We start from the raw sequence: 57,671 nt of genomic DNA on the forward strand, positions 1-57,671 counted from the left end.
AAAATCTCAAATCAAACAAACACCCATAAAGAGCGCTTGCCGACGAGAAACACAAACTTAAAGATGCCAAAAGCATCCTAAAGGTGTAACTTTCAAGAAAAACGCCTGTCTGGCTAAGCTTTCGTCTTTATCGTCGTGCATTGCACAACACGCATCAAAACAAAAACCGCCGCCTGCGTTTCTCTTCCTTCTCAATATAAAATTGTCAATGAACCGAAGCAAAAAGCCTCTTTAGACAAGATCAAAGCAAATGCCTTGAAAACCCTTATCTTTTTGCCACCAACCAGAAGCGCTCAAGCACCCCGTCCCGGCGGCGTGGAGCGGGTTATAGGCGCCACAGCCGGAGGTGTCAACGAGGATGATATAAAAACTTCATAAAATTCACAGGGCCGCCATTTCAATTTGAACTTCTGCATTTTTCGCTTGACGTATTCGTCAGAGTCGCCGCCGTTTACAGCAGGTCTACACAGTAGTAATGGGGGCTTGGCTTTGGCCAAATTGCGGCCGTAATCTGAAGGCACAAGAGGATGGTAGCAATTGGGGCATGACGCTACTCGCTTTCTTTAAGAGGGCATGAACGATTTTGGCGATTAGGGTGGGAACAACAAATCAAGATGCATGCAGGACACACCACGTCCATACGTACCGCGCAGGTTGACCTGGGCACGGTCCCGGCGCTTGGCGTAGACACGACTGCACACACCGCAGACCCAGCCCACGCACTCAACGCTCGATGGCTTGTGGGCACGGTGCTGACGGGGATCACGTCCATCGTACTCATGGGCGGAGCTCTCATGGCGTCGCTTGATGGCCAATACAGCCTTTCTACCCCTTATCAAGCCGAGCAGAAGAGCGCCGGAAAGAAGATTGCTACGCACGGTAGCGGCAAAGGTGACCGCTTGACCCGTGAAGATGCGGGCTTTTCCAATCGGGTGGTGATACCCGTTAACGTGGTAAGGCGTGAAGACGGTCGTGACCATGTGCGGGCACAGCCCTACGCTCTGGTTTCCGCCAGCCTTATCGAACAGAAATCCTCCGATGATGCGCTCGACATCCCCCCATTTGATCCGATCGCCATGTACCAAGGAGAGGACATCGCGCCGATTCAAGTAACCAGCGATGCAATTTATGGCGCGGACGTAGAAGGGGAAGTAACGATTTCCCAACGCGACTTCCCAATGAGCGCCCTTGGGTTGTCCGCTGTTGACACCAAACCGGAAGAAGACGTTTTCGAGGAGGTTAAAAAGGCGGCCCTGTTCATGGTCGACAATCGCACCGATATCGCGGCGATTCCCAGTTACGCTCCTGAGCCGCAACGCTTTGCGCCCATCATGGAGATGGACCTCGACAACCTGAAAGTTCGGATTACGGAAGAAAATGTCTCCTTTCAGGCCATGTCGGTTTCACCGCAAGCAGCAACAACCGTTGAGGAAAAAATCCATCCGGTACGCAGCGAGGACAACTTGCTGGACTTGATTCTGGATTACGAAGGATCGCAGCTGGAAGCAAATCAGATCGTGACCCGTTTCAAGGAAGACATCGGTCTGGATGTGCTTGAGGCAGGGCAAATCGTGCGCTTTGCCCTCGATCCGGAACGCGCCGAACATGCCGAAGGACGGCTGTTGCGCGTCAGCATCTACGAAAACGAACAACACCTTGGAACAATCGCCCGCAACGACGAAGGGCAGTTCATCGCAGCCGCGGAACCATCCACTTCCCTGCGTGCCATGGCGTTCAATCAACTGGACACACCGCGCAGTACAGGCAACCCGACTGCGACCTACTACGACAGCATCTACCAAACCGCCCTGGAAAACGAGATCCCCAAGGCTTTGATCAACGAACTGCTTCGAATCTACTCCTTTGATGTCGACTATAATTCCACGGTCCGTCCCGGCGATGCCATCAGCGTCTTCTACGGCCTGACCGAAGGTGAAGAAGAGGCGGTCTCTGAAATTCTGTATACATCCCTGAAAGCGAATGGTCGGGTTCATCGGTTCTATCGATTCCGCAACCCAGAGGATGGCACGGTCGACTATTACGATGAAGACGGCCTGAGTGCTCAGCAGTTTCTCTTGCGCAAGCCAATTGCCGGGGGACGCTTCACATCGGGCTTTGGCATGCGCCGCCACCCGATCAACAAGACCCGCCGCATGCATACCGGGGTTGACTGGGCTGCGCCGAGAGGAACCGCTATTCTCGCCTCTGGCGATGGCACGATCATTCGAGCCGCCTGGACCGGGGGCTACGGACGCCACGTCCGGATCCAGCACGCCAACGGATATGTCAGCACCTACAGTCATATGAGCCGCTTTGGCGACGGGATTGAACAAGGCGGCAAAGTGCATCAAGGCCAGGTCATCGGATATGTTGGCTCGTCAGGGCTGTCTACCGGCAACCACCTGCACTACGAGGTGAAAGTTAACGACCGGTTCGTGAACCCGATGAAGATCAAACTGCCGAAGGGGCGGAACCTGGAAGGGGAAGTGCTGCAAGCCTTCAAGCGCGAACGGGACCGCATTGATGCGCTGCTGACTCAAGGTACTCCCAACCAGCAATTCGCAGCCATCAATAACTGACCGACGAAAATAGTACCAAAAAAGGGGCGGCCCTGGAGCCGCCCCTTTTCATGAGAACCAAGATCCCGAATTACTTGGCCACATCAAACAACATGCGGTCTGTTCCAGCAGAACAGGTAATCGATTGACCATCCTGTATCTTGCCAGCCAGTAGCATTTCCGCCAACGGATCCTGGACCTGCTTTTGAATGACGCGCTTTAAGGGCCGCGCCCCATACGCGGGGTCATAACCTTTGTCAGAAAGCCACTTCAGACCATCTTCATCCACCGTCAGCGTGATCTTGCGCTCATCCAACAAACGCTGCAGACGCCTTAGCTGGATTTCGACGATTTCGGCCATCTGGCTCCGCTTCAAGCGATGGAACAGGATGATTTCATCCAAACGATTCAGGAACTCCGGACGGAAGTGAGCCCGCACGGCCTCCATCACGGGTCCACGAACCGCCTCGGCATCTTCGCCCTCGCCCTGAGCCGCCAAGAATTCAGCGCCCATATTCGAGGTCATGATGATCAGCGTGTTTCGGAAATCCACTGTCCGACCCTGGCCATCTGTCAGACGCCCATCGTCGAGAACTTGAAGCAAGACGTTGAAGACATCTCCATGCGCCTTCTCTATTTCGTCGAACAGAACAACCTGATAGGGACGGCGGCGGACAGCCTCCGTCAACGCGCCCCCCTCTTCATAACCGACATAGCCGGGAGGAGCCCCAATGAGGCGGGCCACACTATGCTTTTCCATGAACTCGGACATGTCGATGCGAACCATGGCGGTTTCATCATCAAACAGGTAGGCGGCAAGGGCTTTGGTCAGCTCGGTTTTACCCACACCGGTCGGGCCGAGGAACATAAAGGATCCAATGGGCCGGTTCGGATCTTGCAAGCCGGCTCGCGCCCGCCGTACGGCAGTCGAGACAGCGTGAACAGCCTCTTGCTGGCCAACAACCCGCTTGGACAGTTCATCTTCCATACGAAGCAGCTTCTCGCGTTCCCCTTCCAGCATCTTGTCAACGGGAATGCCAGTCCACCGTGACACCACATGAGCTATGCTTTCGCTGTCAACTGTCTCCCGCAACATGGCGTCAGCATCCTGATCTTCTTCATCAGCAACAGACAGCTGTTTTTCCAGATCCGGAATCACGCCGTAAGCCAGCTCACCCGCACGCGCCAAGTCGCCACTGCGTTGTGCTTTTTCCAGTTCGATGCGGGCTTCGTCAAGCCGCTCCTTGACTTTTTGCTCACTGCTGAGCTTGTTCTTTTCCGCCTCCCATTTCTGGGTCATGGCCCGTGATTGCTCTTCCAGATCACTCAGCTCTTTTTCCAGCTTGGCCAAACGATCCTTTGTCGCGTTGTCCTCTTCCTTTTTCAGGGCTTCACGCTCGATCTTCATCTGGATGATGCGCCGGTCCAGTTCATCCAGTTCCTCGGGCTTGGAATCCACCTGCATGCGCAAACGACTGGCAGCCTCGTCGACCAGATCAATGGCCTTGTCCGGCAGGAACCGGTCAGTAATGTAGCGATTGGACAACGTGGCCGCCGAAACGATAGCACTATCCGCGATTTTCACGCCGTGGTGAAGCTCATACTTTTCCTTGATCCCACGCAGGATCGAAATGGTGTCCTCAACTGTCGGCTCGCTGACAAAAACTGGTTGGAACCGGCGCGCCAAGGCAGCGTCCTTTTCCACGTGCTTTCGGTACTCATCCAGTGTGGTGGCACCCACACAATGCAACTCCCCGCGCGCAAGCGCTGGCTTGAGCAGATTCGACGCATCCATAGCGCCATCCGACTTGCCTGCGCCAACAAGCGTGTGCATCTCGTCAATGAACAGAACAATGCCGCCATTGGAGGCCTGAACTTCCGACAGGACAGCCTTCAACCGCTCCTCGAACTCACCGCGATATTTCGCGCCGGCAATCAGCGCTCCCATATCCAAGGCAAGCAACCTCTTGTCGCGTAAGGACTCGGGCACATCGCCGTTCACGATACGCAGTGCCAAGCCTTCTGCAATGGCTGTTTTACCAACACCAGGCTCGCCAATAAGAACAGGGTTGTTCTTGGTACGACGGGACAACACCTGGATCGCACGGCGGATTTCGTCATCACGTCCGATTACAGGGTCCAGTTTGCCATCCTTGGCTTGCTGGGTGAGATCCTGCGCGTACTTTTTCAGCGCGTCATACTGGTTTTCCGCACCAGCCGAATCCGCCGTTCGTCCTTGACGCAGCTCATTAATTGCCTCGTTCAAACTGTTGGGCGTTACACCCCCATCCTGAAGGGCACGACCAGCGGCACTCTCCTTGTCCATCGCCAAGGCCAGCAGCATGCGCTCAACCGTAACAAACGAGTCGCCAGCTTTTTCGGCCACTTTTTGAGCCTGATCGAAGAAACGAGCAGTAGCCGGCGCCAGATACAATTGACCGTTGCCCCCACTAACCTTGGGCAGCGCTGCCAGATCGGCATCATTTTTCAACCGTACGTCGGCCACCCGACCGCCTGCACGCTCAATAAGCCCGGCGCACAGACCCTCCGAGTCATCCAGTAGGACTTTCAGAACGTGTTCAGGAGTAAATTGCTGATGCCCTTGCCCCAAGGCAAAGGTTTGAGCTGATTGAACAAAGCCGCGGGCTCTATCACTGTACTTTTCGAAATCCATAGAACTCTCCTGTGTCGCTGCACCACCCGAAGCATGGCCAGCACATGGAAATTCCGAACCTCGCTCATGAGCATCCGGAACGAAGCCTTCCGCTTCGCTCCATTGATATAATGTTGCAATTTGACAACAAAAGACCCCCAAGAACAAGTTCTTGGGGGCCATGATATCTACCTATGGATTACGAGACCTGACGTGATCGATGCAAAGCTTAGCTTTTTCAACCAACTCATGGCTTGTAAAGCACAAACCAAAACCTTGCTCTTCGCACGTCACCAGGGCTTCAGAGGGCAAACTTACCCTTCTGCGCCTTCTGTGGCCTCAGCTGCCGGAGCCGCGTCGGCGTCGGTAGCCTTGGTACGGCGGGCACGTGTTGTCCTCGGAGAACGGGGGACACGCGGGGTGCGCACGCGCGGCGTACGCTTGGCCTTGGGAGCAGCGTCCGCGTCAGTTGCTTCAGCAGATTGCTCTCCATCACCCGAACTCTCGGCGGGTGCCTCAGAATTATCGCTTTCCTCAGGGAGTGCCGCGACAGGCGCCGCACTGGTGCGACGAACACCGCGACCTCGTGTACCACGCGTCCGGCGCTTTGGCTTGTCATCCGCAGAAGCCCCGTCCTCATCAGTTCCCTGATCAGACGAAGACATTGCCGGCGTTTCGTCACCTTCCGGATTCACCTTCTTCTGGTCACCGACTGCCCCGCCATCATGGTCTTCAATGTAAGGCTGGGGCGTATCCAGACCAATTACCGGTTGACCTTGATCTTCGCTTGCATCGCTGGACTTTGCCTTGCTGGTGGCAGCGGCCTGATCATGACCATTGGCGGCCTGCGGCGCATTGTTCTCATCCTCGGAACGCGGCGAAGCATTGTTGTTGGACGCTTGCTGGTTCTGCTGTGGCTGAGCCGCCGCAACGATGCGCGAATAGTGTTCGGCATGCTGAAGGTAGTTTTCGGAGACGATACGGTCCCCCGAGGCCTGAGCATCGCGGGCAAGCTGCTGATACTTTTCAGCAATATGCATCGCGGTGCCCCGGATTTTGACGTCCGGTCCATTGGACTCGTAAGTGCGGGTCAGCGGATTGGGCGCCTTGCGGCCCCGGCCACGCATACGTTTGTTATTCTGATTTCCTGGTCTCATTATGCCGTTAACTTTCACGAACGGCGATCAGCAGAAGCTGATCTTCCATAGGGCAAGTGGCTTCCCTTGGAACGTCCATATGCCGTTTCAATAGATCTGTCGTGTTCGCAAATGCAGGCCACGCGTCTTGTTCAACGCATTGCGTCCTGTGATTTGTCAAATGTAAGTCTTGCGATAGGCCAACAATGTCATTGAAAGCGTTAAAAAACGCTCTCAGTCTTACGCAACGATACACGGGACTGCCGATTTGTTTGTAGCATACAAGTTATCGGCGTTATTATGTGGGCTTTTCTCAATTTTATGAGAGCCCGCCCCGATGCAGCTAATCGCTGGTAACATCAGCCGGCGAGAAGAACGTAGCTTGTTCTGCTTCGATTTCCAAGGCCTTTTTTCGGAATTCATCAACAACCAGCGGACTAATCTACATTCATGACAACCACACGGTCGTTTCCGGCCAAGTCCTGCCGCCCCCCAGCGAAAAAGAAGCCATTTTGCTCAATAAGTTGACGCAATGGGAACATCTGATCCCAACCGATCTCAAGAAACAACGACCCGCCGTATTTAAGCGCTTTGTCCGCCTCTCCAATCAACTCCCGGTATGCATCCAGCCCATCCGGACCGCCATCCAATGCCACAATTGGATCATGTTTGCGCACCTCCTCTGCCAGCGTGCCGACAACTGAGCCGCGAATATAAGGTGGATTACTCACGATAAAGTCGTAGCTGTGGGCCAGACAGGATAAATAGGATCCACGCACGAAAGCCATACGCTCCGCCACCCGGTGACGGATTGCGTTTTGCCGCGCCGTATGCAGTGCGTCCGAACTGATGTCCACAGCCACAGCAAATGCATTTGGAAGTTCAGTCAAAAGCGCAACCGCGATCGCTCCAGTTCCCGTACCAATGTCGGCGAATACCCAGTCGCGATGGTGGCTATTCGGCTGGCCATATTGTGAGAGCACAGCCTCCACAAGGACTTCCGTGTCCGGACGCGGCTCCAGCGTCCCCTCGCTGAGCTTGAAGGTCAGCCCCCAAAACTCTCGCTCGCCAAGAATACGTCCAACCGGCATGCCAGACAGACGCTTCGCCATGTAGTCCCGCGCCTTGCTGAGACACAGACCGGATGCAACCTCGCCATATCTGAAAGGCAGCTGCTTGGGATCAAGCCCCGCGGCCGCAGCCAGCAGATAGCGCGCATCCAGATCCGGCTCTGAAACGTTCGCGGCCCGGAACGCATCCCGCATCTCGAGGAAAGCTTGCTGAAACGTCTGGACAGCGCCTTCGGACATGGCGTCTTACAGCCCTTCTGCTGCCAAGAGGTTGGCTTGATGATCCATGATCAAGGCATCAATCACCTCGCCTGTGGCCTCGCCTGCCATCATCTGGTCCAGCTTGTAGAGCGTCAACCCGATCCGATGATCCGTGACGCGGCCCTGCGGAAAGTTATAGGTACGAATGCGTTCGGACCGATCACCAGAACCGACCTGCAATCGACGTGCTTCCGTGCGTTCGTTCGCCGCTCGTTCGCGCTCCACGTCATAAATCTTGGCGCGCAGCAATTTCATCGCGCGCTCCTTGTTCTTGTGCTGCGACCGCTCATCCTGTACGGCGACGACAATCCCGGTCGGTTCATGGGTAATACGCACGGCGGAATCCGTCGTATTAACATGCTGCCCACCGGCACCAGAAGCGCGGTAAGTATCGATGCGCAAGTCCGAAGGATTGATATGAATGTCTACATCCTCGGCCTGCGGCAGTACTGCGACAGTCGCAGCGGAGGTGTGGATACGGCCTCCGGATTCCGTTTCCGGAACGCGCTGCACACGATGAACACCAGACTCAAATTTCAGCTTGGCGAACACTTCCTGCCCGGTAACGGCAGCGGTAATTTCCTTGAAGCCCCCCATCTCGCCTTCACTGGCCGACAGAACTTCCACTTTCCAGCCCATCAGGTCCGCAAAGCGCTGATACATGCGGAACAGGTCGCCTGCAAACAGAGCCGCCTCATCACCACCGGTGCCAGCGCGTATTTCAAGGATGACGTCGTTGGAATCCGCTTCATCGCGCGGCAGCAAACCAACTCGAACCACCTGCGTCAGGTTCTCGACCTTTTCTGAAAGCTCCGCGCGTTCGGCTTCAGCCAGTTCACGCATCTCCGCATCGGTCTCCGGGTCTGACAACATCGCTTCCGCGTCGGCCAATTCCGATTCTGCTTCTCTCAATTCGCGAATGGACTTGATGATCGGCTCAAGCGCCGCATAGTCTCGCGACAGCTTGATATAAACACTGGCATCCGGGCCGGACGCCATTTCATGCTCGATTTGGTCAAAGCGCGACAGCAGTGTATCCAGTTTTTCTTGCGCTATCATTCGCGCGCTTCTCCTTGTTTTGTGCCAATAGGGAACGGGGCCGCAGGCATGACCACCACACGCCGCGCCCTGCATTTCCCAAAACGTTGCTATACAGGAATATCGTGCTCGGCGGCAAAGTCCGCGAGGTACTGACGCATGTTCTCAGGCGTATGCCCCGTCTCCAATTTCGGCAAAAACGCTTCTTTGAACTTGGTCAGATCCAGACTGCGCAGCATGGCCTTGACAGGCCCGATAGCTGACGGAGACATGGACAGGCTGCGATAGCCCAGCCCCAACAACGCCATCGCCGACAGCGGCTGACCGGCCAGCTCACCACACAATGTCACGGGCACATCCATACGATCGCCCACATCCACAATATGCTTCAATGCACGCAAGAAGCCGGGATGTAGTGTATCAAACCGGTCCGCCACCAAAGTATTGCCGCGGTCCACGGCGTTGAAGAACTGGAACAGATCGTTAGAACCGACGGAAACGAAGTCAACTTCCTGGTAAAGCTCCTCCAGCTGCCATAACAGCCCCGGCACTTCCACCATGACACCAAGTTTCAGTTCTTCCGGCGTTGGATGACCATGTTGCCGCAAGTGTTTGAGTTCACGCTCGACGTAATCCTTGGCCCTGCGGAATTCATCCACGTCCGCTATCATGGGGAACATGATCCGCATTGATCGATTGGCGCCTGCATGCAACAGCGCCCGGATCTGAGTGCGCAGCAGTCCGGGCCGATCGAGCCCGAAGCGGATTGCTCTCCACCCCATTGCGGGATTTTCTTCCTGAGCCAGCCGCATGTAGGGCAGCACTTTGTCACCACCGATGTCCAGAGAGCGGAAGGTAACCGGCTTGTCACCGGCTTCATCCAGCACTTTGGAATACAGCGTTTGCTGCTCCTTCATCCGAGGGAAGGAAGAGGCCACCATGAACTGCAGCTCAGTCCGGAACAATCCCACACCGGCCGCGCCCGCATCATTCATGCTGGGCAGGTCAACCAGCAGGCCCGCGTTGAGCTGCAATGTAACGTCCGTCCCGTCCAGCGTAACGGTTGGCTTGTCCCGCAGCCTCTTGTACTGCGCCTGACGCTTGGCCCGAAAACGAACCTTGTCGGCAAATGCCTGCTCAACATCCGGCGCGGGACGCAGGAAGACCTGCCCCACTTCGCCATCAACGATCACTGCATCGCGGGTTTCGGCAAGTGAAACGATGTCCTCCACTTGACCGATTGTGGGGATGCCAAGCGCCCGCGCCACAATGGTGACGTGACTGGTAGGGCCGCCTTCTTCCAGAATAAGGCCGCGAATGCGATCCCGATCATAGTCCAGAAGCTCGGCCGCCCCCATGTTGCGGGCAACAATGATGGCATCTTGAGGCAACTCTTCCTCGGACGCGCCATGCCCGCGGCCCATCAACTCGCGGATCAAACGCAGCGCCAGGTCATCCAGATCGTGCAGACGCTCTCGCAAATAAGGGTCAGTCTGACGCAACATCCGGGCGCGGGTGTCGCTCTGCACTTTCTCAACCGCTGCTTCGGCCGTCAGGCCATTGCGGATTGCTTCCTCGATCTTGCGCACCCAACCACGGTCGTAAGCAAACATGCGGTAGGCTTCGAGAACCTCCCGATGTTCTCCGTGCTGAGAGAAATCTCCGTTGGCAAGCATATGATCGAGCGACAAACGCAGCCGCTGAACCGCCCCGTCTAGGCGCTCCTTCTCAGCATCTGCGTCCTCGGCAATCAGGTTGGTGATGACCACACGCGGTTCGTGCAAAACCACATGGCCCAGCCCGACCCCATCCGACAGCGGCACCCCTTTCAGGTGCAGTGGCCGAACGAGATCGATGGTCGTTCCCTGCTGGGCAATGGCTTCCAACTCGCCGGCAGCCACCATCTCTGCAATAACCATTGCCGTGGTTTGCAGAGCCTCGACTTCATCTTCGAAGTAGGTGCGGTGGGCCATATTCTGCACCACCAACACGCCGAGCGTGCGACCGGCGCGCAGAATAGGCACGCCAAGGAAAGAGTTGTAGCTTTCTTCTCCGGTTTCCGGACGGTAGGCAAACGCTGGATGGGCTTGGGCGTTCGGCAAGTTCAATGGCCGGGCATCTGAAGCGATGAGCCCCACAAGCCCTTCGCCAACCCGCAGCGCTGTTTGGTGAACTGCGTCCTTGTTCAGCCCTTCTGTCGCATAAAGCTCCAGAATGCCATCGGCACGCAAAATGTAGACAGAACACACTTCGGCAACGACATTCGCTGCAATAAGCCGAACAATCTTGTCGAGACGTTCCTGCGCATTGATGGGTTCTGCCATCACCTCGCGAAGGCGACGCAAGAGAACGCGCGGTCCGGCCAAGCTGCTGCGCATACCCTGTCCTACCTATCCGTTGTCGTCCGAGCTGAGTTAAACCAGCGGCTGTCACAGTGTAATACAGCCACCGGCAAACTGTCGAATCACCTCAATTAACCGTCGAGACCATATAGCGAATGCAGAGTCCGCACCGCAAGTTCCGTATAGGCAGAATCAATCAGGACTGAAATCTTGATTTCCGATGTTGTGATGGCGCGAATGTTAATGCCCTTTTCGGCAAGGCCACGGAAACAATCCGCCGCTACACCTGCGTGAGAGCGCATTCCCATGCCAATCACCGACACCTTCACCACATCCGTTGTGCCCTCGAGTGTCTGATAACCGATCTCGCTGGCCTTGGATTCCAGAACCGCGCGGGCACGGTCATAATCCGTCTGCGGTACGGTAAAGGTGATGTCGGTTGTCTTTCCGTCCGGCGAAATATTCTGAACAATCATGTCCACATTGATATTCGCCTCAGCCAGCGGCACGAAAACATTGCTGGCCACACCGGGCTTGTCAGCCACATTTCGGATGGAGATTTGCGCTTCGTCCTTCGAGAAGGCAATGCCGGTGACAACTTCCTGTTCCACTATCTCGTCCTCATCACAGATCAACGTGCCCTTCGGCAGGTCGCCGTTGCCGGCCTGCGGGGCTTCCGGATCATCAAAGCTGGAGCGAACAAACGTCCGCACGCCATGTACCATCGCCATTTCCACGGAGCGCACCTGCAACACCTTGGCACCCAGCGAGGCCATTTCAAGCATCTCTTCGAAGGAGACACGCTCGAGCCGCTGCGCCTTGGGCACAATACGTGGGTCCGTGGTGTAAACACCGTCAACGTCCGTGTAGATGTCACAGCGATCAGCATGAATTGCCGCCGCCAGCGCAACTGCACTGGTATCAGAGCCGCCGCGTCCTAACGTGGCAATACGGTTATCCGGTGCCAGTCCCTGGAATCCGGCGACCACCGCAACCTGCCCCCGCTCGAGGCGTTCAATCACGGTCTCGCCTTCGATTCGCTCAATCCGCGCAGCGCCATGCGCTTCGTTTGTATGGATTGGAATCTGCCATCCCTGCCAAGACCGAGCTTCAACGCCCATGTCCTGCAATACAATAGCCAGAAGCCCGGATGTGACCTGCTCACCGGATGCCACGACCGCATCATATTCACGCGCATCATGCAGCGCGGCGGCCTCTTTTGTGTACCCGACCAATGTATTTGTTACACCAGCCATGGCGGAGACCACCACAGCGACCTGATGACCGGCATCAACTTCACGTTTCACATGCCGCGCTACATTGCGGATGCGATCAAGGTCGGCAACAGACGTGCCGCCGAATTTCATAACCAAACGGGCCATCGCTTCCCATTTTCCTCCGAGGGCCTTGAAGCACAGTACAAACTGCCACAGTTGGCGCTCATGCATACAGTGCCCGCCCTTCCATCGCAACCAGTGGCTTGACAAAAAGGCTTCAGCGACCCACCAGTGAACTGAATAAGTTGGAGTTCTCACAGCATGACCGCCTCAAAACCCACCAACCCATCCGGAACTGTCGATCAGGCCGAAATCGACCACTTTTCATCGATCGCCGCCGAATGGTGGGACCCGACAGGCAAGTTCCGCCCACTGCACAAGTTCAATCCGGTGCGGATTGAATACATCAAGGAGTATGTGGCAGCCCATTACGGCCGCGACGAAAAGTCCCCGACCGCACTTGAAGGGCTGCGGTTTCTCGACATCGGCTGTGGCGGCGGACTGCTGAGCGAACCCATGGCCCGTATGGGTGCAGAGGTGGTTGGCGCAGATGCTTCTGAAAAGAACATCGCGGTGGCCAAGCTGCATGCCGAACAGTCTGGTCTGGACATCGATTACCGCGCTGAAACAGCAGAGGCACTGGAAGCTGCCGGAGAGCAATTCGACGTTGTTCTCAATATGGAAGTGGTGGAACACGTGGCAGACGTGCCGTTGTTCATGGAAACATGTACCCGGCTCGTCAAACCCGGTGGCCTCATGTTCGTTGCAACCATCAACAGAACATTGAAAGCCTATGCACTGGCGATTGTCGGCGCTGAATACGTGCTTCGCTGGCTGCCAAGAGGCACGCATTCCTACGAAAAACTTGTCACTCCGGACGAACTCGCCGCGCCCATTACCGCTGGCGGCATGCACATTTTCGAGCGCTCCGGGGTAAGTTACAACCCGCTGACGGACTCGTGGTACCGCACCCGCGATCTGGATGTGAACTACATGGTGATTGCAAGCAAACCCGAAACCTGAGGCCCAAGATGATTGATTTTGAACAGGAACGCATGAAGAAAGTCGTCACCGATGAACCTCTGGTATTCATTCCGGGTCTGGCGGCCACCAATGCGCTGTTCGCACCGCAAATTGTAGCCTTCATGGATCAACCGCTCATGATCGCCGACACATGTAACGCCGATACGATTACGGGCATGGCCGAACAACTGCTTGCGCAAGCGCCAGAGACGTTTGCTCTCGCCGGCCTGTCCATGGGCGGATATGTGGCCATGGAAGTGGCACGGCTTGCGCCAAAGCGCGTCACACGACTTGCCTTGATGAGCACCAACGCTCGCACGGACAGCCCGGAGCAAAGCGAGAACCGCTACAAGCAGATCCGCATCGCCCAAGACGGAGGCTACGATAAAATCGTGCCCGGCCTATATCCGAATTGGGTGCACCCGCACCGTTACGACGACAGTGAGCTGAAGCAAACCGTCATTGACATGGCACAGGAAGTCGGCGCCGAAGCGTTCATTCGGCAACAAACGGCAATGTTGACGCGCATTGACCAGCGGGAGAACCTCAAGGCCGTCAATTGCCCCGCGCTGGTTTTGATTGGCGATAGTGATCAGATCACCCCAATGGAGCGGGCAGAAGAAATGAACGCAGCCTTGCCAAACAGTGAGCTGGTCACCGTGCCCGAATGCGGCCATCTGGCCACACTGGAACAACCACGCGCCACTATTTCAGCCCTGCAAGCCTGGATGCTGCGTGGTTGATCCGCGTTTTGCGTGCCCTTTTTGAGTGTAGCCGCGCAAGCCCCTACTTTTGAATAGTGTGCAGTGCAACACTGCTGGGTTACCCTAGGGTCACCTGCCGATCGCAGCAGGTGCGCCCGACGGCGAGATTCCTTCGGGCGAATGGAGAGGTAAACCAGCCACGCAAGAACGCACACCAACCAAGCGGGGGGTTCAATGTTCAATTTCGACAACCAATTCAAAGATGCCATGGAAATGTGGAACAGCACACTGACTGGTGCTCCATGGCGCACCTGGGCCGAGGGATTGGAGAAGTCGACCGTCGGTCCACTTGAAACACTCATGCAGACGCAAAGCGCCATGATGAAGGCCTCCCAACAAATGGCCGACAAGGAAATGGACTTCATCCGTCATCGCATGGATGAACGTTTTGCCTACATGCGCAATCTCTGGAATTGTCCAAACGGGGCGGAAGTCGCTCACATCTGTACGGAGTTCTGGCAGAGCGCCTTTGAAGATTACCGTGACCACAACGCCGAACAGGTCCACATCCTGACCAAGACCATGAGCGAAAACACGGCACAAGCTTCAGACGCTTTGACGGACAGCCTGGCGGGCCTCAAGGCTGCAGAAGAAGCTCTCGCACCGCCCAAACCGTCCTCCACCGGCACAAAGAGCGGCACAACCCGCCGGGCCGCCAATAGCCGCAGCAAAACCCAGAGCACCGCGAAAGAGGCCTCGTCCAGCTCAAATTGACTGACACTGTCAGGGTTGTGAAACCATCACCGTGCCGAACAAGTATCGCACGGTGATGGTAGATCAGTTCCGGTCTTCCGGAAGGACTGGCAGAGGCAGCACATCAATGCCCTCTTCCAACAGCTCCCGCGCATCGTCGACCGACGCCTGGCCATAAATCCCGCGCTCTTCGGCCTCACCGTAGTGCATCTTGCGCGCTTCTTCTGCAAACCGGTCACCCACATTTTCTGCGTTCTCGGTAACCTGTTTACGGAAAGAGCGTATCGCATCCACCAACTCCCGCATTTTTTCCGAGTTGAGCGCCATGTTCGGCTGCGGGGCCGCCCCCGCCGTGGCGGGTACAGCCGCGGCTCCGGTCGCCGGACTGGCGGATGCAGACGCCTCTTGCGAAGGCACTGCAGTAGCTGTTTCTCGCGCGGCCTGTGCTTCAGCCTCCGCTTTGGAGCGGGTCCGCGAGGTTGAAACGTTGGGTGACATCAACCCCTTTGAGACCTTGGTGGACTCGCAAATCGGGCATGCCACCAGGCCACGTTGCACCTGTGCTTCAAAGTCTGCTGAGTTTCGGAACCACCCGTCAAAACGGTGCCCGCTATCACAAACCAAGGCGTAGTTGATCAAATTCCTTACTCCTGCGCCCTAGAGCGCAACCTCATCCACCGTGAACGTCCGTGCGTTGGCAATGGCAGGCACTCTTGCCCGGGCATCCTCGGCAAGTTTCAGCCGTATTTCGGCAACCAAAACTCCCGGCTCATCATGATCAAGCTCGGCAATCACGCGCCCCCAAGGGTCAACGATCATGCTGTGACCATAGGTTTCGCGCCCATCCTCATGGGTTCCGCCTTGAGCAGCCGATATCATGAACGCCCCATTTTCGATGGCGCGTGCACGTTGAAGAACATGCCAATGAGCACGGCCGGTTTGCCGCGTGAACGCTGCCGGGGCGGACAACACTTGTGCACCCCGTTTTGCTTGCTCTCTAAACAGGGCGGGCTGGCGCACATCATAGCAAATCGCCATGCCTACCTTGGTGAAAGGCAACTCCACAACCGGCGACACACTGCCTGGCTCGTAGGTCTCGGATTCTCGCCAACTTTCGCCACCAGGCAGATCCACATCGAACATGTGGATCTTGTCATAACGTGCGGCAAGACCACCATCAGGCGCAAGCAAAAACCCGCGATTAGCCAGTTTCCCGTCTTCACGCTTGATTGCAAGAGATCCCAAATGCAGCCAGATCTGAAGGTCGCGCGCCACATCGCTCATCCGTGCCAGAAACGGGTCTTGCGCTTCTAGGGATACAGCGGCCATCTGGGCCTCTCGGCCCCGCTCAAGCACATTGGTCATCTCCGGCGTTTGAACATAGAGCGCCCCGCTATGGGCCGCTTCGCGCACCAGCGCCTCACAAGCATCCAGATTGGCACGGACATCCCGTCCGGAGCGCATTTGTACACACGCAGCTTTGAACTCATGCATCAGCGGTTACCCCTTGAGCTAGCAGTTCAGATAATTAGACACCCGCAGCCAGAAGAGCGTCAAGCTGACCGCGTCGTTCCAGGCCATACAACTCGTCGCACCCGCCTACATGCTCAGACCCGACAAAGATCTGCGGGAAGGTGCGCGCACCGTTGGACTTGCGGATCATCTCGCTTTTGAAAGTAGGATCATCCGAACAATTATATTCGGTATATGCAACACCCTTTTCATCAAGAAGGCGCTTGGCGCGGGTGCAAAAGCCGCACATGTCACGGGTGTAAATCACGACATCTGTCATGGTGTTATCCTCTGGCGCCCACACATGGCGCCCGTTCGTAGGTGGGTCCTATCATTTGTCAGAGGGGTATATATGGCGTGTAGGGGCACAGGCGCAAGAGACGAGCCTTTTTGCAGCCCCGCGAAGGTGAAGCAAGGCTCACCGCCGCCCGGCCAATCAATCGCTCTCGTGAACAACCCGGGCAAATACGAGAACATCCACCTGCGCTGCGCCGGCACGCCTTAAAGCGCGCGTACACGCTTCAACCGTTGCACCGGTTGTCAGGACATCATCAACCAACACAACGTGCCGTCCCTGCACAGCAAAACGCCGTTCTTCCGCAACGACGAACGCACGGCGAACATTCTTGCGGCGCTCATCACGCTTCAATCCCACCTGCCCTGTTGTGCGGCGAACCCGTTGCAATGCCAGACAATCAACATCCAATCCCCGCGCCCGTCCAATCTCTTGAGCAAGCAACGCTGCTTGATTATAGGTTCGCTGCCATAATCGCATCCAATGCAAGGGCACAGGAACAAGCACCACACCATCCTGCAACAACTCCGCGCCACTCCGCCCCATCATGGGTGCAAGCACACGGGCAAGGGCTGGTCGATTGGCAAACTTGAACTGATGCACCACATCCCGCGCCGGTCCCGTGTAACTTGCAGCCGCTCGTGCCCGGTCGAACTCAGGCGGTTCGGCAATGGCCATGGGGCTCAACGCACCGGGTCCCAGATCATAAGTCAACGGTGTCCCGAGCCGCTCACACCACGGCGGCGACAAGAACTGGATTTTCCCCCAACACGCGGAACACAGCCCGGCGCTGTCCTGTACGCACACACCGCAACTGGGACAGGTCGGCGGAACCAGAAAGTCGACACCAGCACGGCTGTACCGCAGGAGACCATCCAAAAGCTTCTGCGGCCAATTGGCTAAAGAAAACCGTAGACCCTGCACGTAATCCCCCCTATCTATTGCCAGTGTCAGCGTACCATGGCATGTCAACGAGGGATGCCTCTGGATCGTCACCCTCAAGGAGCCGGGGATCAATGCCCGGTCGGACCGGGTACAAAGCTGCAGACCCATCAACCCAAACGCACCAAGGTGTAGGCATGAGCATGAACGCCCTCTTTGACCGCCCTCTCATCAAGCGCCGGAGAGCAGCGGCTGTCGAAGCGGCGATAATGGGGTCAGATTTTCTGCTAAAGGTCGCAGCACAAGATCTGGAAGACAGGTTGATGATGGTCACCCGTCAGTTCGAAAAGGCGGTAGATCTTGGCGGGCACGGGGGGCATATCGCGGAGGTCTTGCGCGCATCAGGCAAGGTCGGCAACGTCATACGTGCCGATCTGTTCGCGCCCGACCACAGCAACTCTCCCGGACCAGACTTGGTTGTTGATGACGCAGCGCTGCCCTTTGCCGATGAAAGTCTTGATCTGGTGGTGTCCACACTGAACCTCCAGCTGTTGGATGACCTGCCGGGGACATTGGTCCAGATCCGCCGGGCTTTGAGACCAGACGGCTTGTTTCTGGGTCTTTTGCTGGGAACAGATACCCTGCACGAACTCAGGGACAGTCTGATGAGGGCGGAAATGGAAATCTGCGGTGGCGTCTCTCCCCGGGTGATTCCGTTTGCAGATACCCGCGATCTGGGAGGGCTGTTACAACGCGCCGGCTTTGCATTGCCTGTGGCAGATCTCGACAAGATAACCGTCCGGTACGACACCCTGTTCGATCTGGCGAAAGACTTGCGGACCATGGGGGCAGCCAACCCACTTCTGGAACGGCAAAAGACTATGGCGCCGAAGGGGTTGTTCATGAGGGCGGCGGAATACTACGCACAAAACCATTCGGATCCGGACGGCCGCATTCGCGCCACCTTCACCTTTGCCTCATTGAGCGGCTGGGCGCCCCATGAAAGTCAACAGAAGCCATTGCGCCCTGGAAGTGCAAAAAAGAGCCTCGCTGAGGCTCTTGGTACGGACGAAAAGAAACTATGAGAAAAGGCTGTTAGTCTGCAGAGCGTTCAAGCGCCGTGCTTGTTTCGGTGAATACGCCATTCATGCTGTTGTTGATAGCCCCAAGGCTGCCAACGATCGCCAGCGCAATCAGGCCGGCGATCAGTGCATATTCAATGGCAACATTGCCCCGCTCATCCTTGTTCATATGAGCGATCGTAAACCCTGCTCGTGATACGTCGGAGCCCTGCCGCTTACACACCATATCCGCCTCGTCTTAAGGCAGGGCCGCTTGGGTCTAACCGGCAACCAGATCAATCAGGTGCGGTATCAAGGGCTCATCTGCCGGTGGCATTTTATAGTCTCTCAGGCGAACCGGACGGGCCCATGTCAGCGCCTGTCCCTCGGCGCCAACGGGCGTGCCATCCCATCGCCTGCAAACATAAAGTGGCATCAGCAGGTGAAAATCCTCGTAAGTGTGGCTCGCGAAAGTCAGCGGCGCGAGGCACTCTTTCTTAACCGTAATTCCCAGTTCTTCACGCAATTCGCGAATGAGCCCATCTTCCGGCGTTTCGCCAGCCTCCAGTTTTCCGCCGGGAAATTCCCAGAATCCCGCGAGCGCTTTGCCCTCTGGCCGCTGGGCAAGAAGAACTCGCCCATCAGCATCAAAAAGCGCACAGGCGGTGACCATTACGATTTTCATAAGAATTGTCCGTCCTGTTTTGATACAGCCCACTTACCAGCCAGAAACCATAGCCAAATAAGGTTTAGGTTTGGCGGAAAGCTATTGTTTGCAATAGTGATAACGATAGGCTTCGCGATACCCCAACGACTCATAAAGTCCGACAGCTGCCGTGTTCTGAACCATCACCTGCAACCAAGACCGATGGCACCCGCTGATCGCTCCGATCCGTTGAGCTTCAACCAGCAAAGCGCGTGCAAAGCCACGGCGGCGATGTTCAGGGTGGGTCGCGATGGCAAACAAGCCCATGCAGTCACGATCCAGCACAGCCAAAAGCACAGCACACGGGTCGCCCTCCGGGCCCAACACTGTCAGGCACAGTTTTTCCGAGGCAATGCGTGCCAACGTTTCCGACATGGATCGTATCGCCGGCTCGGTTACCTTGCTCGGGTCCGTGCCACCAACACTGATGTAATGGCTGGTCCACGCTTCCTGCGTGAAACGCTCGATGGAATGATCCGTCGGTAGCTCCGGATCGGCAGCGGCCCAAATGCCGCGCTCCATCACCAAGGTCGGATCGTACCGCTGCCAGCCTTCCTCATTCAGATAGTCATCCAATGCCTTGGGCATCAAAGGTGACCAACGCACCACAAATGGCACGCCCGCATCGGCCGCCAGACGCCGGGCCGAGACAAGGCGCTCTGGCACACGTTCATCATCGTCGCGGTCGAAGAAATTCAGGGAATTGACCCGGCGCGCCGGATTATGCGGCGCAAGCCGCATCATCCAGCGCCCGTCATAATTGGTCAGCAAGCTTGGATAGCAGTTCAAATTGGACTGTTCGAGGCGATACACCTGCGCCATGTCCAACTCCGAAAATCCCTTCAAGGGATCAACTTCTGTAGTCGCCATTGATCGCCACATATTCTTTCGTCAGATCGCAGGTCCAGACCTGGGCTGAGCCAATGCCCAACCCAAGATCAACCTTGATCAAGATGTCATCTTCTTTCATGACGGCTGACGCCGCCTCTTCGCTGTAATCTGGGTCGCGCTCGCCGTCCACGGCCACACGCACATCACCAAACCATATGGCCAACCGATCACGATCGGCAGGCTCACCTGCCTTGCCAACAGCCATCACCACGCGGCCCCAGTTTGCGTCTTCACCGGCCACAGCCGTTTTCACCAAAGGTGAGTTGGCAATCGCCAGAGCAATCGCCTTGGCAGACGCATCGCTCTCAGCCCCCACCACATTCACCTCAACAAACTTGGTCGCCCCTTCGCCATCGCGCACAATCTGATGAGCCAGCTCGCGCATCATATCCTGCAATGCGGCCTTGAAAGGGCCAAGACGGGGGTCTGCAGCATCGGTAATCCATTCACCGCCAGCTTGCCCGGTTGCCGCAAGCAATACCGTGTCCGATGTGGAGGTATCACTGTCAATCGTGATGGCATTGAATGTATCAGGAACGCCGGCGCTTAACAGGCTTTGCAGCACGGGCGCGGCAATAGGCGCATCCGTAAACAGGAAACCGAGCATGGTCGCCATGTCCGGAGCAATCATGCCGGCCCCTTTGGCGATACCATTCAAGGTAACGGTCTGCTGACCCAATTGGACAGTTCGCGTTAGATACTTGGGATAGGTATCGGTGGTCATGATTGCCTGCGCTGCATCGCGCCAACCCGCGGGTGCTGACTTTGAAACCAGTTCTTTCGCAACGGTTGAAAATTTTTCTGCCGGCAGCGGCTCGCCAATCACGCCGGTCGAAGCCAGAAAGATCTCATTCTCAGGACATTGAACGGCTTCAGAAACAATGCGCGCGGAAAGCGCCACCGCTTCCTTGCCTTTCTTGCCGGTAAAGGCATTTGCATTGCCTGAGTTGACAAGGATAGCCCGAGCGCGGCCACGAGTCAGATGCTGTTTACACCAATCCACCGGCGCAGAACTGCACTTTGATTTGGTAAATACGCCGGCAATCTGGCTGCCCTCGCTTAAAAGCGCCAGAACCACATCCGTTCGATCTTCATACTTGATTCCAGCAGAAGCCGTTGCCAAACGCACGCCAGCAACCTCTGGCATTTCCGGATAGGATTTCGGGGCAAGGGGGGAAAGGGTGTCGGACATAAAAAACGCTCCAGAAAGAAACCGGCGAAGAAAAAGCTCCGTTTGGAGGTAGCCAAACGGAGCTCTAAAGACAAGCTTAACATGGTGCCGGCACGCTTAAGAAACGCCCGACCATCTCATCATTCGGCTTTTTCACCGTCCTGCGCAGCTGCGTCATCGCCTTCGGCTTCTACCGGCTCGACAATGGCGACGTCGGCGCTTGCCCGCAGTTCTTCAAGTTTGGCGCGGAACTTTTCCAGAACCAGATTCTGGCGCAGCTGGTCGGCAACCTCTTCCAGTGCTGGAGCCGGACGCTCCCGTGCTTCCTCATTCAGGATGATGTGATACCCGAACTGGGTCTTGACTGGCTCCTTGGTGAAGGAACCCGGCTCAAGGGCAAAGGCTGCTTCTTCAAATTCCGGCACCATCTGTCCTTTGCCGAAAAAGCCAAGCTGTCCACCGTTCTTGCCGCTCGGCCCTGTGGATTTTTCCTTGGCCAACTCGGCAAAGTCAGCTCCGCCCTCCAGATCGGCAATGATCTGCTTGGCTTCGTCTTCCGTTTCGACAAGGATATGGCGGGCAGAGATTTCCTGTTCGCCCTTGAAGTCACCAAACTGCTCATCATAGGCAGCCTGAATGTCGTCTTCAGAAATCGTGTTTTGAATAAACTTCTGGAAATAGGCGTTGCGCAGCGCACGGGTGCGCTCGAATTCCATCAACCGCTTGAAATCAGGCTCGTCCTGCAGGCCCTGTTCCTTAGCCGCATTCGCCAAAAGATTCATTTCCACAAGCACATCAGTCAGCACACCGCGCCATTCGTTCGGTGGCACCTGCTGCAGCTGGTTCGCATAGTCCTGAGCCGCATAGGCCAGATCACCTTCCGTGATTTCCACCTGATCGACAGTAGCGACGACATCATCCACGTCCTGCGCGTAGACGCTGGCAGTGCCGAACCCGATTACAAGTGTAAAGGCCGCGACGGAGCACTTGAGTACTGTTGGAAACTTTCGAAGCATGATTACTCTTTCTTTAAGTTGCTTTCAGCCCCTGAACGGGAGCAACGAGGACAATGCGCAGAATTGCGACTGCAGATAACGTTGACAAGCATAAGGCCCCAACTTATCTCTCACTGCGCCCCTCTTATTTTCCGAAGGGCTTTCGAGATAGTGTGACCATTGCGCTGACTCGCTGTAGTCGCGGGTTGCATAGATCAGAATTTTGACGATTTCTAGGGCCCACCACATTCGTGGTTACCGGCGCCCGAAAAAGGAAGGACCGCCACATGGTGGGGCTCGGCGCACTCGCCCGAATGATTTTTGGATCAGAGAACGATCGCAAGGTTAAAGCACTTCGGCCAATGGTCGATGCGATCAACGCCCTTGAGCCTGAAATGCAGGCGCTCTCCGACGAGCAACTCAAGGCAAAAACAAACGAATTCCGTGAGCAACTGGCCAACGGCGCAAAACTGGATGACCTTCTGGTACCGGCGTTTGCGACAGTGCGCGAAGCCTCCCGGCGCGTGCTTGGCCTGCGCCATTATGATGTACAGCTGATTGGCGGCATTGTTTTGCATCGCGGCCAGATTACCGAAATGCGTACCGGTGAAGGTAAGACGCTGGTCGCAACCGCACCGGTTTACCTAAACGCGCTTGAAGGCAAGGGCGTGCACGTTGTGACCGTGAACGACTATCTGGCCTCTCGTGACGTGGACTGGATGGGGCAGGTCTATCGCTTTCTCGGCCTGACAACAGGCCTGATCGTCCATGGCATCAGCGACCAGGAGCGTGCAGCGGCTTATCAAGCCGATGTGACTTACGGCACGAACAACGAGTTCGGCTTCGACTATTTGCGCGACAACATGAAGTATGATCGCGAGTCGATGGTTCAACGAGGCCATAACTACGCAATCGTGGACGAGGTGGATTCCATTCTGGTGGATGAAGCCCGCACACCACTGATCATCTCCGGTCCGCTGGAAGACCGGACAGATTTCTACAACACGATCGATACCTTCATCCCGCACTTGACGGAGGAAGACTATGAGATCGATGAAAAGCAGCGCTCTGCGACCTTTACCGAAGAAGGCAACGAAAAGCTGGAAAAGCTTTTGTCTGAAGCAGGTCTGCTCAAGGGCACCTCGCTGTATGACGTGGAGAATGTTTCCGCTGTTCACCACCTGCAGCAAGGCCTGAAAGCTCACAAGCTGTTCCAGCGTGACAAGGACTATATTGTTCGCAACAACGAAGTCGTGATCATTGACGAGTTCACCGGACGCATGATGCCTGGTCGGCGTTTCTCTGAAGGCTTGCACCAGGCACTTGAGGCCAAGGAAAAAGTTGCAATCCAGCCTGAAAACCAGACATTGGCTTCCGTCACATTCCAGAACTACTTCCGTATGTACGACAAGCTGGCGGGCATGACCGGTACGGCCATGACCGAAGCAGAAGAGTTCATGGACATTTACAGCCTTGAAGTCATCGACATCCCCACCAACATGCCTGTTCAGCGCGTGGATGAAGACGACGAGGTGTACCGGACGGTAGAAGAGAAGTACAACGCGATCATTCATCTGATTGACGAATGCAAGCAGCGTGAACAGCCGGTTCTGGTCGGAACCACCTCCATCGAGAAGTCGGAAATCCTTGCTGAGCTGCTTCAAAAGAACGGCTACAAGCAGATTGATCTGGCTGATCCCAAGGCCTTCTCGCCGCTGTATCGCTCCAGCGAGGAAAACAAGAAGGCCAAGATCTTCGCCGTTCTCAATGCGCGCTATCACGAGCAGGAAGCGCAAATCATCGCGCAGGCTGGTGTACCCGGCGCGATTACCATCGCCACCAACATGGCCGGTCGCGGTACGGACATTCAGCTGGGTGGCAACGCCGACATGCGCATCGACGTCGAATTGGGCGACATGCCGGAAGGTCCGGACCGTGAGGCTCGCGAAGCCGAAATCAAGGCCGAGATCGAGGCCTTGAAAGAACGGGCGCTGGCGGCAGGTGGTCTGTTCGTTCTGGCCACCGAGCGCCATGAAAGCCGCCGTATCGACAACCAGCTACGCGGCCGTTCAGGGCGTCAGGGCGACCCGGGACGCTCCAAGTTCTTCCTGTCTCTTCAAGATGATCTGATGCGCATTTTCGGCTCGGATCGCATGGAGTCCATGCTCAAGAAGTTGGGTCTGCAGGAAGGCGAGGCCATCGTACATCCGTGGATCAACAAGGCTCTCGAGAAAGCGCAGCAGAAGGTTGAAGCGCGCAACTTCGACATTCGTAAGAATCTTCTGAAGTTCGACGATGTCATGAACGACCAGCGAAAAGTGGTCTTCGAACAGCGTCTTGAGATGATGGATGGCGATGTCATTCATGAAGCAGTCGAAGAAATGCGCGAAGAGGTCATTGAAGATCTGGTAGCAGCGCATATTCCGGAGCGCGCTTATCCTGAACAGTGGGATACGGACGGCCTTGAGGAAGAAGTTAAGACCAAGTTGGGTCTGGACTTGCCGATCAAGGATTGGGCTGCCGAGGAAGGCATCGCCGATGAAGAGGTTATCGCGCGCCTGAAGAAGGAAGCCTCTGAGATCATGGCGGCAAAGGTGGCCAACTACGGCGCCGACATCATGCGTCAGGTTGAAAAGGCCATCCTGCTTCAGACTCTCGACCGCTTGTGGCGTGAGCACCTGATGAACCTTGATCAGTTGCGGTCTGTCGTTGGCCTGCGTGGCTACGGTCAGCGCGACCCGCTGCAGGAATACAAGACCGAGGCGTTCACGCTGTTTGAAACCATGCTGACCAACTTGCGTCAGGAAACCACTTCGCAGTTGATGCGCGTGGAACTGGTTCAGCAGGAAGCGCCGCGCATGCCGACCAACGAAGATTTGCCGGAGATGCATGCCCATCACACCGATCCGTTGACCGGAGAGGATGAGATGAGCGCCGCAGATCAACAGATGCTCGCAGCCCGCGCAGCGCGTGCACCTGCTGACCGCGATCCGGCCAATCCGGAGACATGGGGCAAGGTGGGACGTAACGAGCCCTGCCCTTGTGGGTCAGGCAAGAAGTTCAAACATTGCCATGGAGCGCTGGTCTAAGCGTTTCTTCCGCTCAAAAAGCTTTGAAAAGCCGGTGTTCGCACCGGCTTTTTTCGTTGGATCACGAGATTGCCCATTTGCACACTAAAGTGTTTGCACAAGATGATTCCATCCAAGGAGTACACAATGCGGTCCCGTACAGGAGCAAGCGCTCTCGCTCTTTTGATCATGACGATAGCGGCCCCGGCTGGGGCTGCAGAACCCGGTTACTACAAGGCCACGGCGGATCTGGAGGTTTTTGCCCACCCCGGATCCCGTGAGATGCCGCGTATCATCGATAGCGGAGAAATTGTTGTTTCCGACGGCAAGACGCGCCTGTTTGGGGATCAGACGTGGCAGTCGGTCAGCATTGGCGAGACTTCGGGCTGGACACGTATCGACAATCTGGCCGAAGCGGAACCGAAATCACTCGATGGCTCATTGCTGCCAGTCGCTGGAAGCTGTGGCGGTTTCGAGCCCGGCTGGAATGTATCATGGGCCAATGGTGAAGCGCGCTTCACGACCATGAACGGACAGGATGCGGCTTTGCCAATTACCTCTGCCGGGTCCATCGAAGGATATCGGTATGGCGTACTTCAGGCGCAGGGCCCCGCGTCGCGAGCTACCCTGACGGTTGCCGAAGAAGCTTGCCCGTTCCTTCCGGTGGACAGTTTTGTTTGGGGTATTGCCCATCTGGTTTGGCATGAAGAGGGCCAACCGGACAAGGTCTATCTGGGGTGCTGTCGCCCCATTGCAGAAGGCTATCAATAACGCAAAAAGCCGGCTCGCAGCCGGCTTTTTTTGTTCATGTCGTCGCAGATGGAAAGTGGCTTTAAAGAACCACCACTTTCGCACCAACCCTCACGTTCTCGTAGAGGTGTTCCACGTCGGCGTTGAACATGCGAATACAGCCAGAGGAAACGGCCTTGCCGATGGTCCAATCCTCATTGGTGCCGTGAATGCGATAGATGGTGTTCCCAAGATAGAGCGCCCGCGCACCCAATGGGTTTTCAGGTCCGCCCGGCATATAGCTCGGCAGCTTGCGACCCTTCTTGGCTTCGCGGCGGATCATTTCCGGCGGTGGTGTCCAGCCCGGCCACTTGGCCTTGCGGGTTACACGCTCAGTGCCCGACCATTCAAAACCATCCCGGCCGACACCGATGCCGTAACGCATCGCCTTGCCATCCGCCAGAACGTGATAGAGATACCGTTCATCCGTATCGACGATGATCGTTCCCGGCTTTTCATCGGTGCGGTAAGAAACAACCTTGCGCTTGTACTTGCTGCGAGCAAGGCGTGAAGCTGTATGCACAGATGGGGTATAGCTCACCCATTCTCTCTTTTCGGCATTCCAGTACTGGGCTGCCTGAAGCGGCGCGCTCAGACCGAAAACAATGCCGACCCCGACAATTGCTTTTACGGCAGTTTTAACCAACGCATTAACGTAGGACTTCATCATGCTCCCCAAGGCGAAAAAAAATCGTCACGCGCCAGCCTGAGTGGCGCAGTTTCAACTTCAGGTAAGCACGGCACACATCAGCCCCGGCCGCCTTACGCTGAGAACGTTTTATGGATTACCGGAAACTAGTTTATAACTACTGTACAGCGCAATAAGAAACCCGTACTTTTCAGCAAAATAACGGGTGATAAAAACTTATTGTTTTCTTGAGATACCACGGTCACCCGGCACACAGCCTGCCCTATGGGTCAATCAACTCACATTCACTTTAACCTAGACGAATGCCGCCTGTTCAATCCAGAATCTATCTGTATCCTGCCTGCAGAACTATCTAGAAAAACTGGGAGAATGACTTGTCAGAGGCGAACGTGGATACTCAGGAATGTCTACCCCACATACAACAGGGCCCGGCGGGCCAACCCCCGATTATCCTGCTACATGGTTTTGGCAGCGACGCCACCACGTGGAATAACATTCAGCTCAATCTGGAACGTCAGCATCATTCACTGGCCTTTGACCTTCCCGGACATGGCAAGGCGCTTGATTGGCCCAGGATTGGTAATGCCGTCGTGGCTGCCAAAGCGGTCAATCAATCTCTGGATGCATTGGCCTTGGAGCGTTTTCACCTTGTGGGTCACTCGTTGGGCGGAGCAGTTGCCTCTCTCGTGGCCATGCGTGCGCCGGCCAAGGTAGCCAGTTTGACCTTGCTGTCACCGGGCGGCTTTGGTCCGGAGATCAATGCCCAGCTTTTGCGCCGATACGCAGCCGCCACGACCCCAGAAGAACAGGCGCCGCTATTGGAGCAGTTTTACGGTATCAACTACAAACTGCCCCGAAAGCTGGCCGAGTACATCGCCGAGCAACGATGTCGTCCCGGTGCGCAGGAAGCCTTGGCGACGATCAGTTCCGCATTTTTGGAAAACGACCAACAAGGCGTTCTGCCCCTGCCGAAATTGGCGGAGCTTCCCTGCCCCATATCTGTGGTCTGGGGTACACAGGATCGCGTTTTGCCGCCTAATCAGGTGGACAACGCCCCCGGAAGCATGGCCAAGCACATATTCGAAGGGGTCGGCCACATGCTTCACTTGGAAATCCCTCAGGATATCCTGCGCATCATTCGCGAGGCCGCGCGCTGACGCGCGGCTTTGCCTCTCCCTGCTCAGAACGTCAGGCCGGCGGCAGGAGGTCCTCGTTCCAGTCCTGGCCCATAACCCGGCGCGCCATCATGTGAGACCGCGGGTGGTTGATGCTGTCCACACAGACGAGCTTGCCGTCTTTGAGATATGCCACATAAAAGCTGCCCGACGCGGGCGAGCCAACTGTGATCGCCTCCTCATATCCGTGAGACAAACCAGCAATCTGGAGCTTTACATCGTACTGGTCCGACCAGAACCAGGGTAGCGGATCATAATCAGGCGTTTCATTCATCATGCTTGCCGCGACGGTCTTGGCCTGATCAATGGCGTTTTGAACGCTTTCCAAACGAATGGAACGACCATAGCGTTGAGAGAAAAACCGCACACAATCACCACAGGCCCACACATCCTCATCGCTTGTCTGGCCATGGCCATCCACGATAATGCCGTCATCCACTTCCAGCCCGGCTTCAGCAGCGAGCGTATCGTTGGGCACGGCGCCAACCGCTGCCAAAACAAAGTCGCACTCCAGCCGCGTGCCATCGGAGAGGAGAACCGCCTCAACCTTGTTCTCTCCTTCGATGCGTTCCACGCCAACACCGTAGTGGAATGACACCCCGCGTGTTTCGTGCAACTCATGAAAGAAGCCTGCCACATCCTCAGAAACCACCCTTTTCAGGAGCCGGTCCTGCAACTCCACAATCTTGACCTCAAGACCGAGATCACGGGCGACAGAGCCGACCTCAAGACCGATGTAGCCGCCGCCGATGATCACCGCGCGTTTGCCGGGCGCTAAAAACGGACGCAGCGCCTCAACGTCTGCAATGCCGCGCAGTGACATAACGCCCTCCAGTGAGGCTCCCTCAATTGGCAAGTCGCGGGCTTTTGTTCCGGTGGTCAGCACCAGCTTGTCATAGGCAACGCTGTTCCCGCTTTTCAACTGCACGGTCTTGGCAGCACGATCAATACGGACAACCGGATCACCGGAAACCAGTTCCACCTTGTTGATCTCGTAAAACTCCTTGGGTCGCAGATAGAGCGTTTCCTCACTCACCTCGCCTTTGAGAAACTTCTTGGAAAGCGGTGGGCGCTGATACGGCAGGTGCGGCTCATCGCCAATCAGAACCAGATCTCCCTCAAACCCCTTTTGTCGGAGCGATTGTACGACCTGGGACCCGGCCTGCCCCGCACCAACCACCACAATCTTTTCCGCCATACTCCACTCCTGCCTAATGCCAACCGTTGAACCGATGGGCGTATAACCTAGCGTGGTCATAAGGTGATTTGACAATCGTGGCAAACAAACGGCACTCCCTCTTTCGAAGGAGTGCCGCAGAGCAAACATCTGTTGATGGGTTCTTTAGGCGGCCCGAACCTTACTCAAGAATGCACTGACATCCTGCCGCAGCGTGTCCGCTTGGGCGGAAAGCAGATCGGCAAACTCGGAAACACTGCTGCCTGTGGCCCGTGCCGTATCTGAGGCCTGAGAGACCGTTTCCATGGCACGTGTGCCGTATTCCGAGCTTCGTGTTGCGCCTGCTACATTTTCGGAAATGGACTGAACGGCTGCATTTTGCTGTTCCACTGAGGCCGCCACGGCCGCCGACATCTCATTCATTTCCTTGATGATGTTTCCGACCTCCTGAATTGCCGTAACAGCATTCCCGGAGGCTGCCTGAATGGCCTGCACCTGTTCGGCGATTTCCTCGGTCGTTTGGCTGGTCTGGCTCGCCAGACTTTTTACCTCGGATGCCACAACAGCAAAGCCCTTGCCATGTTCCCCGGCCCGCGCCGCCTCAATTGTCGCATTAAGCGCCAGGAGATTGGTTTGGTTCGCAATATCGCGGATCAAGCCGACTGCCTCACCAATATGCTGAGCGGCATCACTCAAGGTTGTCATTGTTTGTTCTGTCGCGCGGGAGCCTTCCACGGCACGTGCGGCCACCTTGCTGGAGCCTTCCGCCTGCGAGGCGATCTCGTTGATCGACATGGCCAACTGCTCAGTCGCCGCCGATGCACTCGACACGTTCCGTGCAGCTTCTTCAACGGCCTGCCCCGCTGATCCGGCCTGCGCCATTACATTATCAGCTGCGCCCTCCACATCATGAGAGGCCTGCCCCAACCCCTCTGCCGCTGTGTTGAGTTGCGACAAGGACGCCTCCACCGTTTCTTCAAAGGCGGCGATATAGGCATCAATCTGCCTTGCACGCTCATCTCTGGCCGCTTGTTCCTGATACTGTGCGGCTTCCAGATCGCGCCGCTCAATCAAACTGTCGCGAAATACATGAAGTGTCTCCGCCATGGCGACCAACTCACGCCCCCCTTGATATCGAGGGATCTCCACATTTGTATCACCCTTGGATAGCAGGCTCATCACCCGGCGCAGCCCGTGCAGCGGGCGCATGATGCTGGAGGTCACGACCAATCCCGCCGCCACTGCGAGCACGGCGGTGAGGCCAATTGCGCTGATCACCAACTTCCATGCCATGTCAGTGGTTCGTGCCAGTTGTGTTTCAGCAATGACCGTACCGTCCTCCGCCGCTGTCTTGAGGGCATTCAGGCGAGGCGGCAACAGATCAAACAGGTTTGAAAGCAACTCTGAAGTACGGGCTCGCTCCACCACCAAAGCCGAAAATCTCTCGAACTGCGCGCGATGGGCATTCACACCATCCGATATGATTGCCGCCTTCGCCGGATCCAGTTCGACACGTGGCATCGTGCGGTCAAATCGGGAATAGCCAAGCTCGATGTCCCCCAGAAACGTGTCCATTTTCGTCAGCATGTACCCGCGCTCTGCGGCGATGATATCCAGTAAGGCTTTCTGTAACTTCAGCTCGAGCGGATCTCTGGTTCGAATGGTCTCCCGCTTCAACGTCCGCTCTGCTTCTGACAGGTTAGAGCTCATTGCACCGCGCAGGCCGCTATCTCCGTCGTAACCCAATTCTTGCTGGTGTGCATGCAAGGTACCAAATGCACCACCAATGCCATTGAGCGTATCCAGAGCATCATCAATCTCGGCCCTGTAAGCTGTGGCTATTTCCAGTTCGCGAACCCGCTGCAACCGCCCTTTGGCAATATCGAGCAAATCATTGAAGCGCCCTTCCTGAGCATTGCCGGGGTGAAGCTCATAGTCCTTGTGTGTCGCTTTCAACTCACCAGCCAGAATGGCCACATCTCGCACTTCTTCCGCCAACAGAGCATTCTGACGGGCCAACTCGAAGGCCTCACTGAGGCGGGTCTGCGACCAGACAAAAACCCCACCGATCACAGCGAAGCCAACGACCATGATGCCGCAGAGAGCAAGAATTCGGAACCGCAGGCTCAGGCGCGCCCCCAAACCCGGTCCTGCGGCCCGTCGCGCTCGCATCCTGCCGCGGCGCATGCCGAGTTTCCCGATGAACTTCATTGCAGCTTTCCCCTCAGACACTGGCATTTAAACTCAGTATTCATTTAGGGGTAATTACAGGGGAAAAGTGTTTACAGATTGCAAACGCAGGGAAAGACAAGCGTCATATTGAGATTGCCATGTATAAATACTCGAATATTCTACGTGATATCCGATTATCAAACATTCTTACAATGAGGTATATAATAAATAAAAATGCAACTCATGGTTACTTTTTGAAAATCAAACATCTTGGTCGGCTGGCGGCGATTATCAGGACTGCGCAGAGGGCGTGTCAGCCGCGCTTGTCTTATGCCAACCTCGTATCTTGCGTTGACGCAAAATGGCGGCGTTGAACTCACCGCCCAAGATGAAAATTGCGGCTGTCAGATACAAAAACACCAAGGCCGTCATGACACCGGCGAGACCGGCATATAGAGAAACATAATTTGCAAATCGAGCTAGATACGCTCCAAACGCAGCGCCAGACGTAATCCAGAGCAACAAGGTGATTACCACGCCGGGCAGCACATCACTGACCCCGCGTCGCCCGTTAGGCAGCACGATATGCGCCAGAAACAGGGCAAGCACCAGCAACACCGAAGTAACGCCATATCGGATAAGGTTGGCCTGATAGCCGAACTCCGCCAAAAATGGCAGATGCCGCGCCAGCACACTCCAAATCAGCGGCCCAAGCACAATAAGGCCGGTGAACACCAACAAAACGAACGATCCTAAAAGAACCGCCAGTATCGATTGCGCCCGGCAGTAGAACCAGTTGCGGGTTTCTTTTACACGGTAGGCCCGGTTCAACGCCGTGCGCAGCGCCTCAACACCGTTGGACGAAAACCAGATCGTCACGATGACACCAAAAGTAAGAAGATCCCCCCGCGGCTGTGTCAGTACGGCATGTATCTGTTGAACGACCGGCTGCGCCACCTCCGGTGGCCAGGTATCGAAAATCAGGTCAGAGGCTTGTTTTGCAACTTCGGTCAGCCCCATGAAACCAGCCAATGCAGTCACAAAAATCAGAAATGGAAACAAGGCCATCAGGCTGAACAGCGCAACGTGGCTAGCAACAGCGAAACCATCATCGTTTCCGAAATGCCCGATAGCATCCGCAAAGACCTGATACACCTTGCGCCAAAGCCCGGGCTCGTCTGCTCCTCCGCTCATCCTTACTCCCTGCTGCCGTTCATGATTCAATATGGAGTCCTGAGTTGTCGGCACAATGGCCAAATAGGCGCGATTGAAGCAACCCCGGCAATCTATCGCTGCACCAACGGGCGGGAAAAGCACCACTTTCGCCAACCTTGACGACCGTAAACCGGATTAACAATCCTTTAATAAATTCATTTGCGGGGCCCTTAATTATTATTTAAAATTTTAATCAAATTGTATTTTGAGGTTTGCATGAAGATCATCGCTCTCGGGCTTCTGGCGTGTTCAATTGGCTCCACAACACTCACTGCGGGCGAACTTCAGCCATTTCCCAAGCCCAAAAGCCACCTCAAGGAGCTTGCACCAGCCAAAACCGATGGCTTGAAGCCCGTGCCAGCCGCGAGTTCATTGAAAGAGCATGACGCCCCATGCTGTGACTTGAAGGAATGGCCACAGCTTAAAAACCGCCGCGGCCTCATACCATTCGAGGTCTAGCCAAACCGGTCTACGCTGCCAGCGGATACGCTTCCTCGACCACGTAGGGCCCACCGCCGATCATGGACTTGGAGGAAAACAGCACAAACCGATCCGCAAGAAAGGGCGGCGCCTTGAAGTCACCCCGCAGGCTGAGCCAGTTCGCAGCGTCCGTCGAAGACGTGCCGCGAAGCCGGGCCAACGTGACGTGCGGCTTGTACTTGCGCCGCTCCGCTGGCAATCCCAGTCGCTGCAAAATCCGCTCTTGCTCCGCCTGCATCTCATAAAGCTCCGGCGTTGGCTCCACCCGCGCCCAGATCGCATGAGGCTTGCCATTGCCGAATGATCCAAGCCCGGTCAAACGGATTTCAACCGGATCGCGGCGAACACGCGACAACTCTGAGGCCACCTCATAGGCCAACTGCTCATCGATATCACCGATATATCGCAAAGTGATGTGATAGTTTTCCGGATCAATCCAGCGGGCGCCGCGCAACCCACCTTGCAGCATGGTTAGCATGAGCCTTGTTTGAGACGGGATCTCAAGGCCGGTGAAAAGTCGGGGCATGGTCAGACCCTCCGCTAACGCCGATAATAAATTCTGCGCATGTAATCCCTGCTGTACAAGAGAAAAATCACAAGCCTGCGACTGATCTTGGGAACAACATTTAAATGGGCGTCTTAAGAGAACTACCCACAAAAAAGAACCGGATCTCAAACGAGACCCGGCGCCAATCTCACCTTTTGTCCAGGTTCACCGTGGCCCTTACGGGCACGGGTTGGTGTGCATTAGGTGAATTTCATTAATCCGTTTTTCCAGTTCCTCGGAGATTTCAAAGTCCGCCGACAGCATATCTGTTTTCAATTGCTCCATGGTGGTGGCACCAAGAATCACAGAGGTCACAAAGCTGCGGGTGTGCGCAAACGCCAATGCCATGACCGAAGGATCAACGCCAAACTCGTCAGCCAGAGCCAGATACGCTTCAATGGCCTTTTCCGCACCGGGCGTCTCATAGCGCGACAAGCGGTTGAAAAGCTGCTTGCGCGATCCCTTTGGCAAGGCACCATTTCGGTACTTGCCAGTCAAGTAGCCTTGCGCCAATGCAGAATAGGCCAGCAAGCCCACATCTTCACGTTGGGCAACCTCCGCAAGGTTGACCTCGAATTTGCGGCTCACCAAAGAATAGGCGTTCTGGATCGATTGCACGCGCGGCAGACCCCGCACTTCTGATTCATGCAGGAACTTCATGGTCCCCCACGCGCTCTCGTTGGATAGGCCGATATGACGAACCTTGCCCTCCTTCACGAAATCGCCGAGCACCTCGAGGATTTCGTGAATGGGCGTTTCATCTTCAGCCGGGGCCGGATCTCCCCAGATCGCCGGGTTCGAGCCGAACTGAGAGACAGGGCGTTCCGGCCAATGCAGCTGATAAAGATCAATGTAGTCGGTCTGTAACCGCCGCAGGCTGGCGTCAAGCGCTTCGCGCATCTGCGCTCGATTCAGCCGGCCGGGACTACCGTCCTTGCGGAACCAGGTCATATCAGAGCGACCGATGACCTTCGTCGCCAGAATGACACGATCCCGTGTACCGCGGGATTTGAACCAGGTGCCGATAATCTCTTCCGTTCGCCCTTGCGTTTCCGGCTTGGGCGGAATGGAATACAATTCGGCTGTGTCAAAGAAGTTGATCTGATGATCGAGCGCGTAGTCCATCTGAGCATGGCCTTCCGCCTCGGTATTCTGTTCGCCGAAGGTCATTGTGCCAAGACACAGGCTACTCACCATCAAGTCTGTACGGCCCAGTTTTCGAAAGTCCATCATTTCCCCTCACGCCCGGCGGAAACCGGGCATCATTTACGCGGTGGTCCGAGCCGCCGAACCCTTGTCCGGAGCGGCTCAATTAAAAACGCAAACCGCCAGCCCGTAAAAGCCAGCGGTGCGCAAGAAGGCAGGAGCACCAGTGCTGTCAGTCCGCAGTACTGCGCTCCGCCTTGATCTGATCTATGAGCTTTTCTACCTGCGGCAAGATATTCTCGACAATGACTCCCACCCCTTCACCTGTCGGATGCATGCCGTCGGCAAGGTTCAGCATGGGGTTGGCCGCCACACCCTCCAGAAAAAAGGGATAATACAACGCGTCATATTTTTCGGCCGTTTCTTCGAAAATCGGATCAAACGCGGCGGCATATTCTTCGCCAAGATTGCGGGGTGCCAACATGCCGGCGACCAGCACATTGATGCCGCGTTCCGTAAGGCGGCGCACCATTTCATCAATGTTCGCACGCGTAGTGGCCGGATCAAGGCCGCGCAAGGCATCATTGGCGCCCAGCTCCAAAATAACGCCGTCCACATCATCCCCGACCGACCAGTCGAGGCGCGACAGCCCGCCCGAGGTGGTGTCCCCAGACACCCCCGCATTGACAACCGTCACGTCATATCCCCGGTCCGTAAGCGCGGATTGCAGTTGAACCGGAAAGGCATCTTCAGGTGCCAAAAGATAACCGGCGGTCAAACTGTCACCAAAAGCGACGAGCTTTATGCCATCGTTGGCCTTGGCAGGCACTAAGGAAGCAACACATAAAGCCATAAACGCGACCAGTTGAAAAAAAGTACGGCGGGATCGCATGGAACAACCTTGAATACTGGACAGTATCTTGCACACCTCCCATATGTCGTAGTTGCGGAGTTCTACGCAAGACTTAATTCGCACTTTCACAGGTTCACTAAACCATTTGAGGCCCGAAAATGACAGATCAAAACGCCATTATACTCAAGGGAGTGCACCTTAGCCTTGGTCAGGGCGCAGGGCGGATTCACATTCTCAAGGGTATCGATCTGTCCATCAAACAAGGCCAGTCGGTAGGTCTGGTCGGGCCTTCAGGGTCAGGCAAATCCACCTTGCTGATGGTCATGGCCGGGCTTGAACGGGTCGATGAAGGGAGCGTGATCGCTTCCGGCCAAGACCTATCACAATTAAGTGAAGATGGTCTCGCCACTTTCCGCGGTCAGAATGTCGGCATCATTTTTCAATCCTTCCACCTCGTCCCCAACATGACAGCGCTCGAAAACGTGGCGGTGCCGCTGGAACTGGCAGGCGAGCGCGATGCCTTCGAGCGGGCGCGAGCCGAGTTGCAGGCGGTTGGTCTGGGCGATCGTGTGAACCATTATCCCACGCAGCTGTCCGGCGGCGAACAGCAACGCGTCGCGGTGGCCCGGGCGCTGGTTGCCAACCCGGCCATCCTGATCGCGGATGAGCCCACGGGCAATCTGGACGAAGCCACCGGCAAACAGATCGTGGATCTCATGTTCAGCGCCCAGCGCGACCGCGGCATGACGCTTGTGCTGGTCACCCATGACCCAACGCTGGCAGATTTGTGCGAACGCAAGGTCATGGTGCGGTCGGGCGAGATTGAAGAACACACCCCGCGCCTCCGGGAGGCCTCTGCATGAATGAGCAGCGACAAACGCCCGGACTCGGCCTGGCCGCCCGTTTTGCACTTCGTGAAATGCGGGGCGGTCTGAAGGGATTTTTTGTTTTCATTGCCTGCATAGCCTTGGGCGTCATGGCGATTTCCGGCGTGGCCTCGGTGTCCCGAGCGCTGACGGAGGGCATCGCCTCGGAGGGCCAGTCCATTCTGGGCGGTGACCTGGCCTTTTCGCTGATCCACCGTCAGGCCAGCGAGGACGAGCGCGCGTTTCTTGAAAGTCTGGGGGACGTTTCGACGGCCGCCACCTTGCGCGCCATGGCCCGCAAACCTGAAGCTGACAGCCAAACACTTATTGAACTCAAAGCCGTTGACGGGGCCTACCCGCTCTACGGCAGTGCAGTATTGCAAAGCGGCCAGCCCCTGCATGACGCGTTGGGCCTCAGCGCCACCAATGGCGCATGGGACGGCGTCGCCGATCTCGCCTTGCTGGCTCGTCTGGATCTTGATGTCGGTGACGAGATTTCCGTCGGGCGGATCAAGGTTCGCATCGCTGGCCTTCTGGAAAATGAGCCGGACCGCCTCGGCAGCGGCATGACCATTGGCCCGCGCCTCATGGTCACCCCGCAAGCGCTTGAAGCCGCCGGCCTCATCCAACCCGGCAGCCTGGTGACATGGCGGTACCGCATCAAGGCCTCGCAGTTGCAAACGGACGCTGCGCTTAACGCTACCATCGAGGAAGCCAAGGACACGTTCCCCAATGCCGGGTGGCGGATCCAATCCAGAGCCAATGCCTCTCCAAATCTCCAGCGCAACATTGAGCGCTTCGCCCAGTTCCTCACACTGGTGGGTCTCACCGCGCTTGTGGTGGGCGGCGTCGGTGTGGCCAACGCAGTCCGCAGCTTCCTTGACACCAAGCGCGAAGTCATAGCCAGCTTCAAGTGTCTGGGAGCCTCGGGGGGCTTTGTATTCCGGGTTTATCTGATGCAGATCATGACGCTCGCCGCCATTGGCATCGCCATTGGCTTGGCACTGGGCGCCGTTGTCCCGCTGATTGCCCTCACCCTGTTGGAACCCTTGTTGCCCATCGGCGCCAGTGTTGGGATCTATCCTGCCGAATTGATGCTGGGCGCCGTGTACGGCAGCCTGACCGCTCTTGCGTTCGCGATCTGGCCCTTGGGCCGCGCCCACGACGTAGCACCAACGGTGCTGTTTCGCGACAGCGTCAGCGCCCGCAATCGATATCCGCGGAAACGCTACATCGTCGCAACGCTGACCACTCTTTTGGTTTTGTCAGCTCTTGCCCTTCTCCTCGCCTACGACAAACGGATCGCGGGCTTTTATCTGGTTGCCGCCATCGGTGCCTACCTCCTGCTTACTCTCGTTGCGCGCTTCATCATGTGGGCCGCACGCCGCATGCCTCATGTACGCTCAACGGAATGGCGCCTTGCCATTGGCAATCTCCACCGTCCTGGCGCGCTGACGCCCTCCGTGATCCTGTCGCTCGGTTTGGGCCTGACCCTGCTCGTCGCGCTGGCTCTCATTGATGGCAACTTACGCAACACCTTGACGCAAACTGCAGAAGAGCAGGCCCCGAGCTTCTTCTTCGTTGACATTCAAAACCATGAAAAAGATGGCTTTTTGAGTTTCGTGCAACAAAGCGCCCCAGATGGACGTCTGGAAACAGTGCCCATGTTGCGCGGCCGGATCACGGCGCTCAATGACATCCCGACCGATGAGCTACCACCGCCCCCTGATGATGGCTGGGTGCTGCGCGGCGATCGCGGCATTACCTATTCCAATACGATACCTGAAAACACCGAGGTCGTGGACGGAGACTGGTGGAGCTCGGATTATACCGGCACGCCTCTGGTCTCGTTCGCCGCAGAAATCGCACAAAATCTGGGCCTGTCTGTTGGCGATACCGTGACCGTCAACGTGCTGGGGCGGGAAATCACCGCAACCATTGCCAACTTGCGTACCGTTGACTGGGAATCCATGTCCATCAATTTCGTCATGGTGTTTTCAGCCAATACATTCGCTGGCGCGCCTCACACACACCTTGCCACCATCACGTGGGATGAAACCCCACCTGTGGAGAAGGAGCTTGACCTTCTCAAGCAAGTCACGACGCAATACCCAACGGTCACCTCTGTTCGAGTGAAAGACGCCATTGCACAGGTCAATGAACTTGTGGGGCAGTTGTCCTGGGCCGTTCGAGGGGCCTCCTCCATCACGCTGATTGCCAGCGTGTTGGTTCTTGGCGGCGCGCTTGCAGCCGGCCACCGAAACCGGATCTATGACGCCGTCATTTTGAAAACACTGGGCGCCACCCGGTTCCGTCTCATCTACGCCTATCTGGCTGAATATCTGTTGTTGGGGCTGGCCACTGCCCTGTTCTCGCTGCTCGCCGGCAGCCTTGCTGCCAGATTCGTTCTGGTTGATGTCATGGATGGCCAATTTACCATGCTGCCGGGCACTGCACTTGCTGCCGTTATCGGAGCCCTGTTCTTTACGATTGGCTTTGGACTGCTTGGAACATGGCGTGTTCTTGGAGAAAAACCGGCCCCAACTTTAAGAAATCTGTAAACCAACAGCTGGGCATGACTTGATATAGACTTCAGGACAGCCCGGCTACCACGAAAACTTGGCTGGTATTAACTTATATTTACGATTGATAAGCTTTTACCCCAGAACTTTTGGGAAACAGCGACCGTTCCGTCAAGCTGACAAAAAATTAAGGTCGATTTCTCTTGTTTTGCGTCCCGATTACGACCATATTTCAGTGTAGTTTGCACGGGTGAGGTCACCCGATTGTATTGAACCAAGAGAGAGGTTTTCGAAAAATGTCGACCTTCGACCGCAATAACACGCAGCGGTTTGGTATGGCCGGCGCTCGCGCCGATGCAGGTGTCTATGACGCTGGTTTGCGCGCCTACATGCTCCGCGTCTACAATTACATGGCCCTTGGCGTCGCAATCACAGGTCTGGTTGCGCTGGCAAGTTTCAATATGGCCGTTGATGGAGCGACCGGCCAGCTGACCGCATTTGGTGCAGCAATCTACACCACCCCACTTCGCTGGGTAGTCATGCTGGCGCCGCTCGGTCTCGTTTTCTTCCTGAGCGCCCGCATCCATAAAATGAGCGCAAGCGCGGCTCAAACCACCTTCTGGATTTACGCCGCATTGATGGGCTTGTCCCTGTCGTGGATCTTCATGGTCTACACAGGCAACTCCATTGCACGCGTCTTCTTCATCTCCGCAGCGTCCTTCGGCGCACTGAGCCTGTTCGGCTACACGACCAAGAAGGACCTGTCTGCATGGGGCTCCTTCCTGTTCATGGGCCTCATCGGCATCATCATTGCGTCGCTGGTGAACCTGTTCCTGGCATCTTCTGCCCTGCAGTTCGCCATCTCCGTGATCGGTGTTCTGGTTTTCGCAGGCCTTACCGCCTACGACACACAGCAGATCAAGGAAATGTATGCGGCGTCCGACAGTGCTGATTCCGCAGGCAAGAAGGCTGTAATGGGCGCTCTGCGTCTGTATCTGGACTTCATCAACCTGTTCATCATGTTGCTGTCCCTGTTTGGCAATCGCGAGTAACCGCGAACGGCCAAGCCGAGAAAAAGACCAAAGAGCTCGGAGCCCCCACTCCGGGCTCTTTTCATACCTGCTGCCCTTTATTGCTCGGACATCAAGACCTCATGTCACACCCATTTAAAGGCCCCCTGTTTCGCCCTTATGCGCGAACCGTCTACCGCTTCCGCGATTACCATGACCAAGCTCCGATGAAAGCCGTGGTCTTGTTCTGGAGCTGCCTTGCCGGAACCTTTATCCTGTTGTTCCTGTTGTCCGGCCTGCATCCGGCGTTTGCCTTCGGGCTCCTGCCCGTGGCGATATTGCAGCTTCCGTTTCTGTATACGCTGCGCAAACATGCAGATCCGCACGCCACATTGCTTTCGGGCAAGTCGCGTCCACTTGCCCCAAAACTTGCGGCGATGGTCAAGGCTGTGTTTCCAGATTTGTAGCTCAGCCGCTAATCGACGACACGCAGGTGGCGCTTCTTTTCCAACACACGCAATACTGTGCTCAGGTCATGACCGCGCCGCAAGATCACGCCTCCAGCCCCCACAACACTGTAGGCGCCCTGCTTGCGCGCAAGCTTCGGGTTTTTCTCAACTCGGTACAAAGGCATTTCGCTACTTCGTCGGAAAATGGAAAAAACCGCGCGCTCTGCCCCATGATCAATGGCATAGTCCCGCCATTCGCCGGCAGCTACCATACGGCCATAAAGCCGCAGGATCAGGTCAAGTTCGGTGCGATGGAAGGAAACGGGCAACTTCTGGGATTTTCGAGAGGGAGCGACGCTGGACAGCACGGTGGCTGGAGCATCGCTCGCGATCACGCTTTCATCACCATCACTCATAGTGCCTCCGCGGTGAGATCCGGATAGGACGGGCTATGACACCCTGGCTAAGTAATCAGAGTGCGATATTCATCCCGATCCCGCAAGCATAGACCCGCCATCACGCCCAAACTCCCGCCTTACGCTACGAAATTTTGTCAGAAAGTCTCCTCTGAAGTATCTCAGTTTTGACTTAATTGGGACATTGAGCAGCCATCTTGAAAATCGATAGTGACACTGTTGCCAATGAGAGTTCGGCCTCATCAGATACCCCTGACGATGCCCCCTCCCCCCCTCAAAGGATGGTGAGGTCGAACTTTCACCCCTCCTGCAAGACAACGGTCGTACGGGCCGCCTCCCTCAAAATCCAAGAGATCGACCGCCACGCCCCAACAATTTGGGCGCTTGCTGGCAATCCCAGATACCGGCCAGAAGCCGCGCAGTGTCCCGCGCCAACTCATAGGGGTTTTGCGTTGCCAACGCATCAATATAGCCGATGTGACAGGTTTGCCCCTCTCCCAGCTGCGTGACAACAAGCACCTCCCCTCGATAAATGCTGGTACGCTTCAGGCCCTCCTGAACCTGGGTGAACCATCGCAATATGGTGGCAACCGGCTGCCCATCTTCCAGCACCCATTCCACTCGCTCTCCGGGCTGGTTACGCGGCTCCAGAGTTTGAAAGGCAGCGGGCTCCTCATCGGCCGCTGCGCCGAAGCTCACATAAAACCGCTCCTGACCGCCAGACACCCAAACCTGTATGTCCTGATAGCCCTCGCACAGCCACTCGGCTGCGGATTCCCGGTCATAAATTTTCGCCAACTGACAGTCGCCAATCAGGTTCAAGCCGGTTTCAATCCGGTCCATTGGCTCTGCTTTGAGGGGAAGTGAAAAAAGAAGAAGCGCACAATACACGACTGGATCCCATAAAAATCGAGGCATTCGGTCTCCATTCATAAAAAATCCATGGTGATGGTGCAGGGAGCACCAAAGTATCGCGGATCATCCGAAAAATCAGGTTGCAACATCTCGTGACCCTTGCAATACAGGCACCAATTCAAAACGGAGTATACATAAATGCGTATTGAAAGCATTCCTGTTGGTAAAAACCCGCCGGAGGATGTGAACGTCATCATCGAGGTGCCGGTCGGCGGTGAGCCAATCAAGTATGAGATGGAAAAAGAGTCCGGCGCCATGTTCGTCGACCGTTTCCTCTACACGCCGATGCGCTACCCCGGAAACTACGGCTTTGTGCCTTCAACCCTGTGCGGCGACGGTGACCCGATTGATGTTGTGGTCGTCAACCAACGCCCGATCGTCCCTGGCGCTGTCATGAACTGCCGCCCGATCGGTGTGATGGTGATGGAAGACGAGTCCGGTCAGGACGAGAAGATCATCGCAGTGCCAAGCACCAAGCTGACCCGTCGCTATGAAAACGTGAAGTCCATCGAAGACCTTCCTGAAATCACAATCAAGCAGGTGGAGCACTTCTTCGAGCACTACAAGGATCTGGAGCCCAACAAATGGGTACGGATCGCAGGTATTCATGGTGCAGAAGTAGCCAAGCGCATGATTCAGGAGTCCATTGAGCGCTACAAGGCGGAAGGCGACAAGTAAGCCTCGCTCTGGTATACCCCATAATAAAGCCCGCCAGCTCAATTCAGCTGGCGGGCTTTTTTCATCACTTGCATCAAACAGCGTCGCGTTATGCGACGTCTCGACGCGGACGCAGCAGCACCCCGCACAGAGCCACGAATGTCATGCCGATGGAATAAAGCACATTCAGCCCGGCAAACGACAATCCCAAGATGCGGATCGCCGGCACGGAACAGCTCACAACGCGGGTTTCATTCAGCACATTGAGCATGGCGGATGCATCATTGATGGAAGATACCGGCCCGCCGCAGTCATTGGGACCAAGCCAGAACTCCCATTCGGCACCTGCCTGATAGATGCCGATCGCACCGCCATAAAGAAACAGCCCCGCCAGTCCGAGCAACAAAACAGATGTCACCCACGTATAGCGTTCGGTGAGCGCAAAACCCAGCGCCACCACGGCCACCGCCGTTCCGATGTAATACGGCACACGCTGCGCCAGACAAAGCTGACACGGCAGATAACCGGCCATCTGGAATCCCCACGCCATGGCAATCGCCACCACGCAGCCCAGCAAAACAAGGGCCGCAGCCACTTTCTTTGGCTGCATCAATGCATAGGAGAAGGAGCGGGTAACATATTCCATTTTCAGGACCTTAGATGAACTTGATCACGACAAAACCGCCCACGAGAAGCACCACAAACACAGTAAACACAAGCCCGAGCCGCTTTTCAATGAAGGTGCGAATAGGAGGCCCGAAGAAGTAGAGCAGGCCGGCAACCACGAAAAAGCGCAGTCCCCGCGAAACGATGCTGGCCACAATAAAGATTGGCAGGTTCAACGCAAAGGCGCCGCTGGCAATTGTGATCACTTTGTAGGGGAAGGGAGTGAGACCGGCGAAAAACACAAACCACCACCCCCAGGTTTCAAACAGATTCTGAAATTGCTGAAACTTGTCCAGATAGCCATAGAACGACAGAATCGGCTCAGCTACTTGCACATAGAGCACCGCGCCGATCATATAGCCCAGAATGCCGCCCAAAACGGATGTGATCGTGCAGATCAGCGCATACCACCAGGCTTTGGCCCGCTGGCTGATAACCATGGGAATGAGCAGAATGTCCGGCGGAATGGGAAAAACAGAGCTTTCAACAAATGACACCGTGCCCAGCGCGGCGGGTGCCCGCGGCCCGGAGGCCAGCGAAAGGGTCCAGTCATAGAGTCGACGTATCATGCTTTGGCTTTTGCCCCTGAAAGAAAAAACGCCCTGCCGTCGCCATGCGGTCGGCAAGATCCCCTACCACAAAACACCCTTTTACCGTCGAAATATGACAGATGCTCCCCAACAATGCATCTTTAGCTGTGATTTGGTGTAACCCCCCCGTTGACCTCGCAAATCTTATCGCTATAGTCCACCGAGCTTTCAGGAGCTAGCCCCTGTGGCGGAACTGGTAGACGCGACGGATTCAAAATCCGTTTCCTTCACCGGAGTGCCCGTTCGAGTCGGGCCAGGGGCACCACCACTTTCTCTTTCATGACAAATGAAGTGGCTGCAACCGGCACTCAGCCGAGGTCAGCAAGTGGATGATATTGTTCCACAATCTGCTTCAGCCTCTCATCAAGAACATGCGTGTAGATCTGGGTTGTGGAAATATCCGCATGACCCAACAGCTGTTGGACGACCCGCAAGTCGGCTCCGTTCTGAAGCAGGTGCGAAGCAAAGGCATGGCGCAGCACGTGAGGCGACACCTTGGCCGGATCCAGCTCGGCCCGCACCGCCAGCGCCTTGAGATCGCGCCCAAATCCCTGACGTGTCACATGCCCGCTTTCCCCATGGCTGGGAAACAACCATACACTGTCCGCATACCGACCCATGGCCGCACGTTGACGCACATATTCGCTCATGGCCGCTTGGGCCCGTCGGGACAACGGCACGGCCCGCTCCTTGTTGCCCTTGCCGCGGATGGTAATCAAACGGCTGTCCCGCAGTGCCGCATTGACCGGCAAGGACACCAGCTCAGACACACGCAGCCCTGTGGCATACAAAACCTCCAGCAGCGTATAGAGCCTTAAAGCCCGCAATTGTTTGGCATCGGTGTCGTGGGTCTTCTGCGCTTCGGATTCGGCCAAGCCGATGAGTCGGTCCACTTCCGCCTCGCTCAAAACATTGGGCAGGCTGTGCGCCTTTTTCGGCGTGGCAATGGTGCGTGTGGGGTCATCTTCACGCCAGCCCTCCGCATAGCAGAACCGATAGAACTGGCGTAACGCCGACAACCGGCGGGCTTGTGACGTCGCTGCAAAACCGCGATCCGTCAGTTCGATCAGGTAGCCACGCACATCATCTGTAGACGCTTCGATCAACGTCCGTTTCTGCCGCGCAAGATAGCTGTCATAGTCCTCAAGATCGGTTCGGTAGCTTTCCAGCGTGTTGAACGCACTGTCTCGCTCCACGGCGAGCATCTCGAAAAAGGCTTCCGCTTCGTGACTTGCCCGCATGGTGCTCACCAGTCCTTCTCGACGGAAACCGTGATTTCTCGCGGTGTCGGTTCCACGAAGGTGGACAGGGCATACATGGCAAGAACCACGGTGATGACACCAAGACCGATCAAGGAAAGCAACCGTGTTAATGTAGGCATGGCGACCCAGCGAACTCCCGTCTCATGGCAGCGGCACCAGCCCTGCTCCCGACAGTACTAGAGGAAATTGGAAAATAGACTGTTTACCGCCTCCACATCAAGCAGATCGCCGTTGCAAGATGTGCATCACGCCTTGACAGAACCCAGTGAGTTAAGGTCAAAGCAAATTGAGAAGACAAGTTGATGAGGGTGCAGCGTGACCGCCATTGAGAAGAAGGCGGCAGTCCGCAGAAAACGGGCTGCGAACATAACAAAGCGTCTCCATGGCAAATCCATTGTGCTGGTGGGCATCATGGGCTGCGGCAAGTCAACAGTGGGGCGTCGGCTGGCGCAGTATTTGTCCCTGCCCTTTATCGATGCCGACACAGAGATTGAACGGGCGGCAGATCGCAGCATCAGCGAAATCTTTGCTGAACATGGGGAAGCCTACTTTCGCGACGGGGAAAAGCGCGTGATCGCCCGCCTGTTGCAGGAAGGTCCGCAAGTGCTGGCCACGGGCGGCGGGGCATTCATAAACGACGACACACGGCACAACATCAAGACCAACGGCATTTCCGTGTGGATGCGCGCTGAACTGCCCATCATCATGGCCCGTGTGCGCAAACGGCCCACCCGGCCGCTGCTCAAGACACCAGATCCGGAAGCCACCATGAAGAAGCTCATGGCAGAGCGCGAACCGATTTACGCGCAGGCTGACATGACCATCTGGTCTCGTGATGTAAGCCATGAGGCCGTGATGGAAGAAATCCTCAAGGCGCTGGAAGCCAACCTGCCGCCTTTGCAAGAAGGCGCGGCGCCTGCGCCGGATACAACGGGACCGGAATCGTGACACAAGAAACTGCCATCAAAACCGTGACGGTGGATCTGGGAGATCGCACCTACCCGATCCTGATCCGCCGCAACCTGCTGGAAACCACAGGCGCGCTCATTGCAGCTCAGGTTCCCGGCAGCCGGGTGGTCATCATCACGGATGAGACCGTCGCCGACCTGCATCTGGGCACCCTGCAAACCAGTTTGCGCGCTGCCGCCATCGAATACGATACACTCACGGTTCCTGCGGGTGAAAAAACCAAGCGCTTCGAGATCTTCGAGAGACTGGTGGATGACATCCTCGCCCTGCGGCTGGAGCGCGGCGATGCCGTTCTCGCTCTCGGCGGCGGTGTTGTGGGTGATCTGTCCGGCTTCGTTTCCGGCGTTGTTAGAAGGGGCATGAAGTTCATCCAGGTCCCCACCACGTTGCTCTCGCAGGTCGACAGTTCCGTGGGGGGCAAGACCGGTATCAACTCCCGGCATGGCAAGAATCTCATCGGCGTCTTCCATCAGCCGTCACTGGTCGTGGCGGACACGGCTATTCTGGACACCTTGTCGGACCGCGAATTCCGCGCCGGTTACGCCGAAGTTGCCAAGTACGGCCTGATCAACGACGCGCCATTCTTCACCTGGCTTGAAGACAACCACAGCGCCATCTTTGCCGGAGGCGAGGAACGCGATGAGGCCGTGGCTCACTCATGCCGGGCCAAGGCCGCCGTGGTTGCGGCAGATGAGCGCGAGGCAGGCCAACGGGCGCTGCTCAATCTCGGCCATACCTTCGGCCACGCTCTGGAAGGGGCTGTGGCCTATGACAGCGCCCGGCTTGTTCATGGCGAAGGCGTGAGTATCGGCATGGTCATGGCCTTCGAATTTTCCGCTCGCTTGAATTTATGTGCGCCGGAAGATGCGGTGCGGGTCGAGAACCACTTGAAAACTGTGGGTTTGCCCACACGTATAAGCCAGATTCCCGGTCAACTTCCCCCGCTTGAAACCTTTATGGACCTGATCGCTCAGGACAAGAAGGTCAGCCGTGGTCAGTTGACCTTCATTCTGGCGCGCGGCATCGGGCAGTCTTTTCAGGAAAAGGCTGTCGATCCCGCCCCGCTTCGAGATTTTCTTGAGGAGCAACTAGCTCAATGACAGATCTTCCACTTTGGGCATCCGTCGGCTTCATTTTCCTGCTGTTGTTCATGTCCGCGTTCTTTTCAGGGTCCGAAACCGCCCTGACTGCCGCCTCCCGCGCCCGCATGCATCAGTTGGAGAAGTCAGGCAACAACAAGGCCGCCATTGTCTCCAAACTGATTGTGGCCCGTGAGCGCCTGATTGGTGCTTTGCTGCTGGGCAACAACCTCGTCAACATTTTTGCCTCAGCCTTGGCCACCTCGGTGCTGCTGAAGCTGTTCGGCGATGCAGGTGTGGCCTACGCCACCCTGATCATGACCTTGATGGTTCTGATCTTCGCCGAGGTCCTGCCAAAAACATGGGCCATCTCCGACCCGGACAAGTTCGCCACCGCCGTGGCACCTGTAATCCGCGTCATTGTGGCGATCTTCGGCCCGCTCGTGGCCATGATCGAGTTCATCGTACGCCACATTCTGCGCTTTCTCGGCGTTGGCGTGGACGATAACGCCTCCGTTCTGTCGGCCCATGACGAGCTGCGTGGCACGCTGGACCTGCAGCATCTGGAAGGCGGCATCGTGAAGGATGAGAAGGACCGCATCGGCGGTGTTCTGGATCTGGCCGATCTGGAAGTCTCTGATGTCATGGTCCACCGCACCAAGCTGTTCGCGCTGAACGTGGACATGCCGCCGGAAGAGTTGGTCAACGAGATCCTTGGCAGCACACACACCCGCATTCCCATGTGGCGTGATGAGCCCGACAATTTCGTTGGTCTGGTCCATGCCAAGGACGTTCTGCGGGCGTTGGCCACCGTCAAGGGCGAAACCAACCAGTTGGACATCTCCAAGGTCATCACGCCGCTTTGGTACGTCCCGGACACCACCAGCCTGCAAAGCCAGCTCAATGCCTTCCTCAAGCGCAAGAGCCACTTTGCCCTCGTCATTGACGAGTACGGTGAAGTCATGGGCCTTGTCACCCTTGAGGACATCCTTGAGGAAATCGTAGGCGAAATCGCCGACGAGCATGACATCGAACTGCCTGGCCTCAACCCGCAGGCCGATGGATCCGTCATTGTGGACGGCTCGGTGCCAATTCGCGACTTGAACCGCGCAACTGATTGGGAACTGCCAGATGAAGAGGCAACAACAATTGCCGGCCTTGTCATCCACGAGGCGAAGATGATTCCGGAAGAACGCCAGGTGTTCACGTTCCACGGTTTCCGCTTCACCGTGCTTCAACGCGAAAAGAACCGCATCACCCGCTTGCGCATGTTGCCGGTCACCAAGCCCAAGGCCCGAGGGTCCGCGTCAAAGACTTGAGCCAGGGCTCCGCTCCGACTCCCGCGCAACACTCATTCCGCGCGGGCGTCGATCGCCAGAGCGTGAACCCGCTGCTCCAGTTCCTCGGACAACGCCTTGTTGATCATCCGGTGAACAGCCACCCGGTTCTGGTTCTGGAAGGCTGTGGAAACTATCCTGATCCGGAAATGGGTCTCGCCCCCTTCGCGCCAGCCGCTATGGCCCGCATGCAGATGCGATTCATCAATCACTTCGAGCAGCTTAGGCGAAAACTCGGCCGTTAGCTTGCTTGCTATCGTGTCTTTCATGCTCATATACCCTGTATTCCCTGAGATGAATGAGGGGTCAAGGCCTTGCGTTGCGGCGGGCGTTGCTTCTATCTAGTTCGGTTCTGTTTGGTCAGGACCTGAGGAACTCAACGCAATTTCGAATGACAGACAATGAAGCTGAATTCATCCCTTTTCGACAGCATTCGCGTAAAGCCGGATAAAGAGCGCCAGCAAGAGACGCGCCATCCGCAATGCGAATGGGAGGGCTGCACCAAAGCGGGCACCCATCGCGCTCCCAAGGGCCGCGATCGGGAGGGAGAGTATTTCCATTTTTGCGTCGATCACGTGCGAGCCTACAACAAGAGTTACAACTACTTCTCCGGTATGGACGAAGACACTGTACGCACCTATCACCGCGATTCCGTGACCGGACACCGCCCCACGTGGAAGATGGGCGTCAACTCGGCAGCAGGCGCGGCCGCCCGCGACGGCAGCCGCACACGGGTTGACGACGACACCTATCAGGACCCACATGAGGTGTTCCGGGGCGCAGGAACAGGGCGCCGACGCCGGGCGCAGCCCGAGCGCAAGGTTCTCGCACTTGAGAAAAGATCATTTGAAGCTTTGAACTTGCGCACAAGTGCCCGTGGTCAGGAGATCAAATCGCGCTATAAAGAACTGGTGAAAATACACCATCCGGATGCCAACGGTGGAGACCGGTCCTCAGAAGATCGATTGCGAGAAATTATTCAGGCCTACAATACCTTGAAAAAGGCCGGACTGTGTTAAGCACGCGCTGTGCGCACCAAGACCTAGGAATTTCCACCCGGCCGCCTGCAGGCGCCGGGCTTTGGAGGACAGATGACAGATTCAACTTACGCACCCGAAACACTTCCCGACACTGAAGTATCTGTTCGCGAAGTCTTCGGGATCGATTCCGACCTGACTGTACCTGCTTTCTCCCAGCCGGATGAGCACGTACCGGAACTGGACAAGGACTACCTTTTCGACGAAACCACGACGCTGGCCATTCTGGCAGGCTTTGCCCGCAACCGCCGCGTCATGGTTACCGGCTACCACGGCACGGGTAAGTCCACCCACATTGAGCAGGTGGCCGCGCGCCTGAACTGGCCAACCGTACGCGTCAACCTCGACAGCCACGTCAGCCGTATCGACCTTGTTGGCAAGGACGCCATCGTGATCAAGGACGGCAAGACGGTCACGGAGTTCAAGGACGGCATTTTGCCGTGGGCTCTGCAAAACAACGTGGCTCTTGTGTTTGACGAATACGACGCAGGTCGGCCGGATGTGATGTTCGTGATCCAGCGTGTGCTGGAAGTCTCCGGCCGTTTGACCCTGCTGGACCAGAACCGGGTCATCCGCCCACACCCTGCGTTCCGCCTGTTCGCGACGGCCAACACCGTTGGTCTTGGCGACACCTCCGGGCTGTATCACGGCACGCAGCAGATCAACCAGGGCCAGATGGACCGTTGGTCCATTGTCACCACGCTGAACTACCTGCCTCACGACAATGAGGTGGAGATCGTGCTTTCCAAGTCTCCGCATTATGCCAACACCCAGCAGGGGCGCGACATCGTCAACAAGATGGTGCGTGTGGCAGATCTGACCCGCAACGCGTTCATAAATGGCGACATTTCCACCGTCATGAGCCCGCGTACCGTGATCACCTGGTCGGAAAACACGGAGATTTTCGGCGATATCGGCTTTGCTTTCCGCGTCACGTTCCTGAACAAGTGCGACGACATGGAACAAGCGTTGGTGGCTGAGTTCTATCAGCGTTGCTTTGGGGAAGAGCTCTCGGAATCTGCCGCCAACGTTGCGCTGAGTTGAGGCGCTCATGGCAGGTCGCAGCAACAGCAACCCCGGCAGGCAGAACAAACCCGCCACGTTGCCGCTGAAGCAGGCCATCGGCTCGGCTGTCAAAGCTCTTTCCGCCGACAGCGAGCTTGAGGTCGCCTTCAGCAATGACCCGGCGGGTATGGCGGGCAACAAGATCCGGCTACAGGAATTGCCGCGCAATTTTACCATGCGCGACATTCACATCACCCGTGGCCAGGGGGACTCCATGGCGTTGCGGCGTGCGTGCCACAACGCAGCCACCCATGCCCGTTTCAGCCCCAAAGGCGAGAACGCCCGTGCCATCTATGACGCGGTCGAGCAAACACGCTGCGAGTCTCTCGGGTCGCAGCGCATGGTCGGCATTGGCGACAACATCGATGCCATGCTCGAAGAGCGGTACCGCCGCAAGGACCTGGCACAGGTCTCCAGCCGTGATGAAGCACCGTTGGAAGACGCCGTCGCCTTGATGGTGCGAGAGCGTTTGACCGGTCGCAAACCGCCCAAGAGCGCCGAAAAGCTCGTTGAGCTATGGCGTCCGTGGGTGGAGGACAAGGCTGGGCCTGATCTGGACAATCTGGCCACTACCGTCGAGGACCAAGGCAAGTTCTCCCTGCAGATCCGGGACCTGCTGTCCCATCTCGATATGGCCGATGAAATCGGCGAGGATCCTCAGGAAGACCCTGAGGAACAAGAGGGTAGTACCGAGGAGCCGGACAATCGCAACGACACCAGCGGCGATGCCGAGCAGGATCAAGGCGAGCAGGAAGCTCCCGCTCAGGACGAGCAGCTTTCTGGTGAGGAACAGCAGGCCGGCGAGACCGAGGGTGATGAAAGCTCCATGGAGCAGATGAGCGACGAGGACATGGCGGCCGACAGCGAAGAGCCCGGCACGCAGGACCGTCAGGATCTGCCCTTCAGCAATCAGCCTCCCAAAGAAGAGTATGCCGTCTTTACGCGGGCGTTTGATGAAACCGTGACGGCCGAGGACCTGTGTGATCAGGAAGAGCTCGATCGCTTGCGCGGATTTCTCGACAAGCAGCTCTCTACCCTGTCAGGGGCCGTCTCACGGTTGGCCAACCGGTTGCAACGCAAGCTGATGGCCCAACAAAACCGCTCCTGGGACTTTGATCTGGAGGAAGGCATCATCGACAGCGCCCGGCTCCACCGGGTGGTGATTGATCCGCTGCAACCACTGGCGTTCAAGTGGGAACAGGACACAGAGTTCCGCGATACCGTTGTCACGTTGCTGCTGGACAACTCTGGCTCCATGCGCGGTCGGCCCATCACGGTTGCCGCAACCTGTGCCGACATTTTGGCCCGCACCCTTGAGCGCTGCGGGGTGAAGGTCGAGATTCTCGGCTTCACCACCAAGGCTTGGAAAGGCGGCAAATCGCGCGAATCCTGGCTGGAAGCCGGCAAGCCTGCCAATCCGGGACGCCTGAACGATCTGCGGCATATCATTTACAAATCCGCAGACGCACCATGGCGCCGATCCAAGCGCAACCTTGGCCTTATGATGCGCGAAGGGCTCCTGAAGGAAAACATTGACGGTGAAGCGCTGGACTGGGCTCACAAGCGTCTGCTGGCGCGCCCCGAACAACGCCGCATCCTGATGATGATTTCCGACGGCGCACCGGTGGACGATTGCACGTTGTCGGTCAACCCGGGCAATTACCTTGAAAAACATCTGCGGCGTCAGATCGAGGAAATTGAAACCCGCTCACCGGTGGAGCTGATTGCCATCGGCATCGGCCACGACGTCACCCGCTATTACAGCCGTGCCGTTACCATTGTGGATGCAGAAGAGTTGGCGGGGGCCATGACCGACCAGTTGGCTGATCTTTTCGATGAGACCCCGGCTGCCGAACGCCCGCGGCGGGGGCGTAAATTCGGATGACACTTTCCCGGCGATCATTCCTCGGCGGAATGGGAGCCGGGATTGCCACGTCCGTCCTGCCCGGTTTTGCAGCGGCTCCTGCAAACGCAGCCACAGATTTCCGATCTTTCACCATAAACAGCAAACCGCTCACGCATTTCAATCTGGCGGATGCTTCCCAAGACCAGTTCGGGCCCTTCCGTTTTCTGGGCGGGTTGCAACTTTGGGCGCGCCAACGGCAGTTTGGTGGCATTTCCGGTGGTGTTGTCTCACAGGATGGCACGCATTTCACAACCGTCACCGATGGCGGCTACTGGATACGCTTCAATCTGCGTCAGAATCGTCTGGGGCGCCCACTCAGTGTCAGCGATGGGGTCATCGCCCCAATGCTCGACGAACGAGGCGCGCCGCTCCCAGGAAGCGCAAAATCGGATGTGGAGGCCCTCACGCTGGACCGATCAACCAGCCCGCCACGGCTGATAGCCAGCTACGAAGGCCGTGGCGGACTGTTCGCTTACCCAGCGAAGGAACGGGACCTGCCGCCACAGGCAACGAAACTGCAGGTGCCGGAGGCCGTGCACAAGCTTGGTGGTAACAAGGGACTGGAAGCACTTGCCGCAGGTCTGCCGGACACACCGCATGCCGGAAAGCTGATCGCTATAGCCGAACGCGGACGCAGCCTGACCGACCACAGAACAGGCTTCATTTTGGGTGCCGGGACACCCGCCTCGTTTTCTGTGCTGCGCGATGGCAATTTCGATGTCACGGATGCAGCGTTTCTTCCCTCAGGCGATCTGTTGATTCTGGAACGACTGTTCAACCTGCGTGAAGGGTTGCAAATGCGCCTGCGCCTCGTGCCGGCCAACGAGTTGCAGGCCGGTGCAAAGATCAAGGGCAGAATGCTTTACACCGCAGATTTCAGCCACCAGATCGACAATATGGAAGTGGCCGCCGTACACGCGCGCCAAGATAACACCGTGATCCTCACCCTGATGTCGGATGACAACCGCAGCCTGCTTCAACGCACCTTGCTGCTGCGCTTCGAAGTGACCCTGTAAACCAAGCCAATCACCACCTTGCGCACACAAAAAAGGCCCCGCCGAGAGCGGAGCCTTTTTTAAATCTGTCACTTGCCAGTCAGCCGGCATTTACCCTTGAGCCGTGGAATTCGGAGAAGGGCTCAGCCACATCAACAGCAACCGGTAAGGAACCAACATGCCCATGGCCACCAGCACCTTCACGGAGAAGTCGCCCAGCGCCCAGGAAACCCAGCGCGGCACCTCAAGGGCAAACACACCGAGCAACGGCGCAGCGCCTACCGCGAAATCATCGTGATATCCGAGGAAGGCAAAGTTGGCCGCAAAGGCAATGCTGAAAAACAGGATCGTGTCCAACACGGTCCCAACCGTGGAAGACACAGCAGGCGCCTTCCACCATGCGCCGCCCCGCAGCCGGTCAAATACGGCCACATCCAGCAACTGGCCGAACAGGAACGCGGTTCCCGACGCCAGCGCAATACGCGGCGTGGCCAGCACGATGGACAGCGCAACAGCAACGGCAAAACCGGCATAAACCACCCGACGCGCGGCCTGCGGGCCGAACCGGCGGTTGATGAGGTCCGTCACCAGGAAAGCGACCGGATAGGTGAACGCGCCCCACGTGAGCAAATCAGCGAGATTGACACCTGCCAGCATCCCGTGAACGGGAAACTGCACCAGAACATTGGACGCGACCACAACCATGGTCATCGCCATAATTCCAAGGGCCACAGGCCGAGCGGTATTTGTCTTCGCTGCTGTCATCGGGCGCATCACACGCAAATTACGCAGCAGCTGCTTCAGCAGACTGACGACGCTTGATTTCGGTGCGCAGCAGGCGTGCCTTCGGGGACAGCTCAGCTTCAACAGCCTTAAGCAGGAATGCATCCAGACCACCGCGGTGCTCAACGGTACGCAGAGCATGGGCGGAGATGCGCAGCTTGTAGGTTTCGCCAAGTGTTTCGCTCATCAAAGAAACGTTGCACAGGTTTGGCAGAAAACGACGACGGTTCTTGTTGTTTGCGTGGCTGACGTTGTTGCCAGTCATCACGTCTTTGCCGGTCAGTTCGCAGCGGCGTGCCATGAGGGTCACCCTTTTTAATTAGCGCGCCCGCCATTTTCAGGGGGCGATTGTGTTAAACCGGGGAGGTCGCGGACTTGACTGAGTCCAGCGGTGCCACATCCGGCGCTGTAATGAAAAGTCGGCTTGCTATAAAGAGTACAGCCGATTTCGTCAAGGCTTTGCACGAGTCCGCGCGCGATTTCAAGCACCCGGAAAGATTTCTCGCCTTCTTAACCTCGGCGTTACCTTGTACAGGTAGCTTCGTCAAGAATTCTCTGGGACACTCTCCCCGTCCCGGAAAAGGTCGGACGCCCACATAAAAACAACGGGGCCATGGAGGTATCGCATCGTGTTCCTTAAAAAGTATTGGGCGCAATCCCCTGTGCGTCAGGTTCTTGCGTGTGTTTTCGGTGTACTTCTTTTTACAACACTATCCACAACATCCCACGCCAAGACGGAACAGGTCGGCGGTATCTATGACATTTCCATAGCCGGTTTCACGGTGGGTCGAGGCACCCTGTCGCTTGTTTTGCAAGGCAGCGCCTACTCCGCCAAGGTCGGCATGGAACCTGCGGGCATCGGCACCTTGTTCTCCACAGGCAAGGGCGGCGCGGAAGCAACCGGCTGGTTGCGCGGCTCACGGGTTCTGCCCTCGCGCTACACCATGGCGTCCACTGCGGCAAACCGAGATTTCTTCGTAAACCTGCGCCAAGGCTCCGGGCACATTCGCAAGGCGGAAGTCATTCCCCAGTTCAAGCCCTCCAAGACCCGTATCAAGATGACCAACCGGCACAAGCGCAACGCCGTGGATCCCCTCAGTGCCGCCGTTATTCCCGTAAACAGCCGCAGCAAGGTACTGGATAAATCCGTCTGCGATCGCAAGCTGCCCATTTATGATGGCTGGACCCGGTTCGATGTGGAGTTGGAATACAAGACCACAAAAACGGTCAGTGGCCGCGGCTATGAGGGCGCCGTGGTAGTGTGCAAGGTGAAATGGACCCCTGTCGCCGGTCACCGCCCAGAACGCAAGAATGTGAAGATGCTGGCTGCTGCTCGAGACATGGAAGCCTGGTTCGCGCCTGTAGGCTCTTCCTCCCGCGTCCTGATCCCCTACCGTATCAGCATTCCCACCTCCACCGGCCAGTTGCTCATTCAGGCCGAGCGCCTGGATATGGTGTCGTCACTCAACACGGCGTCAAAGACCAACAACTAGCAAAATTGGCGGCAGGCTATTGCGCATTGCAGGGCCTGCACCCAGTTTTATTCCAGTACATCTTGACAGAAGCCCCCTTGATCGCCAGTGTCGCGCCAAAAATTCATGCGCGGTTCCTTGCCTGACAAGGCAGGTTGAACCTGCTTATTGCTACGAGTGAATGACCATATGCGCAGTTATCTAGAATTTGAAAAGTCCGTTGCCGACCTTGAAGGCAAGGTTCAGGAACTCAAGGTCCTGGCCGAAGGTGGCGAAGCGGTTGACGTTGATGACGAGATCGCCCGTCTTCAGGAAAAAGCAGATGCAGCGCTCCGCGACATCTATTCAAAGCTGACACCGTGGCAAAAGACACTGATCGCGCGTCATCCGGATCGCCCTCACGCTGCCGACTATATCAGCGGCTTGATTACGGACTTCACGGCCCTGGCGGGCGACCGCAAGTTTGCCGAGGACAGCGCCATCATCGCGGGCTTCGGCCGGTTTCACGGGCAATCCGTTGCGGTGCTGGGACAGGAAAAGGGCCACGATACGGAAAGCCGCCTGAAGCGGAACTTCGGCATGGCGCGGCCGGAAGGCTATCGCAAGGCCGTTCGCATCATGGAACTGGCGGATCGTTTTGGCATCCCGGTTATTTCCTTTGTTGATACGGCAGGAGCCTATCCCGGCATCGGCGCAGAAGAGCGCGGCCAGGCGGAAGCCATCGCCCGCTCGACAGACACGTGCCTTGGCCTGACGGTTCCCAGCATCTCGGTTGTTATTGGCGAGGGTGGCTCTGGCGGCGCAATTGCCATCGCGACAGCGAGCCACGTCGCCATGCTCGAACATTCCATTTACAGCGTGATCTCCCCGGAAGCGGGCGCATCCATCTTGTGGCGCGATAGCGCCCGGGCGCAGGATGCTGCCACCAACATGAAGATTACTGCGCAGGACCTGATGAACCTGAAAGTGATCGATGAGATCATCGACGAACCCATCGGCGGGGCGCACCGGGCCAAGGAAAGTGTTATTCATAACACGGGCAAGACCATTGAGAACGCGCTCAACACGCTTGGGCAAAAGGACGGCGCGACCCTGCGCACGGAACGCCGCGAAAAGTTCCTGCGCATTGGTCGGAATCTGAGCTGAGGTGGCCCATAGCCATAACTATTTGAAAAGGCGCCGGTTTCCGGTGCCTTTTTTGTTTGAAGCCTTTTCCCTCCCAAAATACAGTGAGATTTTACCCTCAGAATACTCACAGGGACTGCCAGTTCTCTCGACGGGTAACCACCTATCAACTATACCTGTCCTAAGATTTTCTGCGCAGGCAGTGGTCGGGCCACTGCGTCACACACCGCGGAAAACGCAAAAGGGGCGCGCTGCATGACACGGGTTTTCGGTCACCGGTGGGGCACATCGGGGTGGAGCACATCTTGCAAATCAGGCATCTTGAGCAAGTTGGCCATGGTGGCCCTTGTTGGTGTGCTTGCAGGTTGTCAGGCCGGCGAATTTGCCGACCCCAAGCACATGCGTCCAGTCAGCGCCTCGCTGCAGCGAGAAATAAAGGCGCAGGACATGGAAAAGACCTCGCCCATTTTTGTCCGCATCTTCAAGGAAGAATCCGAACTGGAAATCTGGAAGCAAAAGCGCTCTGGCAAGTATGCGCTTCTGGAAACCTTTGATATTTGCAAATGGTCCGGGGAGCTTGGCCCCAAGTTCAAGGAAGGGGACCGTCAGGCCCCTGAAGGGTTCTACACTGTAACACCCGGCCTCATGAACCCGAACTCCAGTTATTATCTCTCCTTCAACCTGGGCTATCCCAACGCTTTTGACCGCGCCCATGATCGTACCGGCTCTCATCTCATGGTTCATGGGGCCTGTTCCTCTGCGGGATGCTATGCCATGACAGACGAGCAAATGGCGGACATCTACGCGTTGGCGCGGGACAGCTTCAAGGGCGGTCAGCGCGATTTCCAGGTACAGGCGTTTCCATTTCGCATGACACCGGAGAACATGGCGCGTCACCGCGACAACAAGCACTTCGAATTCTGGCAGATGCTGAAGAAGGGCTACGACCAC

55 protein-coding genes and 1 tRNA gene (1 of these 56 running past the window's edge) are annotated in these 57,671 nt (G+C 56.6%); 25 read left to right on the top strand and 31 right to left on the bottom strand.

The annotated features are described in order from the left end of the window. Nucleotides 1-614 precede the first annotated feature (614 nt). The gene (locus G512_RS0108220) at nt 615-2,579 is read left to right on the top strand and encodes a M23 family metallopeptidase (protein WP_028481308.1); all 1,965 of its coding nucleotides are present in this window, start codon (nt 615-617) and stop codon (nt 2,577-2,579) included. A gap of 70 nt (nt 2,580-2,649) precedes the next feature. On the opposite strand, the gene clpB is transcribed toward G512_RS0108220, so the two are convergent. The 6 genes from clpB to G512_RS0108250 form a co-directional block, all read right to left on the bottom strand. Then, nucleotides 2,650-5,232 (bottom strand): ATP-dependent chaperone ClpB, encoded by a 2,583-nt coding sequence (clpB, locus tag G512_RS0108225; RefSeq protein ID WP_028481309.1) that lies wholly within the window; start codon nt 5,230-5,232, stop codon nt 2,650-2,652. 293 nt (nt 5,233-5,525) lie between these two features. Next, nucleotides 5,526-6,368 carry a DUF4167 domain-containing protein gene (locus tag G512_RS0108230; RefSeq protein WP_073833049.1) on the bottom strand — a complete coding sequence of 281 codons (843 nt, stop codon included), beginning with the start codon at nt 6,366-6,368 and terminating at the stop codon, nt 5,526-5,528. A 416-nt stretch (nt 6,369-6,784) separates the two neighbouring features. After that, nucleotides 6,785-7,657, bottom strand: coding sequence for a peptide chain release factor N(5)-glutamine methyltransferase (gene prmC, locus G512_RS0108235; protein WP_028481311.1), 873 nt, complete (start codon nt 7,655-7,657; stop codon nt 6,785-6,787). Between the two features lie 6 nt (nt 7,658-7,663). Then, a complete protein-coding gene (gene prfA / locus G512_RS0108240) occupies nt 7,664-8,737 on the bottom strand; it encodes a peptide chain release factor 1 (protein WP_028481312.1) in 1,074 nt (357 codons plus the stop codon). An 89-nt stretch (nt 8,738-8,826) separates the two neighbouring features. Further along, a complete protein-coding gene (gene ptsP, locus G512_RS0108245; protein ID WP_028481313.1) occupies nt 8,827-11,094 on the bottom strand; it encodes a phosphoenolpyruvate--protein phosphotransferase in 2,268 nt (755 codons plus the stop codon). Between the two features lie 95 nt (nt 11,095-11,189). Beyond that, a complete protein-coding gene (locus G512_RS0108250; RefSeq protein WP_028481314.1) occupies nt 11,190-12,440 on the bottom strand; it encodes an aspartate kinase in 1,251 nt (416 codons plus the stop codon). A gap of 156 nt (nt 12,441-12,596) precedes the next feature. Between G512_RS0108250 and ubiG the strand changes: the two genes are divergently transcribed. The 3 genes from ubiG (at nt 12,597) to G512_RS0108265 (ending at nt 14,836) form a co-directional block, all read left to right on the top strand. Next, nucleotides 12,597-13,358, top strand: coding sequence for a bifunctional 2-polyprenyl-6-hydroxyphenol methylase/3-demethylubiquinol 3-O-methyltransferase UbiG (ubiG, locus tag G512_RS0108255; protein ID WP_028481315.1), 762 nt, complete (start codon nt 12,597-12,599; stop codon nt 13,356-13,358). An 8-nt stretch (nt 13,359-13,366) separates the two neighbouring features. Continuing rightward, on the top strand, nt 13,367-14,101 hold the full coding sequence (locus tag G512_RS0108260; RefSeq protein WP_228130490.1) for an alpha/beta fold hydrolase: 735 nt from the start codon (nt 13,367-13,369) through the stop codon (nt 14,099-14,101). Between the two features lie 195 nt (nt 14,102-14,296). Continuing rightward, nucleotides 14,297-14,836, top strand: coding sequence for a phasin family protein (locus G512_RS0108265; RefSeq protein ID WP_028481317.1), 540 nt, complete (start codon nt 14,297-14,299; stop codon nt 14,834-14,836). 63 nt (nt 14,837-14,899) lie between these two features. Here the strand turns inward: G512_RS0108265 and G512_RS0108270 are convergent, their stop codons facing one another. The 4 genes from G512_RS0108270 to G512_RS20405 form a co-directional block, all read right to left on the bottom strand. Beyond that, nucleotides 14,900-15,454, bottom strand: coding sequence for a DUF1178 family protein (locus G512_RS0108270; protein WP_028481318.1), 555 nt, complete (start codon nt 15,452-15,454; stop codon nt 14,900-14,902). An 18-nt stretch (nt 15,455-15,472) separates the two neighbouring features. Beyond that, nucleotides 15,473-16,309 carry a carbon-nitrogen hydrolase family protein gene (locus G512_RS0108275; protein ID WP_028481319.1) on the bottom strand — a complete coding sequence of 279 codons (837 nt, stop codon included), beginning with the start codon at nt 16,307-16,309 and terminating at the stop codon, nt 15,473-15,475. Nucleotides 16,310-16,343: 34 nt separating this feature from the next. Beyond that, nucleotides 16,344-16,607 carry a glutaredoxin 3 gene (gene grxC, locus G512_RS0108280; protein WP_028481320.1) on the bottom strand — a complete coding sequence of 88 codons (264 nt, stop codon included), beginning with the start codon at nt 16,605-16,607 and terminating at the stop codon, nt 16,344-16,346. Between the two features lie 156 nt (nt 16,608-16,763). Further along, entirely contained in the window at nt 16,764-17,546 is a 783-nt protein-coding gene (locus tag G512_RS20405) for a ComF family protein (RefSeq protein WP_208974975.1), read from the bottom strand. A gap of 155 nt (nt 17,547-17,701) precedes the next feature. On the opposite strand from G512_RS20405, the gene G512_RS0108290 reads away from it, so the two are divergent. Continuing rightward, the gene (locus G512_RS0108290) at nt 17,702-18,589 is read left to right on the top strand and encodes a methyltransferase domain-containing protein (protein ID WP_028481321.1); all 888 of its coding nucleotides are present in this window, start codon (nt 17,702-17,704) and stop codon (nt 18,587-18,589) included. Between the two features lie 10 nt (nt 18,590-18,599). Here G512_RS0108290 and G512_RS22375 read toward each other — a convergent pair whose 3' ends face one another. The 5 genes from G512_RS22375 to G512_RS0108315 all read right to left on the bottom strand — a co-directional run bounded on the left by G512_RS22375 (nt 18,600) and on the right by G512_RS0108315 (nt 22,349). Next, the gene (locus G512_RS22375) at nt 18,600-18,812 is read right to left on the bottom strand and encodes a Flp family type IVb pilin (RefSeq protein ID WP_407636263.1); all 213 of its coding nucleotides are present in this window, start codon (nt 18,810-18,812) and stop codon (nt 18,600-18,602) included. Nucleotides 18,813-18,845: 33 nt separating this feature from the next. Further along, nucleotides 18,846-19,250: an 8-oxo-dGTP diphosphatase MutT gene (gene mutT, locus G512_RS0108300; protein WP_028481322.1), complete on the bottom strand. Its 405-nt coding sequence runs from the start codon at nt 19,248-19,250 to the stop codon at nt 18,846-18,848. 81 nt (nt 19,251-19,331) lie between these two features. After that, nucleotides 19,332-20,141: a GNAT family N-acetyltransferase gene (locus G512_RS0108305; RefSeq protein WP_028481323.1), complete on the bottom strand. Its 810-nt coding sequence runs from the start codon at nt 20,139-20,141 to the stop codon at nt 19,332-19,334. Continuing rightward, nucleotides 20,122-21,354, bottom strand: coding sequence for a bifunctional glutamate N-acetyltransferase/amino-acid acetyltransferase ArgJ (gene argJ / locus G512_RS0108310; protein WP_028481324.1), 1,233 nt, complete (start codon nt 21,352-21,354; stop codon nt 20,122-20,124). The genes G512_RS0108305 and argJ overlap by 20 nt, the downstream gene beginning before the upstream one ends. Before the next feature lie 119 nt (nt 21,355-21,473). Then, a complete protein-coding gene (locus G512_RS0108315; protein WP_028481325.1) occupies nt 21,474-22,349 on the bottom strand; it encodes a peptidylprolyl isomerase in 876 nt (291 codons plus the stop codon). A gap of 266 nt (nt 22,350-22,615) precedes the next feature. On the opposite strand from G512_RS0108315, the gene secA reads away from it, so the two are divergent. After that, entirely contained in the window at nt 22,616-25,417 is a 2,802-nt protein-coding gene (secA, locus tag G512_RS0108320) for a preprotein translocase subunit SecA (RefSeq protein WP_028481326.1), read from the top strand. Nucleotides 25,418-25,543: 126 nt separating this feature from the next. After that, nucleotides 25,544-26,167, top strand: a complete 624-nt coding sequence (locus G512_RS0108325; RefSeq protein ID WP_143181350.1) for a hypothetical protein — start codon at nt 25,544-25,546, stop codon at nt 26,165-26,167. Nucleotides 26,168-26,228: 61 nt separating this feature from the next. Here the strand turns inward: G512_RS0108325 and G512_RS0108330 are convergent, their stop codons facing one another. Then, on the bottom strand, nt 26,229-26,852 hold the full coding sequence (locus G512_RS0108330) for a L,D-transpeptidase (RefSeq protein ID WP_036489127.1): 624 nt from the start codon (nt 26,850-26,852) through the stop codon (nt 26,229-26,231). A 356-nt stretch (nt 26,853-27,208) separates the two neighbouring features. Between G512_RS0108330 and G512_RS0108335 the strand changes: the two genes are divergently transcribed. Then, nucleotides 27,209-27,991, top strand: coding sequence for an alpha/beta fold hydrolase (locus tag G512_RS0108335; protein WP_036489129.1), 783 nt, complete (start codon nt 27,209-27,211; stop codon nt 27,989-27,991). A gap of 31 nt (nt 27,992-28,022) precedes the next feature. On the opposite strand, the gene G512_RS0108340 is transcribed toward G512_RS0108335, so the two are convergent. From G512_RS0108340 to G512_RS0108350, 3 genes are all read right to left on the bottom strand, one after another. Continuing rightward, complete coding sequence (locus G512_RS0108340) at nt 28,023-29,207, bottom strand: NAD(P)/FAD-dependent oxidoreductase (protein WP_028481330.1); 1,185 nt, start codon at nt 29,205-29,207, stop codon at nt 28,023-28,025. Between the two features lie 144 nt (nt 29,208-29,351). Next, complete coding sequence (locus tag G512_RS0108345; RefSeq protein ID WP_051269128.1) at nt 29,352-31,397, bottom strand: methyl-accepting chemotaxis protein; 2,046 nt, start codon at nt 31,395-31,397, stop codon at nt 29,352-29,354. A gap of 252 nt (nt 31,398-31,649) precedes the next feature. Next, nucleotides 31,650-32,552: a YihY/virulence factor BrkB family protein gene (locus tag G512_RS0108350; protein ID WP_051269161.1), complete on the bottom strand. Its 903-nt coding sequence runs from the start codon at nt 32,550-32,552 to the stop codon at nt 31,650-31,652. 237 nt (nt 32,553-32,789) lie between these two features. Here G512_RS0108350 and G512_RS0108355 point away from each other — a divergent pair, with 237 nt between their 5' ends. Beyond that, on the top strand, nt 32,790-33,032 hold the full coding sequence (locus tag G512_RS0108355; RefSeq protein WP_028481333.1) for a hypothetical protein: 243 nt from the start codon (nt 32,790-32,792) through the stop codon (nt 33,030-33,032). Between the two features lie 10 nt (nt 33,033-33,042). On the opposite strand, the gene thpR is transcribed toward G512_RS0108355, so the two are convergent. From thpR to G512_RS0108370, 3 genes are all read right to left on the bottom strand, one after another. Continuing rightward, nucleotides 33,043-33,579 (bottom strand): RNA 2',3'-cyclic phosphodiesterase, encoded by a 537-nt coding sequence (thpR, locus tag G512_RS0108360; RefSeq protein ID WP_028481334.1) that lies wholly within the window; start codon nt 33,577-33,579, stop codon nt 33,043-33,045. A gap of 198 nt (nt 33,580-33,777) precedes the next feature. Beyond that, on the bottom strand, nt 33,778-34,830 hold the full coding sequence (locus G512_RS0108365) for an aldo/keto reductase (RefSeq protein WP_028481335.1): 1,053 nt from the start codon (nt 34,828-34,830) through the stop codon (nt 33,778-33,780). Nucleotides 34,831-34,978: 148 nt separating this feature from the next. Continuing rightward, nucleotides 34,979-35,599, bottom strand: a complete 621-nt coding sequence (locus G512_RS0108370) for an arylesterase (RefSeq protein ID WP_028481336.1) — start codon at nt 35,597-35,599, stop codon at nt 34,979-34,981. A 158-nt stretch (nt 35,600-35,757) separates the two neighbouring features. Between G512_RS0108370 and G512_RS0108375 the strand changes: the two genes are divergently transcribed. The 4 genes from G512_RS0108375 (at nt 35,758) to G512_RS0108390 (ending at nt 40,464) form a co-directional block, all read left to right on the top strand. Beyond that, nucleotides 35,758-36,462, top strand: coding sequence for an ABC transporter ATP-binding protein (locus G512_RS0108375; protein WP_028481337.1), 705 nt, complete (start codon nt 35,758-35,760; stop codon nt 36,460-36,462). After that, nucleotides 36,459-39,026, top strand: a complete 2,568-nt coding sequence (locus G512_RS0108380; RefSeq protein ID WP_028481338.1) for an ABC transporter permease — start codon at nt 36,459-36,461, stop codon at nt 39,024-39,026. Before G512_RS0108375 ends, G512_RS0108380 begins: the two co-directional genes overlap by 4 nt. Nucleotides 39,027-39,283: 257 nt before the next feature. After that, on the top strand, nt 39,284-40,039 hold the full coding sequence (locus tag G512_RS0108385; RefSeq protein ID WP_028481339.1) for a Bax inhibitor-1/YccA family protein: 756 nt from the start codon (nt 39,284-39,286) through the stop codon (nt 40,037-40,039). Between the two features lie 101 nt (nt 40,040-40,140). Further along, entirely contained in the window at nt 40,141-40,464 is a 324-nt protein-coding gene (locus tag G512_RS0108390) for a hypothetical protein (RefSeq protein WP_028481340.1), read from the top strand. An 8-nt stretch (nt 40,465-40,472) separates the two neighbouring features. Here the strand turns inward: G512_RS0108390 and G512_RS0108395 are convergent, their stop codons facing one another. Beyond that, entirely contained in the window at nt 40,473-40,862 is a 390-nt protein-coding gene (locus G512_RS0108395) for a DUF2794 domain-containing protein (RefSeq protein ID WP_028481341.1), read from the bottom strand. A 339-nt stretch (nt 40,863-41,201) separates the two neighbouring features. Continuing rightward, entirely contained in the window at nt 41,202-41,705 is a 504-nt protein-coding gene (locus G512_RS20410; RefSeq protein WP_051269132.1) for a hypothetical protein, read from the bottom strand. Between the two features lie 210 nt (nt 41,706-41,915). Between G512_RS20410 and ppa the strand changes: the two genes are divergently transcribed. Then, nucleotides 41,916-42,455, top strand: coding sequence for an inorganic diphosphatase (gene ppa / locus G512_RS0108405; RefSeq protein WP_028481342.1), 540 nt, complete (start codon nt 41,916-41,918; stop codon nt 42,453-42,455). A gap of 88 nt (nt 42,456-42,543) precedes the next feature. Here the strand turns inward: ppa and G512_RS0108410 are convergent, their stop codons facing one another. Together G512_RS0108410 and G512_RS0108415 are read right to left on the bottom strand one after the other, a co-directional pair. Further along, nucleotides 42,544-43,080, bottom strand: a complete 537-nt coding sequence (locus G512_RS0108410; protein WP_208974977.1) for a disulfide bond formation protein B — start codon at nt 43,078-43,080, stop codon at nt 42,544-42,546. A 10-nt stretch (nt 43,081-43,090) separates the two neighbouring features. Continuing rightward, entirely contained in the window at nt 43,091-43,669 is a 579-nt protein-coding gene (locus G512_RS0108415) for a YqaA family protein (RefSeq protein WP_028481344.1), read from the bottom strand. 199 nt (nt 43,670-43,868) lie between these two features. Here G512_RS0108415 and G512_RS0108420 point away from each other — a divergent pair. Further along, a tRNA-Leu gene (locus G512_RS0108420) sits at nt 43,869-43,955 on the top strand. A 43-nt stretch (nt 43,956-43,998) separates the two neighbouring features. Here G512_RS0108420 and xerD read toward each other — a convergent pair. Next, nucleotides 43,999-44,931: a site-specific tyrosine recombinase XerD gene (gene xerD, locus G512_RS0108425; RefSeq protein ID WP_028481345.1), complete on the bottom strand. Its 933-nt coding sequence runs from the start codon at nt 44,929-44,931 to the stop codon at nt 43,999-44,001. 5 nt (nt 44,932-44,936) lie between these two features. Further along, nucleotides 44,937-45,071, bottom strand: coding sequence for a histidine kinase (locus G512_RS23040; RefSeq protein WP_208974978.1), 135 nt, complete (start codon nt 45,069-45,071; stop codon nt 44,937-44,939). A 196-nt stretch (nt 45,072-45,267) separates the two neighbouring features. Between G512_RS23040 and G512_RS0108435 the strand changes: the two genes are divergently transcribed. The 3 genes from G512_RS0108435 to G512_RS0108445 are packed head-to-tail and all read left to right on the top strand — an operon-like array spanning nt 45,268 to nt 48,319. Further along, nucleotides 45,268-45,900, top strand: a complete 633-nt coding sequence (locus G512_RS0108435) for a shikimate kinase (protein ID WP_028481346.1) — start codon at nt 45,268-45,270, stop codon at nt 45,898-45,900. After that, complete coding sequence (gene aroB / locus G512_RS0108440; protein ID WP_028481347.1) at nt 45,897-47,021, top strand: 3-dehydroquinate synthase; 1,125 nt, start codon at nt 45,897-45,899, stop codon at nt 47,019-47,021. Before G512_RS0108435 ends, aroB begins: the two co-directional genes overlap by 4 nt. Then, nucleotides 47,018-48,319 carry an HlyC/CorC family transporter gene (locus G512_RS0108445; protein WP_028481348.1) on the top strand — a complete coding sequence of 434 codons (1,302 nt, stop codon included), beginning with the start codon at nt 47,018-47,020 and terminating at the stop codon, nt 48,317-48,319. Before aroB ends, G512_RS0108445 begins: the two co-directional genes overlap by 4 nt. A gap of 32 nt (nt 48,320-48,351) precedes the next feature. Here G512_RS0108445 and G512_RS0108450 read toward each other — a convergent pair whose 3' ends face one another. Then, on the bottom strand, nt 48,352-48,612 hold the full coding sequence (locus G512_RS0108450; protein WP_028481349.1) for a BolA family protein: 261 nt from the start codon (nt 48,610-48,612) through the stop codon (nt 48,352-48,354). 126 nt (nt 48,613-48,738) lie between these two features. Between G512_RS0108450 and G512_RS0108455 the strand changes: the two genes are divergently transcribed. From G512_RS0108455 to G512_RS0108470, 4 genes are all read left to right on the top strand, one after another. Further along, complete coding sequence (locus G512_RS0108455) at nt 48,739-49,356, top strand: J domain-containing protein (RefSeq protein WP_028481350.1); 618 nt, start codon at nt 48,739-48,741, stop codon at nt 49,354-49,356. Between the two features lie 72 nt (nt 49,357-49,428). Continuing rightward, nucleotides 49,429-50,418 (top strand): cobaltochelatase subunit CobS, encoded by a 990-nt coding sequence (cobS, locus tag G512_RS0108460; protein ID WP_028481351.1) that lies wholly within the window; start codon nt 49,429-49,431, stop codon nt 50,416-50,418. Nucleotides 50,419-50,425: 7 nt separating this feature from the next. After that, a complete protein-coding gene (gene cobT, locus G512_RS0108465) occupies nt 50,426-52,324 on the top strand; it encodes a cobaltochelatase subunit CobT (RefSeq protein ID WP_028481352.1) in 1,899 nt (632 codons plus the stop codon). After that, nucleotides 52,321-53,361: an esterase-like activity of phytase family protein gene (locus G512_RS0108470; RefSeq protein WP_028481353.1), complete on the top strand. Its 1,041-nt coding sequence runs from the start codon at nt 52,321-52,323 to the stop codon at nt 53,359-53,361. Before cobT ends, G512_RS0108470 begins: the two co-directional genes overlap by 4 nt. Before the next feature lie 90 nt (nt 53,362-53,451). Here G512_RS0108470 and G512_RS0108475 read toward each other — a convergent pair whose 3' ends face one another. Together G512_RS0108475 and rpmB are read right to left on the bottom strand one after the other, a co-directional pair. Next, the gene (locus G512_RS0108475; RefSeq protein WP_208974979.1) at nt 53,452-54,105 is read right to left on the bottom strand and encodes a queuosine precursor transporter; all 654 of its coding nucleotides are present in this window, start codon (nt 54,103-54,105) and stop codon (nt 53,452-53,454) included. A 19-nt stretch (nt 54,106-54,124) separates the two neighbouring features. Continuing rightward, complete coding sequence (gene rpmB, locus G512_RS0108480) at nt 54,125-54,424, bottom strand: 50S ribosomal protein L28 (RefSeq protein WP_028481355.1); 300 nt, start codon at nt 54,422-54,424, stop codon at nt 54,125-54,127. Nucleotides 54,425-54,752: 328 nt separating this feature from the next. Between rpmB and G512_RS20415 the strand changes: the two genes are divergently transcribed. From G512_RS20415 to G512_RS20420, 3 genes are all read left to right on the top strand, one after another. Further along, nucleotides 54,753-55,616, top strand: coding sequence for a DUF3108 domain-containing protein (locus tag G512_RS20415; RefSeq protein ID WP_208974980.1), 864 nt, complete (start codon nt 54,753-54,755; stop codon nt 55,614-55,616). A 168-nt stretch (nt 55,617-55,784) separates the two neighbouring features. Continuing rightward, nucleotides 55,785-56,741 carry an acetyl-CoA carboxylase carboxyltransferase subunit alpha gene (locus G512_RS0108490; RefSeq protein WP_028481356.1) on the top strand — a complete coding sequence of 319 codons (957 nt, stop codon included), beginning with the start codon at nt 55,785-55,787 and terminating at the stop codon, nt 56,739-56,741. Nucleotides 56,742-56,975: 234 nt separating this feature from the next. After that, nucleotides 56,976-57,671: the 5' portion of a L,D-transpeptidase family protein gene (locus G512_RS20420; RefSeq protein ID WP_073833053.1), read on the top strand. The gene runs 591 nt beyond the window's last position; only the first 696 of its 1,287 coding nucleotides appear in the window; its start codon is at nt 56,976-56,978; its stop codon lies off the right edge, out of view.

Origin of the sequence: Pseudovibrio exalbescens DSM 16456 (assembly GCF_000422785.1) — a bacterium.
Lineage (GTDB): Bacteria > Pseudomonadota > Alphaproteobacteria > Rhizobiales > Stappiaceae > Pseudovibrio > Pseudovibrio exalbescens.

Coding starts and splice junctions, on each gene's coding strand:
- G512_RS0108220 (WP_028481308.1), top strand. CDS start 615: ATGCATGCAGGACACACCACGTCCATACGTACCGCGCAGGTTGACCTG.
- clpB (WP_028481309.1), bottom strand. CDS start 5,232: ATGGATTTCGAAAAGTACAGTGATAGAGCCCGCGGCTTTGTTCAATCA.
- G512_RS0108230 (WP_073833049.1), bottom strand. CDS start 6,368: ATGAGACCAGGAAATCAGAATAACAAACGTATGCGTGGCCGGGGCCGC.
- prmC (WP_028481311.1), bottom strand. CDS start 7,657: ATGTCCGAAGGCGCTGTCCAGACGTTTCAGCAAGCTTTCCTCGAGATG.
- prfA (WP_028481312.1), bottom strand. CDS start 8,737: ATGATAGCGCAAGAAAAACTGGATACACTGCTGTCGCGCTTTGACCAA.
- ptsP (WP_028481313.1), bottom strand. CDS start 11,094: ATGCGCAGCAGCTTGGCCGGACCGCGCGTTCTCTTGCGTCGCCTTCGC.
- G512_RS0108250 (WP_028481314.1), bottom strand. CDS start 12,440: ATGGCCCGTTTGGTTATGAAATTCGGCGGCACGTCTGTTGCCGACCTT.
- ubiG (WP_028481315.1), top strand. CDS start 12,597: ATGACCGCCTCAAAACCCACCAACCCATCCGGAACTGTCGATCAGGCC.
- G512_RS0108260 (WP_228130490.1), top strand. CDS start 13,367: ATGATTGATTTTGAACAGGAACGCATGAAGAAAGTCGTCACCGATGAA.
- G512_RS0108265 (WP_028481317.1), top strand. CDS start 14,297: ATGTTCAATTTCGACAACCAATTCAAAGATGCCATGGAAATGTGGAAC.
- G512_RS0108275 (WP_028481319.1), bottom strand. CDS start 16,309: ATGCATGAGTTCAAAGCTGCGTGTGTACAAATGCGCTCCGGACGGGAT.
- grxC (WP_028481320.1), bottom strand. CDS start 16,607: ATGACAGATGTCGTGATTTACACCCGTGACATGTGCGGCTTTTGCACC.
- G512_RS0108290 (WP_028481321.1), top strand. CDS start 17,702: ATGAGCATGAACGCCCTCTTTGACCGCCCTCTCATCAAGCGCCGGAGA.
- G512_RS22375 (WP_407636263.1), bottom strand. CDS start 18,812: ATGGTGTGTAAGCGGCAGGGCTCCGACGTATCACGAGCAGGGTTTACG.
- mutT (WP_028481322.1), bottom strand. CDS start 19,250: ATGAAAATCGTAATGGTCACCGCCTGTGCGCTTTTTGATGCTGATGGG.
- G512_RS0108305 (WP_028481323.1), bottom strand. CDS start 20,141: ATGGCGACTACAGAAGTTGATCCCTTGAAGGGATTTTCGGAGTTGGAC.
- argJ (WP_028481324.1), bottom strand. CDS start 21,354: ATGTCCGACACCCTTTCCCCCCTTGCCCCGAAATCCTATCCGGAAATG.
- G512_RS0108315 (WP_028481325.1), bottom strand. CDS start 22,349: ATGCTTCGAAAGTTTCCAACAGTACTCAAGTGCTCCGTCGCGGCCTTT.
- secA (WP_028481326.1), top strand. CDS start 22,616: ATGGTGGGGCTCGGCGCACTCGCCCGAATGATTTTTGGATCAGAGAAC.
- G512_RS0108325 (WP_143181350.1), top strand. CDS start 25,544: ATGCGGTCCCGTACAGGAGCAAGCGCTCTCGCTCTTTTGATCATGACG.
- G512_RS0108330 (WP_036489127.1), bottom strand. CDS start 26,852: ATGAAGTCCTACGTTAATGCGTTGGTTAAAACTGCCGTAAAAGCAATT.
- G512_RS0108340 (WP_028481330.1), bottom strand. CDS start 29,207: ATGGCGGAAAAGATTGTGGTGGTTGGTGCGGGGCAGGCCGGGTCCCAG.
- G512_RS0108345 (WP_051269128.1), bottom strand. CDS start 31,397: ATGAAGTTCATCGGGAAACTCGGCATGCGCCGCGGCAGGATGCGAGCG.
- G512_RS0108350 (WP_051269161.1), bottom strand. CDS start 32,552: ATGAGCGGAGGAGCAGACGAGCCCGGGCTTTGGCGCAAGGTGTATCAG.
- G512_RS0108355 (WP_028481333.1), top strand. CDS start 32,790: ATGAAGATCATCGCTCTCGGGCTTCTGGCGTGTTCAATTGGCTCCACA.
- thpR (WP_028481334.1), bottom strand. CDS start 33,579: ATGCCCCGACTTTTCACCGGCCTTGAGATCCCGTCTCAAACAAGGCTC.
- G512_RS0108365 (WP_028481335.1), bottom strand. CDS start 34,830: ATGGACTTTCGAAAACTGGGCCGTACAGACTTGATGGTGAGTAGCCTG.
- G512_RS0108370 (WP_028481336.1), bottom strand. CDS start 35,599: ATGGCTTTATGTGTTGCTTCCTTAGTGCCTGCCAAGGCCAACGATGGC.
- G512_RS0108375 (WP_028481337.1), top strand. CDS start 35,758: ATGACAGATCAAAACGCCATTATACTCAAGGGAGTGCACCTTAGCCTT.
- G512_RS0108380 (WP_028481338.1), top strand. CDS start 36,459: ATGAATGAGCAGCGACAAACGCCCGGACTCGGCCTGGCCGCCCGTTTT.
- G512_RS0108385 (WP_028481339.1), top strand. CDS start 39,284: ATGTCGACCTTCGACCGCAATAACACGCAGCGGTTTGGTATGGCCGGC.
- G512_RS0108390 (WP_028481340.1), top strand. CDS start 40,141: ATGTCACACCCATTTAAAGGCCCCCTGTTTCGCCCTTATGCGCGAACC.
- G512_RS0108395 (WP_028481341.1), bottom strand. CDS start 40,862: ATGAGTGATGGTGATGAAAGCGTGATCGCGAGCGATGCTCCAGCCACC.
- G512_RS20410 (WP_051269132.1), bottom strand. CDS start 41,705: ATGGACCGGATTGAAACCGGCTTGAACCTGATTGGCGACTGTCAGTTG.
- ppa (WP_028481342.1), top strand. CDS start 41,916: ATGCGTATTGAAAGCATTCCTGTTGGTAAAAACCCGCCGGAGGATGTG.
- G512_RS0108410 (WP_208974977.1), bottom strand. CDS start 43,080: ATGGAATATGTTACCCGCTCCTTCTCCTATGCATTGATGCAGCCAAAG.
- G512_RS0108415 (WP_028481344.1), bottom strand. CDS start 43,669: ATGATACGTCGACTCTATGACTGGACCCTTTCGCTGGCCTCCGGGCCG.
- xerD (WP_028481345.1), bottom strand. CDS start 44,931: ATGCGGGCAAGTCACGAAGCGGAAGCCTTTTTCGAGATGCTCGCCGTG.
- G512_RS23040 (WP_208974978.1), bottom strand. CDS start 45,071: ATGCCTACATTAACACGGTTGCTTTCCTTGATCGGTCTTGGTGTCATC.
- G512_RS0108445 (WP_028481348.1), top strand. CDS start 47,018: ATGACAGATCTTCCACTTTGGGCATCCGTCGGCTTCATTTTCCTGCTG.
- G512_RS0108450 (WP_028481349.1), bottom strand. CDS start 48,612: ATGAGCATGAAAGACACGATAGCAAGCAAGCTAACGGCCGAGTTTTCG.
- G512_RS0108455 (WP_028481350.1), top strand. CDS start 48,739: ATGAAGCTGAATTCATCCCTTTTCGACAGCATTCGCGTAAAGCCGGAT.
- cobS (WP_028481351.1), top strand. CDS start 49,429: ATGACAGATTCAACTTACGCACCCGAAACACTTCCCGACACTGAAGTA.
- cobT (WP_028481352.1), top strand. CDS start 50,426: ATGGCAGGTCGCAGCAACAGCAACCCCGGCAGGCAGAACAAACCCGCC.
- G512_RS0108470 (WP_028481353.1), top strand. CDS start 52,321: ATGACACTTTCCCGGCGATCATTCCTCGGCGGAATGGGAGCCGGGATT.
- G512_RS0108475 (WP_208974979.1), bottom strand. CDS start 54,105: ATGACAGCAGCGAAGACAAATACCGCTCGGCCTGTGGCCCTTGGAATT.
- rpmB (WP_028481355.1), bottom strand. CDS start 54,424: ATGGCACGCCGCTGCGAACTGACCGGCAAAGACGTGATGACTGGCAAC.
- G512_RS0108490 (WP_028481356.1), top strand. CDS start 55,785: ATGCGCAGTTATCTAGAATTTGAAAAGTCCGTTGCCGACCTTGAAGGC.